This is a genomic window from Micromonospora sp. ALFpr18c (assembly GCF_008868155.1).
Taxonomy (GTDB): Bacteria; Actinomycetota; Actinomycetes; order Mycobacteriales; family Micromonosporaceae; genus Micromonospora.
In genome coordinates this window covers 1-44221 of record NZ_WBKR01000024.1, presented here as the reverse complement: position 1 = coordinate 44221, position 44221 = coordinate 1, and the positions used below count along the sequence as shown (strand labels likewise).

Here is a 44221-nt window from a genome sequence, read left to right as displayed (position 1 = left end):
TGACGGGGTGACCGTCAGGTCGGCCGGCGCGGGCAGGCCGTCCTCCTGCTCGACCGGGTCGCGGTGCCGGCGGCGCCAGCCCTGCCCCGTCGTGTCCCCGGACCGGTCGTCGTCAACCGGCGCGGTCGGTGCCAGCCGCAGGGCGGCGGCGAACAGGACGCAGGCGACGAACGCCATCACCAGGCCGCGGCCGTACTCGATCCGGAAGTTGTCCTCCGACGCGTAGAAGTAGTTCCGTTGACCGGAGTCCTCCAGAGTCGCCGCCGCGGCGACCAACAGCGCCAGCAGGGCTCCGGCCAGGGTGAACCCGACCAGCCGGGCGTTCTGCCGGGCGGCCGCCGTGCCCCGCAGCGCCAGCGCCACGGTGCAGACCAGACCCAGCAGACCGACCAGGTAACCGATCCCGAAGCCACCCACGTCGGACACCCCGGCGGGCACGTCGATCGAGGTGGAACCGGACGGGCCGCCGTTCGGCAGGGTCATCACCAGCCACTCACCGACCATCGAGGCCACGCCGGCCACCGCCCCGAGCCCGGCGGTCAGCACGGGCAGCCGGGGATCCCGGGTGAGCCCGGCCAGGGACCGGTCGAACCGGCGCGCCGGGGGCGGATCGTCGGCACCCCACTCGATCACGGCCGGGCCGTCGGACCGGTCGCCCTGCCGTGGGATCGGCAGCTCCTCGGACATCGGCCATCCTTCCGCCGGTCACGGACCTGCGTCGAATCATGGCACAGTCGACGGCAGGTGACCCGAATCGCAGGGCGGGCGTCGGTGCCGGTCGGTCGCCCAGCGGTCACCTTTCCGCTAGCGTTCTGCTCATGCCAATCCGTACCGCTTCAGCACAATGGCAGGGCAACCTCACCGAGGGCTCCGGCACCGTCCGCACCGGTAAGGGCGGCCTGTCGGGCAACTACTCCTTCAAGTCGCGCTTCGAGGAGGGCGAGGGCACCAACCCCGAGGAGCTCATCGCCGCCGCGCACTCCGGCTGCTTCTCGATGGCGTTCTCCAAGGCGCTCGCCGACGCCGGCTCGACGCCGACCTCCGTCGAGACCACCGCCAAGGTCCACCTGGACAAGACCGACGCGGGGATGACCGTCACCCGGATCGAGCTGGAGACCGTCGGTCAGGTGCCGGGCATCGACGACGCCGAGTTCCAGAAGCTCGCCGAGGCCGCCAAGGCGAACTGCCCGATCTCCCGCCTGCTCTCGCCGGGCGCCGAGATCACCCTCACCGCGCGCCTGGCCTCCTGAGCCGGGCGACCCGCACACCGCACGTTCACGGAAGGGAGCCTCCGCCGCTCCCTTTCCGTGAACGTGCGGACTCCCGGCAACGGTCATTCAACAGGCGCGTCGGGCACAATGGGCGAGGTGCCGGTGGAGATGAGCCGTGAGCGCTTCGAGGAGTTGGTCGGCGAAGCTCTCGACGAGGTGCCCGAGGAACTGCTCGGCCTGATGAACAACGTGGTGATCCTGGTCGAGGACGACCCACCACCGGGCGAGGCCGAGCTGCTCGGCCTCTACGAGGGCCACGCGCTCACCGATCGCGGCTGGGACTACTCCGGCGTACTGCCGGACCGGATCTTCATCTACCGCCGTCCGATCCTGCGGATCTGCGACGACGACGAGGACGTCATCGACGAGGTGGCGGTCACCGTGGTGCACGAGATCGCCCACCACTTCGGCATCGACGACGCGCGGCTGCACGCGCTGGGCTGGGGCTGAACCGCGCCGCGCCGCTCGGCCGATGGTCCGTGGTTGCCGTGGTCGCCTACCGTCGGTGCAGCGAACGCGAACCTATTCGGGAGGCCCTTTCATGCGCAGCGAGCTGTTCTCCGCGGAGAACCTGGAGAAGGAGTCCGCGCAGCCCGGCATGCGGCTGCAGAACTCCAAGATGTTGAAGATCGAGCTCAACGGCGAGGCGATGGCCCGGGTCGGGTCGATGGTCGCCTACCAGGGCAACGTCCAGTTCCAGGCGCTCGGCTCGGGTGGGCTCGGCAAGTTCCTCAAGCAGAAGCTCACCGGCGAGGGCGTCCCGCTGATGAAGGTCACCGGTCAGGGTGACGTCTTCCTCGCCGAGCTGGCCAAGGACGTGCACATCATCGACCTGGAGCCGGGCGACGCGCTCTCCATCAACGGCTCCAGCGTCCTCGCCTTCGACTCCACCCTCCAGTACGACATCAGGATGGTCGGCGGTGCCGGGATGGCGTCCTCGTCCGGCCTGTTCAACTGCGTGTTCAGCGGCTACGGCCGGATCGCCATCACCACCAAGGGCACCCCGGTCGTGCTCAACGTGGACGCGCCCACCTACGTCGACCCGCAGGCCGCCGTCTGCTGGTCGGCCAACCTCCAGACCGGCTACCACCGCGCCGAGCAGCTCGGCCTCGGCACGTTGCTGGGCCGCCGCACCGGCGAGTCGTTCACGATGAGCTTCGCCGGCCAGGGCTTCGTGGTGGTGCAGCCGTCCGAGGAGCCGCCGATCATGGGCAGCGGCCAGCAGCAGCAGGAGGGCGGTCTGCTCGGCAGTCTGCTGAGCTGACCACACCGGTGCGGGCGCTCCCGGGCCACCGGGGGTGTCCGCACCTCCGCGGTCAGCTCAACTCGCCGGTGCGCAGCCGGGCCAGCCAGGCCGCCGCGTCCGCGTAGTCGACGTCGGACAGACCGGCCGGCGCCGGCACCGGCCGCTCACCCGCCGCCGCGGTCCAGCGGTGCCGGGGGTACGAGCCCAGGAAGCGGACGTCGGCACAGACCCGGCGCAGCCCCTGCAACGCCTCGCCCAGCCGTACGTCGGCCACGTGCCCCGTGCAGTCCAGGAAGAACACGTACCGGCCCAGGGCCTCGCCGGTCGGCCGGGACTCGATCCTGGTCAGGTTGACCCCCCGGACAGCCAGCTCCATCAGCACCGACAGCAGCGCACCGACCCGGTCGTGGGCGATGTAGACCGCGAGCGAGGTCAGATCGTCGCCGGTCGGCGGCGGAGGCGGCCCGGGGCGGGACACCAACGCGAACCGGGTCACCGCGTCGGGATGGTCGGCAATCTTGTCGGCGAGCACGGTGAGCCGGTGCCGGGTCGCCCCGATCGGCGCGCAGATCGCCGCGTCGTACTCGCCGGACCCGGCGCCGGCGGCCGCCGCGCCGTTGGAGAGCACGTCGACCACCACCGCGTCGGGCAGGTGGTCGCGCAGCCAGCCCCGGCACTGGTTGGACGCCTGCGGATGCGCCGCGACGGCACGGACCGAGGTCAGCGAGGTGCCCGGCTGCGCGCCGAGCACGAACTCCACCGGCAGGACCACCTCCCGGCTGATCACCAGTGGCTCGCCCTCGGCCATCTCGTCGAGGGTGACGCCCACCGCGCCGCCGATCGAGTTTTCCAACGGCACCAGCGCGGCGTCGGCGTCCCCGACCCGGACGTGGTCCAACGCCTCCCCGACGCTGCGTGCGGACGTACGGGTGCCGCGTTCGGCGGCGGGGATGGTACGCAGGGCCTGCTCGGCGAAGGTGCCCTCCGGACCGAGGTAGACGAAACGCGTCGGTGGTGTTCCCGGCATGTCGACCAGCCTACGCACCCGGCCCGATGGCCGGGCCGGCGTCGCAGGCGAGCGTCCGGATCCCGGTGGGGCCGGTGGCGCGTACCTCGATGGTGCACACGTCGGTGCCGGCGGTGACCAGCTCCGGTGCGGTCGGTCGACCCCGGGTGACGACCTGAAGCTCCTCGTGCCCGGTCACGTCGAGCACCGTGTACTGCCAGTCGGCGGCGCAGAGCGGGCCGGTGCGGACCTGGACCCGCACGTTGGGCGGCAGCACATCGGCCTGCCCGCGCAGCAGTTCCACGACCCGCTGTCCGGTCGGCCCGTTCCGGCAGGCCGTGGCGACCAGCCCGGCGTCCGGGGTGGCCGACGGGGTGCCGAACGGCGGTAGGGACGGCGCGGTGGTGGGCGTGGTGCCGGGAGTGCGCGTCGGGGCCGCCGTCGGGGATCCGGTGCCGGTCGGCGCCGCGCCCGGGTTCCGTAGTTCGGGTGGGGTGCCGCAGCCGGTCACCGCACCGATCGTGAGCAGCGCGAGGGTCGCCGGCAGCACGGTGTGTGTCACCGCCCGCGATGGGGTGGACGCGCGGCGGCGTGGGGTGAACGGCACGGGCCGATCCTCGGGACATCGGGAGTTCGTCGTGGCCGGGGCGGCCGAGCCCATCGTAGGGGGAGCGGCGGGCCGGGTGAAGGTCAGCCGAGGACCCGGTGCCCGGCGCGCTCCAAGGCGGCCGTGCCCTCGGCCAGCCGGACGGCCGGCACCAGCACGTAATCGGTGTCGAACGTGGAGAAGGTGACCACGCTGACCCGGGCCTCGGTGAGCGGGTTGACCAGCGCGGCCAGAGTGCCGGCGCCGGCCACGTCCGCCGGGCCGGCGACCCGCAGACAACGCCACGCCGTCTCCACCACGGCCTGCGCGGGCACCCGGTCGGTCGGGCAGATCACCGAGATCCCGTCGGCGGTCCAGCTCACGGTGATCACGTCGGCGCGGCCCAGCCCGCTCGTCAGCTCGTGCGGCAGGGCGGCGCCGGCGGCCAACCGGCACACGGCGTACTCCCCCGGCAGCAGAGCGATGTCGAGCATGAGGGCACCCTACGGCCTCGATGCGGGCCGGCCCCAGCATCGCCGCGTGCGGCGAGTGACACAACACGCCGCAGGTCAGACCTCGGAGAAGAAGGTGAGAGAGCCAGCCACGGCACCGTCGGCGTGCACCGGCGTGGAGATCGCGTCGACGGTCGCGTCGGAGCTGTCCGCCGAGGCGGCCTGCACCCGGAGCAGCCCGCGGGCGAGTCGGCCGGAGGAGAGCGCCAGCAGGGGCGGGATCTTGTCGATCTCGGCCTCGGTCAACTCGCCCCGGTTGGCGGTGAAGTCCAACAGGCGCAGCCCGCCGTCGAGCAGCGGCCGCCCGATCAGGCCGTCCGGCTCGCCGAGGCAGAGCAGCTCGCAACCGGCCGTGGAGATCGCCACCACCAGAGTGTCGGCGTCGATCAGCAGGCAGGGCTCGTCGGCCCGGCACACCGTCGAGGACCACTGACCGAAGTTGTCGAGCCCCGGCTCTGTCGAGGCCCGCGCCGCTGGCACGAACACTTCCGAGAGCGAAAGTTCGACGTGGGCCACCGAGCCTCCTATGTACACCGAGGGACTGTCCACGCTAGCGGGTCGCCGACAGAACCACCGAGCGCACCGGGTCGCCGACCGCTCTGGCTGGACCGGGGCGGCCGGTGACGGCGCGGAGACCGGTGGGTGAACGGGGAGACCGGAGCCGCGTGGCGTCGCCGGTGACGTTACCGGTGGTGGGCCGGCTTGTCAGCGGCCGTTCGGCCCTCCTCATACCACTGGTAGTCGGCCGTTGGAGGGTACGTGCCGTTCAGCCAGGTCGCCGGGTGCTGTGCGACCCGGGACAGCTTTTCGGCGGTGGCCGGGCTGATCCGGCTGCCACCGGCCACGAGGAGCCTGTCCAACTCCCGGTGGGTTGCCATCAGGCAGTCCTTCGGGAGGCCGTAGACGCTGATCACGCCGGAGCCGACGAAGGTCAGCACCGGCGTGACCGGGACGGCCAGCCCCACGGCGTCGGACAGGGCCTTGCTGGCACGCTTGGCGTCCCGGCGGGCTTCGGCCACGTACGGCGGCCGCTTGCCGTTGATCTGGACGACGTCCCCGGCGACGAGCACGCGGGCCCGGCCGTGGTCGGCGATGGTCACCGCGAACAGGCCGCTGGGCCCGATGGCGAGGAACCCGGCGCGCTCGTCCTGGGTGCGGTCGAGCAGGACATCCGTCATGTCGGTGCGGGGCCACTCGATGACGTGCCAGGCCGGCCCGAGATGATCGAGCTGGCCCAGCGCCCGTGCTCCGGCCGCCTCCAGACGACGGGCACCGCGCTCGGCCCGACGACGGCGGGCCCACTCGAGCGGTGTCGGACGGACCGGTTCGAGAGCCCCGGGCGAATCGACGCGGGGGTGGGGCACCGCGACGGGCGGCAGTGCCCGTGCGGACGGTACGGCTCGTCGTGCGGGAAAGACAGTCATCGCGACCTCCGGCAAAAGGTCCCTCGGTTATGTCCTCACTACCCTACGTTGCCACTCCCGGTGTTCGGCAAGCCGGAGCGCCGGAGTGACTGTGGATGAATGCCATATTCATCCACAGTTCTTTTCTCGGATGCCGCCAAACCCTGCCCTACGCTGCGGGGGTGACCCACTACGTCGACAGTGAAGTCGGCCGGCTCGGCACCGTACTGCTGCACCGGCCCGGCCCGGAACTGGCCCGGCTCACCCCCCGCAACAACGACTCGCTCCTGTTCGACGCGATCCCCTGGGTGGGACGCGCCCAGGAGGAGCACGACGCGTTCGCCGCCGCGCTGCGCGACCGCGGTGTCGAGGTGCTCTACCTGGCGACCCTGCTGACCGAGACGCTGGCCGTCACGGACGCCCGAGCCGAACTCACCGAGCAGGTGCTGCGTTCCCGGCGGCTGGGCGACACCCTGCGCGCCCGCGTCGCCGACCACCTCTCCTACCTCGACCCGGCCGCGCTGGCCGACGTGCTCACCGCCGGCCTGGCCCACGAGGAACTGCGGATCAGCTCCGAACGGCCGGGCGGGTTGGTCTACACGCTGATGGACCGGCACGACTTCGTCATCGATCCGCTGCCCAACCTGCTGTTCACCCGGGACTCGTCGCTGTGGATCGGCGACCGGGTAGGCGTCACCAGCCTCGCCATGCCGGCCCGCCGCCGGGAGACCACCATCACCGACGCCATCTATCGCCACCATCCGCGCTTCGCCGGCACCGAGTTCGTCTACCGGCCGAACCTGGAGCACCTGGAGGGCGGGGACGTCCTGCTGCTCGCCCCCGGCGTGCTGGCCGTCGGCGTGGGCGAACGGACCACCCCGGCCGGCGCGGAACGCCTCGGCCGGCAGGTCTTCGCCGCCGGGCTCGCCCACACCATCCTGGTGGTGCCGATCGCCCAGAAACGCGCCACCATGCACCTGGACACCGTCTGCACGATGGTCGACTCCGACGCCGTGCTGATGTATCCCAACATCGCCAGCACGCTCTCCGCGTACACGGTGATCGCCGGCGCGGACGGCGAGGACCCGCGGGTGGACGGCCCGGCGCCGTTCCTCCGGGCCGCCGCCGACGCGATGGACCTGGACCAGCTACGGGTCATCGACACCGGGCTGGACCCGGTGACCGCCGAACGCGAGCAGTGGGACGACGGCAACAACACCCTCGCCCTGGCGCCCCGGCTCTGCGTCGGCTACGAACGCAACACCGAGACCAACGCCCAACTGGAGCGGGCCGGCATCGAGGTGATCCCGATCGCCGGATCGGAGCTGGGCTCCGGCCGGGGCGGCCCACGCTGCATGTCCTGCCCGATCACCCGCGACCCGCTGCCCGTCGCCGGGTGAGCGGGTCGGCGGGGCTCCGCGCCGGGTGAGCGGGTCGGGCTCAGCGCAGGGTGAGCTGGCGGCCGAGCAGCCCCTGTCGGGCGCGCCGGCCGGCGGCGTCCAGCGGGTCGGTGGCGGTGAGCGCCTCCGCGTACCGCTTGGCGAACTGCGCCACCGGGTCCTCCCAGTCGGTCGCCGGAGTGTCCTCCGGCAGGTCCCAGACGGGCACCAGACGGCCGTGCGCGCGGAACATGCCGGCGAACTTGGTCTGCTCGCCGAGCGTCAGCGAGCCGGCCGCGCCGAGGCGGGCCAGCGCGTCCAGGGCGGCGTCCTCGTCCTCCGGCAGCACCCAGCGAACGTGTGCCTTCTCCGGGACCTGGCACCAGTACGCGGCCTTCGCCGCGGTCAGCCGCACGGTCGGGTAGATGGCCGCGTTCGCCCGCTCCAGGGACGCCTGGACGGTCGGGTCGTCCGCCGCGCCGGGGTCGAGCCAGAACTCGAACCCGTCGTGCATGCTGACGTCCAGCGGGCCGTCGACGAGGATGTCCTGCAGGCGGGGGCCGGGGCCGGGCAGCGGTGGGACGGCCACCGGAGCGCCCGGCTCGGTCCGCAACGCGCTCAGCAGCGCCTCGGCCAGATCCCGCGAGACGTCGCCGGACTGCTGGTGGCGTTGCAGACCGATCAGCACCCGGCCGTCCGGCTTCGTCATCGCCGGGGCGGCCATCGGCAGCACGGTGGCCAGCGTGGCGGGCCGGTCGCCGAACTCCTCGACCAGGGCGGGCGCCAGCCGCAGCGGCGCGGAGGCGGCGGGCACCAGCTCGCGCAGCGCGATCCACTCGGGCTCGTCGATGAGCCCCTCGAACGGTCGCGGCACGAAGATGTCCCGCACCTTGTCCCGACGGGGGGTGCTGTCGGCGGCGGCCCGTTGGCTCTTTCGACGCTTGCTCACGGCGTCACAGCCTAGAGGCCCGACCGGCTCGTCGTGGGCCGGACCCGCCCCGACGGGTCGTTCAGCCCGCCACCACCAGGTCGGGCCGAGGTGTGGGGGTCGGGTCGAACTCCGCCCAGACGCGCTGGCCCATGCCGTCGCGCTCGACGCCCCAGCGGGTGGCCAGGCCGGCCACGATGTGCAGCCCGCGCCCGTCCGCCGCGTCCGGGCTGGCCGTGCGCAACAGCGGGCCGGCACCCGCGCCGCCGTCGGTCACCCGCAACTGGATCCTCGGGCCCTCGGCCGAGGGCCGCAACCGCCAGGCCACCCGGACCACACCGCCCGGCAGCGGCCGGGCGTGCCGTACCGCGTTGCCCACCAGCTCGGCGAGGACCGCGATCAGATCCGCGAGAAGAGTCGGGGGTACGACGTCGGCCAGCTCGTCGGCGAGCCGGTGCCGGGCCAGCCGTGCCCCGGCGGGATGGTGGGGCACCACCACGCACCACGCCCGTTCCCTCGCTGCCGCTGCCACCGTCGCCTCCACGTCGCGCCACCGCCGGTCAACCGCGCGGTAGCCGCACCTCTGCGACCGTACCGCCGCCGGTCCTCGGACGTAGGGATACCCATCCATTCTGCTGTTCAACGATCCGGCGGACGAGATAGAGCCCGAGACCCGCTCCCGGATAGCCGCGGCGGTCGCCGGACTCGCCCTGCCAGAACCGGTCGAAGGCCCGCTCCACGTGGTCCGGGCGGATGCCGATGCCCCGGTCGCTGACCCGGAACGCCACCAGCTGACCGTCGACCCCAGCGGTGACCTCGATCGGAGAATCCGGTGGCGAGTACTTGCCGGCGTTCGTCGCCAGCTCGGTGAGCACGGTGGCGAGGCTGGGCCGGTGGCCGAGCGCCTTGGGCAGGTCGGACGGGAGACGGAGCACCAGCCGGCGGCGCAGCTCCGCCGGCTGGTCGATGACCGCGGCGCGCAGCGCCTCACCGAGGTCGAACGGGGTGGGCGGGTCGTCCCCGGGCCCCGCCTCGGCAGCCGAGGAGAGCAGCCGGTCGACGAGGCGGGCCAGCTCGTTGGCACGCTGCCCGATCACCCGGGCGGCCTGTCGCCGGTCGACGTCGGTCAGCGACTCCCAGTGGTCGGTGAGGGTGTCCGCGTACCCCTTGATGACGGTGACCGGCGTCCGTAGCTCGTGGCTGGTCACCGCGACGAACAGGTCCCGGTCGTGGTCTCGGCGCTGCTGGCCGGTGATGTCGCGGAAGGTCACCACCCGCAGCGCGCCGGGGCCGGGCAGGTCGCCGGAGGTGATCCGCAGCCACCGCCCGTCCGGCAGCAGGTGGTCGCGGACCTGGCCGGAGGGTGGCAGCGGGAACGGCAGCGGACGGCTCAGCGCCTGCTCGGCGGATCGGCCGGTGACCTGTGCGGCGGCGGGGTTCCACAGGTGGACGTGACCGTCCCGGTCGACCACGGCCAACCCGTCGGCGAGCGCCGCCGCCACCGGCCCGTCGCCGTGCACCGGCAGCCCGCTCTGGTCGCCGTACATGTGCCCGATGCAGGACGCGAGGTAGGCGACCACCCCCTGCCGCTCGGCCCCCGGCTCGTCGTCGTTCGGGTAGAGCGCGTGCAGGCTCCCGACGGTGTGCCCGTCGATCTCGGCCCGGGACACCACCATCCGGCGCAGGCCGCTGCCGGCCAGCTCACCGGCCAGTTTGCCGTTGAGGTGCTGCACCCGGACCTGGCGTACCCGCGGGCCGGACAGCAGGCAGACGGTGTCCGGGTCGTCGACGGCCAGCGGACGGCCGAGGGCCCACTCCGCCGCGCCGGTCGCGGCGATCACGCGACCGCCGGTCGGGCCGAACTCGACGAAGGCCATCCCGGTCGCGCCGAGCGCCGGCTGGGCGACCCGCAGCAGTTGGGTGAGGACGGGCAGGCCGGCGTCACCAGAATTGATCATCTCGATGACGACGGTGTGGCCGGCGATGAGAGCGGGGAAATCGATACGCTCCGGCATGTGCCGAGTCTGCCCCGTCGACCCGGATTTGGGCACCCCCGCGGGTCGCCGACGGTCAACGGTCCAGCCGGGCCAGGGCGTGCGCCGGGCGGTCGGTGATGATCCCGTCCACCCCGGCGGCCAGCACCAGCTCCAGGTCGGCCGGTTCGTTGACCGTCCAGACGTACACCTGGTTGCCGGCCGCGCGCAGCGCGGGCAGCAGGTGCGGACGGGCCCGGACCAGACCGATGCCCGGCCCGGCGATGCGGGCGCCGAACGGCAGCCGACCCAGCCGCAGCCACGGCGGCAGCACCTCCAGCAGGAGCACCGTGGGCACCGTCGGGGTCAGCTCCCGGATGCGGCGGATCGCCAGCGGGGAGAACGACATCACGGTCACCTGGACCGGGTCGTCCGGTGCCGGGTCGGCCAGCCCGTAGCGGCGTAGCAGGTCGACCAGACGCCGTTCCACGGCCGAGCCGTAGCGGGACGGGTGCTTCGTCTCCACCAGCAGCCGCACCGGGCGGCCGGCGGCCAGCACCGCCTTCAGCAGCCGGGCCAGCGTCAGCAGCCGAGTGTGCGACTCGTCCGGCGGCAGGTCACCGTCGGCCGCGCTGCCCGGATGCCAGGAACCGAAGTCCAGTGCCTCCAACTCGGCGAGGGTACGCGCGCTGACCAGACCGCGACCGTTGCTGGTGCGGTCCAGTCGCCGGTCGTGCACGCAGACCAGATGCCCGTCCCGGGTCAGCCGGACGTCGCACTCCAGGCCGTCCGCGCCCTCGTCCAGGGCACGCAGGTACGCGGCGAGGGTGTGCTCCGGCAGGTCGTACGAGGCGCCGCGGTGCGCGAAGACTTGAGGCCCGCCCATCTCGACCGCCTCAGATGACCTGGCCGGGCTGCCCGTTCGCGTCGACCACCGGGCGGCCGACGGCGGCCCACTGGCGCATCCCGCCGTCGGCGTTACGCACCTGCTCCCAGCCGTTGTTCGTCAGGTAGGCGACGACCTGGGCGGAACGGCCGCCGGAGCGGCAGATGACGGCCACCTCCCGGTCGGTCGGCACCTCCGCCAGCCGCGCCGGCAGTTCCATCATCGGCAGGTGGTGGGCGGTGGGGGCGTGGCCGGCCGCCCACTCGTCGTCCTCCCGCACGTCCAGCAGGTAGGTGTCGTCGGCGATCTCGGTCACGGGCACGGTGGGAACCTGGGGTCCGAACACAGGAAGCAACACTAGATCCTCATCGGCCGGATCGGCACCGACCGGGCCGTCGACACCGTCACAGCCGGGACACCCAGCGCGGGTTGGCCTGGGCCCAGGTGGGCACCCGTGTCCCCCGTACGGCCTCGAAGAGCCCGTTGCCCCCGTTGTCCAGGACCACGTACGACACCTCGTCGATGGTCTGCGGCGACGAGGGCACCTGGATGCCGCGCATCCCGTCGGGCGGCAGCGCGCGCAGCGCGAGGAGCAGGTCCTCGAGGGGTACGCCGTTGGTGTCGACGGTCAACGAACCGCCCACGGCCCGGAGCACCTGGTCCAGTTTGATCGGGTTGCTGCGCAGGTCCGCACTGCCGGCGCTGTCCAGCATCGCCCGGAGCAACTGCTGCTGGTGGTGCTGCCGGTCGTAGTCGCCGCCGGGCAGGTCGTAGCGCTGCCGTACGTAGTCCAGCGCCTGTGCGCCGTCCATCCGCTGGCAGCCGGTGGGGAAGACCCGGTTGGTGTGGATCGAACGGACCTCGGTGTCCACGCACATCTCCACTCCGCCGAGCAGGTCGATCACCTTGCGGAAGCCGGAGAAGTCGATCAGCGCGGCCCCGTCGAACCGGATGCCGGTGAGCCGGTTCAGGGTGCTGGACAGCAGGCGGGTGCCGGCCTGTCCGCCGCCGCCGTGCTCGTACGCCGCATTGATCTTGTCCGGGCCGCCGGTGAAGCCGTTCGCGGGTGGGATGGCGACCAGCAGGTCGCGGGGGATGGAGACCAGGTACGCCTCCCGCTGGCCGGCGGGCACGTGCACGATGAGGATGGTGTCGGAGCGTTGGTCCGGTTCGCTGCTCCCGGCGCGTCGGTCGGTGCCGACCAGCAGGTAGTTGAGCGGCCCGTCCAGGTCGGTGCGGTCGGTGCGGGCGCCGGGGTCGAGCAGTTGCTCCTTGGTCACCGTGCGGTCGTACCGGTTGGTGAGCGTCTTGAGGCCGATCACGGCGAGCCCGGCCAGCAGGACGAGGGCCAGGCCGATGCCGAGCAGGATCCGCGACCCGCGGGCGGTACGCGGCCGGGCGGATGGGGCCGTGCCGGCCCGACCCGCCGCGTTCCGTCCGGACCTGGACGTGACCGCCTCCCCGCAGCCGATACGTGAAACCTGCTCACGTAAGACTACGGAGGGTGACGGGGTCCCCGCGGTGTTTCCGCGACTTCAGGCCGCCACCGTGGCCGTCACTTGCGGGTGGACATCACCTCGGGGTGAGTGAAGATGAACTCGGCCAGTTTGTCCTGCTTGACCGCCTGGAACATCTCCATGGTCTCGGGGCTCAACGCCTCGCTGCCCTGGCCGTTGCTGTTGAAGGTGCCGTTGTTGGTCTTCAGCATGGTCAGCTCGTTCGCGGTCACCCCGCGCATGGTGAAGATCAGATCCTCGATCTTGGCACCGCCGGTGTCCAGCACGAACGCCTTGCCCGCCGCCTTGATCAGCTGGTTCAGCTTCGCCGGGTTGGTCAGCGTGCCGCCCTCGGTGGCCTTGCGGGCCATCGCCTTGATCAGCTGTTGCTGGTTCTGCTGGCGGTCGTAGTCGCCGCCGGGCAGCCCGTAGCGCTGCCGGGCGTAGTCCAGGGCCGCCCAGCCCTCCATCTGCTGGCAGCCCTTCTTGTGCACCACCGGCGTCATCTTCTTGCCGGTCTTCTTGGCGTCGGCGTTCCACATCGGCTTGCCGTCGACGAACGACATGTGCTTCGACTTGACCTCGTGGCTCACACAGATCTTGACGGTGCCGAGGGTGTCGATGACGTTCTTGAAGCCGCCGAAGTTGATGATCGCCGCGCCGTCGAAGCTGACGCCGGTGAGCCGCTTGATGGTCTGCGCCATCAGCTGGGCGCCACCCTCCCAGCCGCCGCCGTTGCGGGCCCCGGCCTGGAACGCCGCGTTGATCTTCTCGGTGCTTCCGGTGAAGCCGCTCTTCTTGAACGGCGGAATCTGGGCCTGGGTGTCGCGCGGAATGGAGATCAGGTACGCCTGATCGTGCGAGGCCGGGATGTGCAGGATGATGATGCTGTCCGAACGAACGTCGTCGGCGGCCCAGCGCTCCCGCGCGTCCACGCCGAGCAGCAGCATGTCGATCGAGCCGTCCAGGCTCGCCCCGCCCTCGGCGTCGGACTTGCCGGCCTCACCGAGCAGGTTGCGCTGGGCGATGTCACCGGTCGCCTGCCCGATCAGCACCTTGCCGCCGACGATGGCCGCGCCGCTGCTGAGCATCAGCACGGCACCGAAGATCACGGTCAGCCGCGCCCAGAGGGGATCCTTGCGTCGGCTCCGCTTCTTAGCCGGCCCACCGCCGCCCGTCCGGCCGCCACCGCCGCCGGGTGGACGCCCACCCGACCCGCCGCCCGAGCGGCCCGGCTGCACGGGTATGGACGCGCCGATCCGGCCGCTGGGGGCGGCGGACCCGGTGGACGAAGGGCGACGACTGGCCTGAACCGGCATTCGTGCTCCAGCTCGTGATCAGGAGGGGGCGGCACCACTGTACGTACATCGATTCGACTTGGCGAGTTCATCACCGGTCCATCCGGACGGCAATTTCCGCGATTCGGTCTATCGTCGCCATTCGATTGCTCAATCGGTGGGCAGGCGGTTACCCGCCGTCGCTGCCCTCCGGCGGATTGGCCTTGACCCAGTCCGCCATGGTGTCGGCCGACATCGCGCGGTACATCGCCAACGCCTTCTCCCGGTCGGAAACCACCACCGACTCGCCGTCGATCGTGTCGCTGCCCGAGTTCGGGCTGGTGACGAAGGTGAGGTTCTGCCCACGCAGGTTGCGGAACTGCAGCGCCATGTCTGTAACCGAGAAACCCTGGTCCACGGTTACGGCCGCGGTCACCGACTGGAGGAAGTCGTTGAGCTTTTTCGGGTTCGCCAGCGTGCCCGTGCTCGCCGCCTTGTCCATCAGAGCGCGGAGAAACTCCTGCTGGTGCCGCATGCGGGCGAAGTCCCCGTCCGGGAACTGCTTGCGCTGCCGGATCCAGTCCAGTGCCTCCGCGCCGTCCATGTGGTTGGTGCCCTTGGTGAACGTCCGGTACGGCTTGTGGATCGAGGTGATGGTCCGCTCCACCTTCAGGTCCACCCCGCCGAGGGCGTCGGTGACCTCCTTGAAACCGCCGAAGTCGATCGCCATCACGTGGTCGATCCGCACGTCGGTGAAGCACTCCACGGTGCGTACCGCCAGCGGCAGCCCACCGAACGCGAACGCCGCGTTGATCTTCGCGCGTTGACCGGAGCCGCAGTCGGCGCCGGCGCTCTTCGGGATCGGCACGTACAGGTCACGGGGGATGGAGACCAGGTAGGCCGACTGGTGATCGGCCGGGATGTGCATCACGATGATCGTGTCGGCCCGCCACTGGCTCTTGGTGTCGACCGGCGCGTCCGGATCGCGCGAGTCGCTGCCGACCAGCAGGATGTTCAGCGCGCCCTCGACGGACTTGACCGGCCGCCCCCCGGTGATCTCCGCGAACGGGTCGGTGCGGGCCAGGTCACCGTCGAGGTTGCGGGCGTACAGCCACGCGCCGACGCCACCGAGCAGCGCGAGGACCAGCACCGCCACCCCGGCCACCAGGCCGATCCGACCCCAGCGCGGCCGGGGACCGCGCCGGCCCGACCCGCCGTTGCCACCCGGGCCGACGGGTCCTCTCGGCCCCACCGGGCCACCAGGGCGGAGCTGCTCCTCGTCGGGTGACGGGTACCAGCGTGCCTCGGTCGGGCGGGCACGCCCGGAGGCGCCCCGGCCGGGGCCGGGCACCGAGGCGCGCCCGGCGCTGCGGTGCAGGTGCGGGTGCGGAACGCCGGCAGACGATGTCGCTGACATGTAACTCAGGGTACGTAGCGGGAGCCAATCCCGCCTTCAGGCGACACTCAGCGATCGGCCGTCCGCTGCCGACCGGTTACCCTAGCCGCGCCCGGAAGTACTCGATCGTGCGTCGCAGGCCGTCCTCGGGTGCCACGGTCGGCTCGTATCCGAGCAGTTCCCGGGCGAGAGTCAGGTCCGGTCGACGCATCTCGGGGTCGTCCGCGCTGCGGGTGATGTAGGTCACCTGGGAGCTGCTGTCGGAGAGCGACACGATCAACTCGGCGAGTTGCCGCATGGACATCTCGTGTTCGGTGCCGCAGTTGACCGGGCCGGTCTCGGTCGAGTCGAGCAGCAGCAGGATGCCGCGCACCAGGTCCTCGACGAAGCAGATGGACCGGGTCTGGTTGCCGGTGCCGTGCACGGTGATCGGCTCGCCGCGCAGCGCCTGGGAGATGAAGGTGGGGATGGCGCGGCCGTCGTCCGGGCGCATCCGCGGGCCGTACGTGTTGAAGATCCGGACGATCGCCGCGTCGAGCCCGCGGTAGCGGTGGTACGCCATCGTGGCCGCCTCGGAGAAGCGCTTCGCCTCGTCGTAGACGCTGCGTACCCCGATGGGGTTGACGTTGCCCCAGTAGGTTTCGCGCTGCGGGTGCTCCTTCGGGTCCCCGTACGCCTCGGAGGTGGAGGCCATCAGGAACCGGGCGCCGTCGGCCGTCGCGCGCTCCAGCAGGTGCAGGGTGCCCACCGAGCCGACCCGCAGGATCTCCACCGGCAGTTGGGCGAAGTCGGTGGGGCTGGCCGGCGAGGCCATGTGCAGGATCGCGTCGAACCGCTCGGCCAGCGCCGGGTGGTGGGTCGGCAGGCCATCGGAGATGTCCGCCTCGACCAGGGTGAAGGTTGGCCGGTCCAGCAGGTGGGCGACGTTCTCCTTGGAGCCGGTGACGAAGTTGTCCAGGGCCACCACCGTGCAACCGCGGGCGATCAGGGCGTCCACCAGGTGCGACGGGACGAAACCGGCCCCACCGGTGACGAGGACACGGTGACCGGGACCGAAGCGCTCAGCAACCTTCATGCCGGTCAGCCTACCGACCGCCGTGAACAGCAAGAGGCCCCCTGTTGACGCGTGGCGTCGACAGGGGGCCCGATGCGTCGATCAGTGTGCGCCCGAGCCGGTGAGGGCACGCACCTCCAGCTCCGCGTACTTGTCCTCGTCGTGCTCCTTGGAGATGAGGGTGCCGATCCACCCGCAGAGGAAGCCGAACGGGATGGAGATGATGCCCGGGTTGGACAGCGGGAACCACTGCCAGTCGTGGTCCGGGAACATCGAGGTCGCGGCGCCCGAGACCACCGGTGAGAAGAACACCAGCAGTACGGCCGAGAGCAGACCGCCGTAGATCGCCCACACCGCGCCGGAGGTGTTGAACCGCCGCCAGAACAGGCTGTAGAGGATCGCCGGCAGGTTGCCCGAGGCGGCGACCGCGAAGGCCAACGCCACCAGGAACGCTACGTTCAGGTTCTGTGCGTAGATCGACAGCAGGATGGAGATCGCGCCGATCACCAGGGCGGAGATCCGGGCGACCCGTACCTCCTGCCGCTCCGACGCCTCGCCCCTCTTCACGACGTTCGCGTAGAAGTCGTGCGCCAGGCTGGACGACGAGGCCAGGGTCAATCCGGCGACCACCGCCAGGATGGTGGCGAAGGCGACCGCCGCGATGATCGCCAACAGGGCGGCGCCACCCAGGTCGCCGCCGAAGAAGTCGATACCGAGCGCCTCGGCCAGCTGTGGTGCCGCCGTGTTGCCGGCCTTGTCCTGCGCGGTGATCGCCTGGCTGCCCACCAGCGCCGCCGCACCGAAGCCGAGGGCCAGGGTGAGCAGGTAGAAGGTGCCGATGATGCCGATCGCCCAGAGCACGCTCTTGCGGGCCGCCTTGGCGGTCGGCACGGTGTAGAAGCGGATCAGGATGTGCGGCAGGCCGGCCGTGCCGAGCACCAGGGCGATGCCCAGGGACAGCAGGTCGACCTTGTTGTAGAAGGTCTGTGTCGCGTTACCGGCCACTTCCACGCCGTACCGCAGCCCGGGTTCGAGGAAGGCGCTGCCCTTGCCCGAGGAGGCGGCGGCGTCGCCGAGCAGCGACGACAGGTTGAACTTGTACTTCGCCAGCACCAGCAGGGTCATCAGGAGCGCGCCACCCATCAGCAGGAACGCCTTGACGATCTGCACGTAGGTGGTGCCCTTCATGCCACCCACGGTGACGTAGATGATCATCAGGGCGCCGACCATGATGATGGTGGCCACCTTGGCGGTGGCCGCGTCCATGCCGAGGAAGGTCGTCCCCGGCCGGATGCCGAGCAGCAGCGCGACCAGCGCGCCGGCGCCCACCATCTGCGCCAACAGGTAGAAGATCGACACCGTGATGGTGGAGACCGCCGCGGCCGTCCGCACCGGCCGCTGGCGCATCCGGAACGCCAGCACGTCGGCCATCGTGTACCGGCCCGAGTTGCGCAGCAGTTCCGCCACCAGCAGCAGCGCCACCAGCCAGGCGACCAGGAAGCCGATCGAGTAGAGGAAGCCGTCGTAGCCGTAGAGCGCGATGATGCCGGCGATGCCGAGGAACGAGGCGGCCGACATGTAGTCGCCACCGATCGCCATGCCGTTCTGGAATCCGGAGAACGACCGGCCGCCCGCGTAGAAGTCGGTCGCCGTCTTGGTCTGCCGGCTGGCCCAGATGGTGATGGCCAGGGTCACCGCCACGAAGACCAGGAACAGCGTGATGGTCAGGTTGCGGGCGGTGTGGTTGCCCGCCTCGGCAGCGAGGAGCAGGTCAGCCGCGTGGACCGTTGTCATGGGTCACCTCCCCGATCTCGGCACGGATGCGGTCGGCGACCGGATCGATCTTCCGGTCCGCGTACCGCGAGTACAGCCAGGCGATCAGGAACGTGGAGACGAACTGGAGCAGGCCGAAGACCAGCGCGACGTTGATGTTGCTGCCGAACAGCTTCGTGCCCATGAAGTCCCGGGCGTACGCGGAGAGAATGACGTAGAGCGCATACCACAGGAAGAACGCGACGGTCATCGGGAAGACGAAGCCGCGCAGCGCACGCCGCAGCCCGGCGAACTCGTCCGACCGTTGTACGGCCAGGTACTTGTCCGACTGGGAAGCGGCCGGAGCGGGTGTGTCCGTGGACATCTGTGGATCACCACCTTCACAGGCGTCAGGGGAGTTTCGCGCACCGTAGAGAGCGCGCTCCCCGCCGGGAAAGGCCGAGATCGACCCCGGTCGGCGAGTGCGCTGAGCGGTTGACTGGCTGCGCCGAGTGACCCAGATCACCCCGGTGACCGGTCGATCGACTCTGGTGATCGTGCGGCCGCCCGCTCAGCCCGGCAGCTCGTGGTAGCGACCCCGGTAGTGCAGCAGCGGAGAAGTGTCCTCGGCCAGGTCGACCGCCTCGATGGTGGCCTCCACCAGCAGTGCCCAGCCGTACTCCCGGGCCGTGTCCAGCCGGCAGCCCACCCAGCCGCCGGCGTCCCCCGGCACCGGCCCGTACGGCGTGTCGGTCCACGTACCGGTGGCGAAGAGCCCGCCCGGGGAGGGGAAGAGGCCGGCGAACCGGTCGGCGAGCTGCCGGTGTGGCGGGCCGAGCGGCGCGACCGCGAACCGACCCGCGTCCTCGACGGCCGCCCACAGGTCGGACTCCGCGTCGATCAGACCGAGCAGCCGATTCGGTTCGCCCTCGGCGACCAGAGTGGACGATACGGTCAGCCCGGCCGGCCCCGGCGCCGTCCAGAGCGTCACCGGCGCGGCGAGGCGACCGCGCAGCCGGCGGACCGGCGACCGCTGCCCGGTCGGCACGGCGAACGGATCGGTGTGGTGGATCTCGGCACCCGGCTCATGATTCACGTGAAACATTGTGCCGCCCCGACCCCGCGCCCAACCCAGGAAGCGCTGGTGCAGGTCGGCGGGGCGCCCGTTGAGCAGGGCGAGCTGATCGCCCGCCTCCGCCATCATCGTGCCCAGGTAGACCAGCAGCCCGGTGCGGTCGTGCCGGTACTCGGCGAGCAGCGCCAGTCGGGCCGGCTGGCACGGCCAGGGCGCGCCACAGCTGCGACACCGCCAGAGCGGCCGCATCGGCAGGTGCGGCCGGCTCACCACCGTGCTCCAGCCGGCGTGCCCGGCCGGCCGCCGCTCGGCTTGGTCGGGGGCGGGCAACTCCCGATTGAACGTGATGCCTGTGAGTCATAAATATGCCGCACAGTCATCACGTTCGTGGTGGCATGACGGTCCCCGCCGCGACCGGCCGCACACGTCACCACCGGCCACGGTTCGCCCGCCAGGTCTGCGCCGGCGTCAGCCAGCCGGCCCGACCTGGTCGCGGCACGGCGACCGTCGGCCCGTCCGCCCAGGTGGGTGGTCGATTCGGCGGGCCCGCCGACCACCCCGATCCGGTCGCGCCCGGCACTGTCGCCGGTGCCGCGGCCTTCCCCTTCCGGTACGACCACCGCGCCCCGATCCTGCCCCGGATGAACCCGGCCATGGCTGATCTCCTCCCGGTCGACGGGGCCGCCCCGACGGGGGATGACCGGGGCGGCCCGGACGCTGGACCGGCCGCCGGGACATCGCCTCCACCGGCCGGGCCGCGCGTCCTCCACCCTGGACGCCCGGCCGTGGGCAGGGGAGGATTCCAGGGCTTACTACTCAGCGCGGTCACGTACTTACCGGAGAGGTAAGGATGAACATCGAGATGTGGGTGCGGGCGTTGAAGGCCGCCCGAGCCGGTGCCGAGATGTCCCAGGAGGCGTTGGCGACGGCCACCCGATGGAGTCCCTCCACGGTGGCGGCCATCGAGACCGGTCGGCGTCGACCGACCATGGAGTTCGCGGTCGCCGCCGCCGACGCCCTCGCCACCGGCGGCCTCCTCGCCGAACTACTCAGGGCCGCAGACCAGGATCGCGGGCCTTCCTGGTTCGCGCAGTGGCGCGGATACGAGCAGCGGGCCACTCGTCTACGCGCCTTCGAGGCATGTCTCGTGCCCGGCCTACTCCAGACCGAGGAGTACGCCCACGCGGTCATCTCAGCGGGAGGGCTGCATCCGCCGAGCGTTGTCGACGAACTCGTTGCGGTCCGGCTGGAACGTCAGAAGCTGTTGTCCCGGGATGTACCACCGCACTGCGTCTTCATGGTTGACGAGATGGGCCTCCGCCGACCGGTGGGTGGTCCTGCCGTGCTCGATGCCCAACTCGGTCGGCTGCATGAGGTGGCGGATCTGCCATTCGTCCGAATACACGGGATCCCACTGGCCGTGGGCGAGCATGTCGGCCTCGGCGGTGGCTTCGTGCTCGCTGATCTGCCGGACGGAGACAGGGCCCTCTACCTGGAGAATGCCGTCCGCGGACACGTCATGGACGACCCCGAAATGATCGCCTTGATCGATCGCAAGTGGGATAGCCTGCTCGGCGAAGCACTCTCCACCGGCGCCACGCTGGATCTGATCCGGAAGCTGAAGGTGACGCAATGACGATGAGCGAGCCTTGCTGGCGCACGTCCACCCGGTCGACCGACTCTGGCGGCAACTGCGTCGAGGTGGCGGACAACATGCCCGGCGTGGTGCTGGTCCGGGACAGCAAGGATCGTTCCGGCCCGATCCTCACCTTCGCGCCGTCCGCCTGGCGTGGCTTCGTCGCCGACGCTGCCCAGCCCGGGAGCCGGCGCGCCGGTTAACGGCGCGGGGTGACGGTGGCCAGCAGTTCCGGCTGGCGGCGGTCCAGTACGTCGCCGGCCAGGTACGCCCCCAGCAGTGCCGCGCCCAGCCCGTACCCGATGCCGACCGGCAGGGCCAGCCAGAGCCACGCGTCGCCGAGCAGCGCGGCGGCCACCACCATCGGCACCGCCGCGACCGCCGAGGTGACCATGGCCAGGATGGTGAGCAGGCCCTTCGCGACACCGGCGCCGCTGTTCATCGCGAACGGATTGCTCGTCTCCGGCAGCGAGTACGCCCCGAGCACCGACACGAAACTGTTCACCGCCAGCCCCGCGCCGTAGGTGGCGGCCAGGCTGCCCGTCGTCAACCCGATCCACGACGGTCGGCCGAGCACCACCGACAGCACCACGGCGACGACCGTGAGCATCGGCAGCACGTACAGCGAGAAGGCCGTCATGCGCGCGCGCAGCTCCACCCGGCCGGGCACGCCGGCGACCACGTTCGCGGCGTACGCGCTGCCGTCGAAACCGAACTGGTTGGCCAGGGTGACCGAGGCGAGTACGCCGACGAAGAGCATGGAGATGGTGACCACGACCGGTGAGCTGTCGGCGACGCCCGCGGTCAACCCCGCGCCGTCCGTGGCCGCGAAGTCCCCGCCCGTCACGTTGATCACCACGGGCACGAAGATGCCGACCACCGCGATGGTGATCAGGTTCGCCCGTCGGCGGGCGTCCCGCCACCAGTAGCGGGCCTCCCGGGCGACCAACGCGCCGAACCGGTCCCGGCGGGCCCAGCCCGCGAGTCGGGGAAACAGCTGGCCGACCGCGCCACCGGTGGCACCGCGCCGCGTCGGTGCCTTCCCGGCGCTCACCGCGCCCACCATCGCCGACTCCAACGACCGCGACCACCAGACCAGCAGGGCACCGATCGCCGCGGCCGTGATCAGCAACTTGACCGGGGCGGCCCAGACCCGGCCCTGCGCCACGTCGATGCCGGCGGTCCACGGTGCACCGAACGGCGTCCAGGCGACGACCGTCGCCACTCCGGTCAACCGGCTCCAGTCCGCCTCGCGCAGCGCCGCGAGGCCGAACACCTGCAACGGCCCGAGCAGCGCGGCGGTCACCGCCAACAGCACGGCCGCCAGGTCACGTACCCGCCGTGACCGCAGCATGGACGCGAAGGCGCTGGTCACCGCCCGGCTCGCGGCCACGCAGAGCAGCAGCCCACCCAGCACGCCGACGATGGCCACCAGGCCCGCGGACCAACCGCCCAACGCCCAGGATGTGAGCACCAGCCCGAACGAGGCGACCAGCACCGCCAGCACCGGCACGCTGACCAGGGCCGCGGCGAACAGGCCGGTGACCAAGGTGCGTCGGGTCAGCGGCAACAGCGCGAACCGGGCCGGATCCAACGTCTCGTCGACCCCGAAGAAGACCAGCGGCAGCAGCAGCCAGCCGAGCACCAGCAGCCCACCACCGGCCGCCGCGACCAACACCGCGTACCGGCCGTTGCCCGTCATGCCGGGCGCGGCGAAGAGGAAGAAGCCGCTGACGGCGAACCACAGCCCGACCAGCGCACCGCCGATGAACAGGGCGATCCGCCAGCCCTGACCCCGGAAGTTGTTGCCCATCACCCGCAGCTTGAGCCGCACGAAATGCCCGGCGGAGACGGGTCGGACCGGCGCGGCGGGAGCGGCGGCGGCACTCACCGGGAAAGCCACGACAGCTCCTCACCGGTCGCGGTACGCCCGCCGACCACCTCGACGAAGACCTGCTCCAACGAGCGGTCCCCGCGTACCTCGGAAAGGGTGCCGACCCGCTTGATGGTGCCCCCGGCGAGGATCGCCACGTGCGAGCAGAGCCGTTCGACGACCTCCATCACGTGGCTGGAGAAGACCACCGTGCCGCCGCCCGCCGCGTACCGGGTGAGGATGTCCCGGATCAGCGCGGCGGAGACCGGGTCGACCGCCTCGAACGGCTCGTCCAGAACCAGCAGCCGGGGACCGTGCAGCAGCGCGCAGGCCAGCCCGATCTTCTTCTTCATGCCCGCCGAGTAGTCCACCACCAGCGTCCGGCCGGCGTCGCCGAGCGCCAGCACGTCCAGCAACTCCGCGGCCCGCTGGTCGACCACCGCCGGGTCCATCCCCCGCAACAACCCGTGGTACGCCAGCAGCTCCGCCCCGGTCAGCCGGTCGAACAGGCGCACCCCGTCGGGCATCACGCCGAGCAACCGCTTGGCCGTGACCGGGTCCTGCCACACGTCGTGCCCGAGCACCCACGCCGAACCGGCATCCGGCCGCAGCAGCCCGACCGCCATCGACAGGGTGGTGGTCTTGCCGGCGCCGTTCGGGCCGAGCAGGCCGTAGAAGGAACCGGCGGGGACGTCCAGGTCGACGCCAGCCACCGCGATCGTGCCGTCGAACCGCTTGGCCAGGCCACGCAGTGCGAGCGCGGGGTGCTCAACAGTCATGAGGCGACGTTATCCGTCGATCGCCAGTTCCGCCCTCCGACGGTGGACGGACCTCGATCATCCTGGAGTCGTAGTGGTCACAGGCGGACAGCTTCCGGGGTGTGCAGGCGGAGCATGGTGGCCGCCACGTCGCCGGGGGCACGCCGGCGGGTGGCGATCGACACCGCGACCATCACGGTGAAGGCCAGCGGCACCGTCCAGGCGGCCGGTTGCGCGGTCAGCGTGGCCGGCCAGCCGGACAGCGGCGGCCCGAGCACGATGACCAGCACCGCGCCGATCGCCGCTCCGCCGCCGGCCACCACGCCGGCGGCGGCGCCCACGTCGGTCAGCCCACGCCACCAGATGCCGAGTACCAGCAGCGGACAGAAGCTCGACGCGGCGACCGCGAAGGCCAACCCGACCACCTGCGACACGTCCAGCCCGGAGACGTGCAGCGCCAGCACCGCCGGCACGCCGCCAGCGATCACCGTCGCCAGCCGGAAGCCGCGTACCGAGCCACGGCCCAGCACATCCGTCGAGATCACCCCGGCGACGCTGGTCAGCAGCCCGGACGAGGTGGAGAGGAAGGCCGCGAACGCGCCAGCGGCGACCAGCGCGGCGAGCAGCCGCCCGACCAGTCCGTCGCCGAGGGCCGCGCCGGGCAGCAACACCACCACCGCATCGGTCTGCCCACTGATCAGCAGGTGCGGCGTGTAGATCCGGCCGAGCACCCCGTACAGGGTGGGCAGCAGGTAGAAGGCACCGACCAGCGCCAGCACGACCAGGGTGGTCCGGCGGGCCGCCGCGCCGTCCGGGTTGGTGTAGAAGCGCACCAGCACGTGCGGCAGGCCCATGGTGCCCAGGAACGTGGCCAGGATCAGCGAGTACGTGGCGAACAGGCCCCGGTCGTCGTCACCGGCGGCGCTGGGCAGCAACCAGTCGCCGGCGTCGGTGGCCGCCCCGGACACCCCCGGTACCGGGTCACCGGCGGCGAAGGTCAACTCGTCGCCGGGGCGTACCTCTCGGATCTCACCGTCGGGCAGCGTGAGGGTCGCGCGGTGCTCGACCACGACGGTGGTCGCGGCCCGGAACGTCGGCCCGTCGGGCGGGGTCACCGCCGGGCGGCCGTCGGCCTGCCACTGCAACGCCAGGAAGATCACCGGTACGGCGAGAGCGGTCAACTTCAACCAGTACTGGAACGCCTGGACGAAGGTGATCGCCCGCATCCCGCCCAGCGCCACGTTCGCGGTGACCACGGCCGCGACCAGGAGGGCACCGACCGGGTAAGGGGAGCCGGCCACCGTGGCCAGGGTCAGCCCGGCACCCTGGAGCTGCGGCACCAGGTACAACCAGCCGATGAAGATCACGAAAGCGGTGGCGAGGATGCGCAGCCGCCGCGACCCCAGCCGCAGCTCGCAGAAGTCGGGCAGGGTGAACGCGCCGGAACGCCGCAGCGGAGCCGCCACGAACAGCAGCAGGGCCAGGTAGCCGGCGGCGAACCCGACCGGATACCAGAGCACGTCCACGCCGTACTTGAGGACGAGGCCGGCGATGCCGAGGAAGCTCGCCGCCGACAGGTACTCCCCGCCGATGGCGGCGGCGTTCCACGTCGGACTGATCGCCCGCGAGGCCACCAGGAAGTCGGAGGTGGTGCGGGCCAACCGCAGCCCGTAGAAGCCGATCCCGACGGTGACCAGGGTGACCGCGACGATGGCCGGGACCACGAAGTCGTTGCCCACCTCAGCGCTCCGGCCGCTGCACCAGGTCGGTGAAGTCCTGCTCGTTGCGCTCGGCCAGCCGCACGTACGCCCAGCCCACCCCGATCAGGAACGGGAAGGACGCCACACCGAGCAGCAGCCAGGGCAGGTTGACGCCGGCGACGGTCGTCCGGCCGAGCGACGGCGCGATGGCGAACAGCCAGGGCAGCCCGCCCAGCCCGATGGCCACCACCAGCGAGAGTCGCAACGCCAGCGCGAGCTGGGCGCGGACCAGGCCGCGGACCAGCGCCTCACCCACCTGGGTCTGCTGCGCCAGCTCGGCGCGGGTCCGCTCGGCGCGGCTGTCCTGCCGGGTGATGTCGGCCAACACGATCCGGGCCCGCCGGGGTGGCGGGACCGCACCGCCCGACCCCACGTCAGGGAGTTGCTTGGCCACCCCGGCAGTCTGGCCCGCCCTGCGCGATTGTCAAGCGTTCGCCCTCACCAGCGCTGCGGGTCGGGGCAGTACGCCAGACCGGCGGTCGCCTGGACCTTGTCGAGATCCCGCCGCGCCCGCTCCCGGCCGAGGTTCGTCGCCCAGAAGCCGTCCCCGGGTTGCTCGGCGGCGAGCTGCCGCAGCGCGCAGATGCGCATCGGCTCGGGCAGTCGGGCCAGGGCCGGTACGGCGTCCGCCGACAGCCCGGACAGGTGGTTGACGTCCAACCGGCCGGTCTCCAGGTACCGGTCGACGTTCCGGTCGGCGATCAGCCGATCGGGGTTGACCACGGCCAGCCCGAGCAGCGCCAGCACCGCCGTGCCGATCACCAACCGGGGCAGCCAGTCCGCCCGCAGCCGCACCACGGCCACCCCGACCAGGACGAAGAGCAGCCCGAGCCAGAGTTCGGCGGTCGCCACGACGAGCCGCAGCCGGGTCGCGCCATACGCGTCGGCGTAGACCTGCATGCGGTAGAGCGCCGAGGCGACGATCACCAGACTGAGCGCCGCCAGCGTGCCGAGCAGGACGCGGACCAGCAACCGGTCCGCCCGGCTGGCCTTCGGTGCCCGACGGGCGGCGATGGCGATCACCAGCAGGGTGAGCGCGGTGACGGCGAGCAGTTGCCAGAACCCGCCACGGGCGTACTCGGCGTAGGTGAGCCCCGCCGTGCGCAGCACGTGCCCCGCGCCGCCGAACAACACCGTCAACTGGACCAGCACGAACGCGGCGAACAGGGCGTCGAGCAGCACCAGCGGGAGGGTCCACTCCAGCCGGTGGGCCGGTCGGGACGGCCCGGGGCGCAGGCCGTCCAGGTCGGGCGGGCGGCTGACCAGGTACGCGGCACCGAGCAGACCGCCACCGATCAGCAGCAGGCGGAACGCCCAACCGATCACACCGGGCGCCGAGATGTCCGGCAGCAGGCCGGTGACCAGGTCGGCGAACACCGCGTCGGCGGAGGAGAAGAGCACCCCGAACAGCAGCAGCAGACCAACGGAGATCGCCAGGCTGGTGATGATGCGCCCGACCTCGATCCCCGACCCGGTCGGGCGGCCGCTGCGCAGTCCGCGTACCGCCCACGGGAGCGCCCGTACCGTCGCGGCCGGCGGCAGCGTCGCGGCGAGCAGCATCCCCAGCGGACTCCGCCCGCCGGTCACCGCGAGCGTCCCGGTCACCGCGGCCGCGAGCAGGCAGAGGGCGAAGAGCCAGCCGGCGGCCCGGACCGTGCCGACGCCGACCAACGCGACCGTCGCGACGGCCCAGGCGGCCTGCGCCACCCGCCCCGGTGCCCCCGTGGCACCGGGACGGGCGGCGTCCGCCGCAGCTGGCGTGGCGGTCGGTGCCGGCGCAGCCGCCGCCGAGGACGACGTCCTGGAACGGACGACGCTGGCGGTGACGAGGGCGGCGGTGCCGGCCAGCGCGGCCACCAGCCAGCCGAGGCCGGGACGGATCGTCGTGAGCGTCGAGGCGCCGACGACCGCCGCAGCCGTCAGCGCCGCCAGGACCAGCGGACGGGCGGGGCCGGACGGCCCTGGCCAGCGCCGATCGATCAGCGACGGTGGCCTGGGCACGGCCGGCGTGAGCGGCCACGGTTGGGGTCGAGCGGCGGCCGGGGCAGCCGGGCCGGGTCGGACCGTCGGAGGGACCTGCGGTCCGGTCGGCCCGGTGGCCGGTAGCGGTGTGCTGCCAGGGCTGGTCATGCGGCCTCTTTTCGATGTGGCCCGTCGCTCGGGATGGTGACCTGGATGCGGCAGCCGGGACTCTCGCCCCGGTGCGGTCCGGCGGGATCGAGGACACCGATCTGACCGCCGTGCAGTTCGACGACCCAGCGGGCGATGGCCAGGCCGAGCCCGGTACCGCCGCCGGCCGACCGGTCGCCGCGGGTGAACCGCTCGAACACCCGGGACCGTTCGGCCGGCGGGATGCCCTGGCCCTCGTCGCTCACCTCGAAGCGGAGCTGGTCGCCGTGGTCCTCGGCGCTCACCCGCACGGTGCCGCCGGGCGGGCTGTGCCGGGCCGCGTTGTCGAGCAGGTTCGCGAAGACCTGGTGCAGTCGCCACGGGTCCGCGTGGACCGTCAGCGGCGCCGGCAGCTCACGGAGGTGGAAGTGCACGTCCAGGCCGGCGCCGGACGCGCTGGCGGTGGCGTGCTCCACCGCCTCGTCGAGGAAGTCCCCCACGTCGATGTGTACCCGCCGCAGCGGCACCACGCCGGCGTCGAGGCGGGACAGGTCGAGCAGGTCGGCGACGAGGTGCCCGAGCCGTTGGGTCTGGGCCAGCGCCGAACGCAGCGCCGCCGGTTCCGGGTCGGCCACGCCGTCCACCATGTTCTCCAGCACGCCCTGCAGGGCGGTGATCGGCGTACGCAGCTCGTGCGAGACGTTCGCGATCAGTTCCCGTCGGCGCTGGTCGGCGGCGTGCAGGTCCTCGGCCATCTTGTTGAATGCCTGGGCCAGCTCACCGACCTCGTCGCGGGAGGTGGCGCGTACCCGACGGGTGTAGTCGCCGCGCGCCATCGCCCCGGCCGCCGCCGTCATCTCCCGCAGCGGCGACGTCATGCCGTGGGCGAGCACCTGCGAGGTGAGCAGGGCGACGGCGATGGCGGTCGCCGAGGTGACCGGCGGCGGCCAGCCGATGCCGTACGAGAAGTAGGCCAACCCGGCCGCACCGGAGGCGACCAGCAGCACGCCCAGTTTCAGCTTGATGGAGCGCACCGGATCCAGCGGGCGGGGCAGCAGCTCCAGCACCCGGTCCAGGCGGGTGAGCGGGGAGGCGGTCATGACGGCAGCTCCAGGGCGTAACCGACGCCGTGCACGGTGCGGATGAGGTCGGCGCCCAACTTGCGGCGCAACGCCTTGATGTGGCTGTCCACCGTGCGGGTGCCGTTGCCGTCGCCCCAACCCCAGACGTCGGCGAGCAGCCGTTCCCGGGGAAGCACCGTGCGGGGCCGCCCCGCGAGGTGGATCAGCAGGTCGAACTCGGTCGGCGTGAGGTGCACGTCCGCCCCGCCACGGCGAACCCGCCGCTCGGCCTCGTTGATCTCGATGTCGCCGAGGCGGATGGCGGGCGGCGCGGGTGTGGCGGCGGCCCGCTCCACCCGACGCAGCAGGACGTGCACCCGGGCGGTCAGCTCCCGCATCGAGAACGGCTTGGTGAGGTAGTCGTCCGCGCCGACCGCGAGCCCCACCAGCAGGTCGGTCTCGTCGTCCCGGGCGGTGAGCATCAGCACCGGCACCGGCCGGTCCGCCTGGATCCGGCGGCACACCTCCAAGCCGTCGAAGCCGGGCAGCATGACATCGAGTACGACGAGATCGGGCTGGCCGGCCCGGAACTGCGCGACCGCGCTGGGCCCGTCCGCCGCGATGTGCACCGTGAAACCCTCGGCCCGCAGTCGAGCGGCGATGGACTCGGCGATGGTCCGTTCGTCCTCGACCACCAGTACCCGGCGTTCCTTCATGGGTCCTGACTGTATTGAGCCGCCGTGGAGATCAGTGGGTGGCATTGTGAACAACCTGTGGAGAACGCGCCGCACCTGTGGATAACTCGACGAACAGTCAGGATCGGCGTCGATCCGAGCGGCGTTCTGGGTGGGCTGAGGCGGCGCCCAGCCAGGTGTGCGGGTTGCCGTACCAGCACCAGCCGAGCTTCGGGGCGCCCTGACTGATCCAGAGCGCCGGCACCCGCTTGTCGCCGCAGCGGGAGCCGACCAGTGAGAAGCACCTGTTGCTGGCGAGCGCAGCCGGGTGCAGCGTGATGAAGGCGAGCCCTTCGTCGATGGTGAGGGGCAGCCGGCCCTGTGCGGTCATGCCCTCCATGGCCGTGGCGGGCGGCAGGTTGCGGAACTCCTCGCCCCGGTCGACGTCGAAGAGCAGGTACGCCGGCCCGGCTGGCACCTCCAGTTCCTTGATCGGGTCGAAGCGCGGCAGGTCGCCCTCGGCGTAGTTCCGGTCGAGGACGCCGGGCTTGCGCTTGCCGGCCAGCGTGGTGAGTTCGAGGCGCTCCTGCACCCCGATCAGGTCCCGGCTGATGACCAGCAGGACCGGCACCCGGGCGTCGGTGGGGGCGGGCAGGCCGGCGGCACCCTCGATCGCCCTGGTCCGCAGCGGTTCGACCAGGTCGCGGAAGGCGGTTTCGGTCAGCCCGGCGAGGGCGGGGTAGTCCAACCGCACCAGCCGGTCCAGCTGGCGGTCGAACTCGGTCTCGCCGTCGAACGGGGCTTCGGACACGATGGCCTCCCGGTTGTCGTACGGCCTAGCGTACAACGTACGGCAGTGGCCGTCTCATTCCCGGCTCAACGGTTCCAGTCCTGCTTCGCGGCCCTGACCAGCTTGTCCTTCAACTCCCGGGTGTGCCGGCGGCTCACCGGCAGCTCGGTGGAGTCGACCACCACCACGTAGCCGGAATTGACCAGCCGCAGTTCCGCGATCAACTTCAACTGCACCAGGTACGACCGGTGCACCCGGACGAAACCCGCGTCGGCCCACCGCTCGGCGAGGGTCGCCAACGACACCCGCACCAGATGCGAGCCCTCGGCGGTGTGCAGCCGGGCGTAGTCGCCCTGCGCCTCCACCCACCGCACCGCCGAACGGGGCAGCATCCGGGTGGTGCCGGCCAACTCGATGGGGATGGTCGGATCCTCCTCGGCGCGGGCCAGCGCCGCCGGATGCGACGGCACCACCCGCGAACCGATCACCCGGCGCAACGACTCGGCCAGCCGGTCGGCACGGACCGGCTTGCGCACGTAGTCCGTGGCACCCAGGTCGAAGGCGTCCACCGCGCCGTCGTCGTACGCGGTGACGAACACGATCGCCGGCGGTCGGGCGAAACGGCGCAGCACCCGGGCCAGCTCCATGCCGTCCAACCCGGGCATCCGGATGTCCAGGAAGACCACGTCCACATCGCCGTCGCGCAGCAGCCGCAGCGCCTCGGTGGCGTCGGAGGCCGTGTGCAGCCGGGCCACCCGAGGGTCGGCCCGCAGGTGGTACGCCAGCTCATCGAGCGCGGGCGGCTCGTCGTCGACCGCCAGGACCCGGAGAAAACCAGTGGTCACGAGCCCGCCCGCACACCGGGGTGGAACTTCGGCACCCGCATGCTCACTCTCGTGCCCGAGCCCAGCCCGGTCTCGACGACCAGGCCGAACCCGTCACCGAAGACGGACCTGAGCCGCTCGTCGACGTTGGAGAGGCCGACGTGCTGGCCCGTGTCGTCGCCTGGATCACCGGCGCCGCGCGCCAACTCGGCGATGCCGGCGGTCAACGTGGTCGGGTCCATTCCCACTCCGTCGTCCTCCACCGTGATGTGGCATTCGGCGCCCGCGTCCCGGGCCTCGATGCTCACCATGCCCGTGCCCGGCTTGCGGGACAACCCGTGCCGGACGGCGTTCTCCACCAACGGCTGGAGGCAGAGGAACGGCAACGTCACCGGCAGCACCTCCGGGGCGATCTGCAACCGCACCTGCAACCGGTCGCCGAACCGGGCCCGCTCGATGGTCAGGTAGCGGTCGATCGACCGCAACTCCTCGGCGAGCGTGGTGAACTCCCCGTGCGCCCGGAACGAGTACCGGGTGAACTCGGCGAACTCCAGGATCAGCTCCCGGGCCCGCTCCGGGTCGGTGCGCACGAACGAGCCGATCGCGGTCAGCGCGTTGTAGATGAAGTGCGGGCTGATCTGCGCCCGTAACGCCCGGATCTCGGCACGGGCCAGCCGCTCCCGCGACGAGTCCAGCTCGGCCAGGGCGAGCTGGTTGCCGGCCCAGTGCGCCGTCTCCAGGGTGGCCTGCACCAGCCCCGGCGCCGGAGGGCTGTCGGCGATCGCCACCAGGGCGCCGACCACCCGGCCGTCCGCGCCCTGCAACGGCGCGACCACCGCCCCCCGGATCGGGCAGTCGACCCGGTCGCAGTGCAGCTCCTGCTCACCGAGGACCGTCGAGCGGCCGGTCGCCACCGTCCGCCGGGCCGCCGCGAGCAGTTGCTCCCCGTGGTGCGTGCCGCGCCCGTCGAGGGCGAGCACCCGGTCGGCGTCGGTGAGCGCCAGCCCGGCCGCGCCCACCAGAGCCCGCAGATGGCGTACGGCCTTCGTCGCGCCCGCCGCACTCAGCCCTGCCCGCAGCGGCTCGGCGGCCAGGCCGGCGGTGTGCAGCACCTCGTAGGTGGCCCGCTGGGTGGCTGTGGCGATGCCCCGGCGGGCACGCAGCCGCAGCACCGCCCACAGGGCAGCGGTCAGCGCGGTGACCAGTGATACGACGCCGACCACGGCGGAGAGGTTGCCACCCACGCAGCGATCCTTGCCCCTGCGGGCCGGCGCGCCAACCCCCTAATACGCGCCCTTGCGGGCGAGCACCACCCCGACGGTGCGCCACAGGATGCTCAGGTCGTACGCGAGCGACCAGTTGTCGACGTAGTAGAGGTCCAGGCGGACCGACTCGTCCCAGGACAGGTCGGAGCGGCCGGAGACCTGCCACAGCCCGGTCATGCCGGGACGGACCAGCAGGCGGCGGCGCACGTCACCGAGGAAGTCGCCGTCGTCGGCGGGCAGCGGGCGCGGCCCGACCAGCGACATCTCACCCCAGAGCACATTGATCAACTGCGGCAGTTCGTCCAGCGAGGAGGCCCGCAGGAAGCGGCCGACCGGGAAGACCCGCGGGTCCTGCTTCATCTTGAACAGCATGCCGTCGGTTTCGTTCTGGTCGGTGAGGCTGGCCAGCCGGTCCTCGGCGTCGACGTACATGGTCCGGAACTTCCACACCCGGAACGTGCGCCCCTCGTGCCCCACCCGGGGCTGGCGGAAGAAGACCGGCCCGCGGTCGGAGATCCGGATCGCCACCGCGATCGAGATGAAGAGCGGGATCAGCAGCAGCAGGCCGAGGCCGGCGGCCACCCGGTCCAGCAGGTTCTTGGCCAGCAGCGCCGGCCCGGAGAGCGTCGGCTCCTCGACGTGCAGCAGCGGCAGACCTTCGATCGGCCGGATGTGCACCCGGGGGCCGGCGATGTCGGTGAGCTGCGGTGCGACCACCAGGTCGACGCCGGAGCCCTCCAGCTGCCAGGCCAGCCGGCGTAGCTCACCCGGCTCCGCGCTGGCCGAACCGCACACCGCGATGGTGTCGCCACCGACCTCCCGGACCAGGGCCAGGACGTCCCGGCCGGCGTAGATCGGGACCGGGGTCGGCATGCCCCGGGCCGCCGCGTACCCGTCGGTGATGTGGATGGCGACGGGGACCAGCCCGGCGTTCGGGCTGCGGGTGACCGCCGCGTAGACCTCCAGGCACTCCGGGAGGGTGCCGACGAGCACCATCCGATGCGCGGCCTGGCCTGCCCGCCGCCGGATGTAGTGCAGGGCCCAGCGGGCCACGAACCGGCCCCACAGGATCAGCAGCGCCGCGCCGAGCAGCGCCGTGCCCACGGTGAACCGGGAGAGCTGGGTCACGGTGGAGAAGGCGAGGAACGAGACGCTCGCGGCTACCGTCACCGAAGCCCGGATCACCCGCTTGAACTCGTCCGGGCCGAGCCCCAGGTAGCGCCGGTCGTAGGCCCGGTTGCTCCAGAGGATGACCACCCAGCCGAGCGGAAGCAGCAGGTAGGAGACGGTGTGGAACCAGGTCGGGTCCTGCTGGGTGTCGCTGAAACCGGAGGTGGCCTGGTCGAAGAGTTGGATCGCGATCCAGCTGGCGAACGCCGCCGCGCAGAAGTCGAGCAGCAGCAGAATGGCGATGTAGGGGCGGTGCCAGCGGGAGACACGGCGTCGCGCCCTGGCCCACGCCGACCGAGGGACGCCGTTGTGTGACGGCGGCGTCGGCGGCTGGATCTCGAAGCTGTCGACGTGCCGCACGAGTCTGCTCCGGCCTTCGTTGGATACCGGGCGCTGGAGGCTTGCCGTCACCTCACCCATGTCCTCCCGCATGACACGGGCCGCTCACTCGCAGTGAGGGCCCGGGTCGCCCACCGTCCCAGTCTCCCACGCGGGCCCCGACCGGTCGCCGCCCCGAAGGAGATTGGCGACCGATGGTGCCGGCGGGATCTGGCCGGCTCCGCACCATTTCAGAAGCCGGGGACCGGGCCACTATACCGATGGATACGCCTCTGGCGAGAACGGTGGACCGGAGCTTCGGCTCAGTCGGGCCGATTCCGCTCTGTAGTCGGCGGGTGCGATCACTCACCGTACGAGTCGGGACAACCGTCGGTCAGCGAGCGGTTTGCCGCCGGTCTGGCACGTCGGGCAGTACTGGAGGCTGGAGTCGGCGAACGACACCTCCCGCACCGTGTCCCCGCACACCGGGCAGGGCAGCCCGGTCCGGGCGTGCACCTTCAGCCCTGAGCGCTTCTCGCTCTTCAGTTCGGCGGCCCGCTGGCCGAGGGACCGCTCGACGGCGTCCCCGAGGATCTGCCGGGTCGCCGCGTGCAGGGTGGCCAGCTGGTCGTCGGTGAGCCGGTCGGTGATCGCGAACGGCGACAGCTTCGCGGCGTGCAGGATCTCGTCCGAGTACGCGTTGCCCACCCCGGACAGCACCGACTGGTCGGTCAGCACCCCCTTGACCTGCCCCCGCCGGCTGCGGAGCCGCTCGGCGAAGGTGGGCAGGTCCGCGGCGAGCGCGTCCGGACCCAGCTTGGCCACCCCGGGCACCGCCGCCAGGTCGGTGACCAGGTACGCGGCCAGCTTCTTCTGCGTGCCGGCCTCGGTGAGGTCGAAGCCGGACCCGTCGTCGAGACGGACCCGCAGCGCGATCGGCCCCTTACCGGGACGAAGCGGGGCGCTCGACGGGAACGCCTCCCGGTAGTGCAGCCAGCCCGCCCGGGCCAGGTGCACCACCAGGTGCAGGTCGCCTTCGACGAGCACGTCGAGGAACTTGCCGTGCCGGCGGGCGTCGACCACCGCCCGACCGGCGACCGCGGTCGGTGCCGGGTCGTACGTCTTCAGGGCGCTGATCGCGGCGATCTCCAGCCGGTCGACACGCCGCCCCACCGCGCGCTGCCGCAGGTAACCCGCGAGCGCCTCAACCTCCGGTAGTTCGGGCACGACACAACGGTAGCCTTCTTTCCCGTGAGCGTGAGGAATGAGCTTGCGAGTCCCGCAATCGCGAACGAGAGGCACGCTCAGTGAGAATCGTGGTGGCGCACAACCGGTACCGGGAGGCCCAGCCCTCCGGGGAGAACACGATCGTCGACTCGGAGATCGCCCAGCTCACCGCTGCCGGTGTCGAGGTGCTGCCGTTCATCCGCAGCTCGGACGAGATCCCGTCGATGTCGAAGGCGGCGAAGGCGCTGCTGCCGATCTCACCGATCTGGGCGCCGCGTGCCCAGCACGACCTGAGCCGGCTGCTCACCGAGCACCGGCCGGACGTCCTGCACCTGCACAACCCGTACCCTCTGCTGTCGCCCTGGGTGGTGCGGACCGCGCACCGGCACGGCGTGCCGGTGGTGCAGACGGTGCACAACTACCGGCAGGTCTGCTCCTCCGGCATCTACTTCCGCGACGGCGTGATCTGCCAGGACTGCAAGGGTCGGGCGCTGGGCGTGCCGGCGATCAAGCACCGGTGCTACCGCGACTCGGCGGCGCAGAGCGCGCTGATGGCGACCACCCTGGCCGTGCACCGGGGCACCTGGCGGTCGGTGGACCGGTACGTCGCGCTCACCACCGCCATCGCCGACCACCTCCGTGACTACGGCATTCCGGACGATCGGATCATCGTGAAGCCGAACGCCGTACCCGACCCGGGCCGGCCGGCGCCGCTCGGTGACGGCTTCCTCTACCTGGCCCGGCTGTCCCCCGAGAAGGGTGTCGACCTGCTGCTGGACGCCTGGCGTCGGCACCCGGTGGGCACCCTGGGCACGCTGCGGATCGCCGGCGACGGCGAGCTGCGCCCGCTGGTGGAGGCCGCCGCCGCCGAGCGACCCGACGTGGTCTACCTCGGCCAGCTCGACCGCGCCGGGGTACGGGCCGCCGTCGAGGCCAGCGCCGTGGTGATCGCGGCCTCGATGTGGCACGACGTGCTGCCGACCGTGATCATCGAGGCGCTGGCGAGTGGCCGGCCGGTGCTCGGCACCGCACTCGGCGGCATCCCGTACCTGGTCGGGGCGGACGCCCCGCACGAGCCCGCCGGCACCGGACCGGCCGAGATCGCCTCCGCGGTCGCCGGGGGTGGTGGGCCGACGCCGCTGCCGGTCGGCGTGGTCACCGGTACCGCTGGCTGGGTGGTGCCACCGGAGCCGGCCGCGCTGGCCGCCGCGCTCCCGGTCGCGCGGGCCGGTGCCGCCACGCGCTCCGCGCGGGCCCGCCTGCGGTACGAGCAGACCTTCCACCCCGACGTGGTCACCAAGCGACTCCTCGACATCTATGCCGGAGTTACCCGCCCCTGACCCGGCCCGCCGGTCACGTGCGTGAAGGAGTAGGTGCTTCGGTCGTTGGCGGCCGGTGCGGTGGGCGCGGAGGACCGGTCGGGCGGTGAGTATCAGCCGGTTACCGATCGGGGCCGGCGACAGGAACGGCGCGGCGTCCCCCGCCGCCTCCGCCAGTACGCCACCCGCCGGCCGATCGGCAGCAGTTCACTGCGGTCCACGCCGCCACCGCCGGTCCGGCACTGCGCGGGCCGTCTCCTCGGCCGGTATCCGCTCCGACCACCTACCGCGAAGACGCCCATTGCCTGTTGTCCGGCAACGCACCCCGAGCCCTGGCCACCCTGCGCACCGCCGCGATCAGCCTGCTCCGCCTGGCCGGCACCGCATCCGTCGCGCAAACCCTACGACGAAACAGCCGCAAACCGCACAGATCCCTGCAACTAGCCGGAATCGACTAAACGGGCACACTACCCCTTGCGAACGTTCTGGATGAACCACTGCCTCGGGAGGCTCGTTGTAAGGGTGTGCCACTTGATCGTGGCATGCGCTTCCATTCCGATAATTCAAGGGAGGAACAGCATGTATGGCCGATGGTACTCGGAAGCGGATGTCTCGACACGGTACAAAGACGACGCAGCAAGGTCGTTTGGTGCGGAAAGCTGTGCAGCGGCTGATTTTATTCAAGCGCTGGAGGCCTTCCGAGGAGATCTTACGTTTGCGTATCGGCGTGACCGGAATAATCAGGTAATTCGCGCCGACCACGACGAGACGTTTACTAACCCTGGGCTCTGGACTCGGCGGGCGACGCTGGACTGGTTGTACCAAACCAGCAACCAACTTCCCTATATGCGGACTCTTTCTACTACCCGGCCTGCGGTTGTGGCGTTGACTAGCGCAGCTTCGGCTCCGGGTGCGGCTCACGGGGGCGCAGGACAGGCTGGTCCCGCCGGAGGCCAGTCGAGTGCCGGAAGCAACCGGTGGCAGCAGCACGGGAGTCGGTCGGGGAATGGGTCAGTTCGCCGGCAGTGACGTGATCTCAGCAAGGAGTTGGGCGTGGTTCGGGACTGGACGCCTACTGCCGGTCGCACTTAGAGACTGTCGGGCAACTGGGTGGCTACGCGGCGACAAGTTGCTCGGTGTTGATGTGTCGGGCGGCTTCGCGGTCGATAGCGCCGAAGATCTCGCCGATCCCGTCGGCTCGTAATCTCGCCAGAATGGATATTCGAATGGCTGCACCTAATGATCCAAATCGCACCGAATTTTTGGTGGAGAAGGCCAGCGATTTATATCACCAGGTCGATAAAGATTATCGGAACGACCCTGATTACCGCTTCCTGAAATTCGTGGCCGGAGTTGGCCGGGATGGAGCCATGACTCATGAGCGGGACGAGGCCAGGGTTTTGGCGACGGGGTTGAGAGAAGATCAGGAGATTCAAGAGCGATCGAGAGCTATAGAATCGGCCCTTGTGAAATTCGTTGAGTTCCTCAATTCCGATCAAAGTCAGCGATTTCACCTAAGGACTACCGACCCGTTCTTCATTTTCCTGAATGAAAGATTCGCTCAACCTTTTCCGCAAGTGGTGCCGGTGGCAGTCCGACGAATTGCGCCACGTCAGGCTGGCCCGTCCGGCCCGCCGCAGGCAGCTCCCAGGGGCGCCTACCCGAGTTCCAGCGCCGCTGCGTTGACGAGTGCATCTGCCCAGTTCGGCAGGCCTCAGGCTCCGGTGGCTTCCCCACCGGGAGGAGGTTTGCCGGTATATGGCCCTCCGGGTGGGTTTCCGCCACCGCCCGGCGCTTCACACGGCCATGGTGGCGGATCCGGCTTCGCTCGTAGAGCGTAAGCAGCGACAGGCGAAGGCAAGGTAGGCGGGGGTGGGGCCGTTCTGGGCGCGGGTCCAGGTCGGTAGCCCGTCCGGGCGCATAACGGCTTGAGGACCTCGACCACTACCACCAGGCCCTCTCTGTCGTGGGTGGCGTTCCGTCGACGCGCCACCGGGTTCCTACAGGGAGGCGCGGGCGGAGAAGGCGATGCTGGCGAGCAGGAAGCCGCCGTTGACGATGGTGAACGCGACCATCACCCAGAGGACCAGCGCGGGGGCCACGGCCAGCACCAGGGCCGCCACGAAGACCACCGCGCCGTAGTCGCGGACCAGCTTCACGAGGCGCACCGGCAGCGAGGTCGAGGTGACCATGCTGGCGGCGTTCGGGCCGGCCTGCATCACCGACGTCACCAGGTTGACCATCCAGGTGCCGGCGAAGGTCGCCACCAGCCAGGTCGGGGTCGACGGCTCCTGCGCCACGGCGGTGGCGGCGAGCGCGGCCACCAGGGCGATCTGCGCGGCCACGTCGCAGAGCACGTCGACACGCGCCCCGGCCGCGCTGCCCTGGCCGGTCACCCGGGCGAGCTGCCCGTCGGCGCAGTCCAGGGAGTACGCGACCTGCCAGCCGACCAGGGCGAGCAGGCCGACGACCCAGGCCGGTACGTCACCGGCGGCGACCGGGCCGGCGAGCGCCACCACGGTGACCGAGGTGGCCAGGCCGAGCATCAGGTTGGTGACGGTCAGCGCGGTCGGGCGCAGCCCGAGTCGCTGGGCGACCAGCGCGAAGACCGCGCCCAGCCACTGGCTGATCGACTCGCTGAACAGGCCGCCACCCCGGTTGACCCGGTGGAAGTCGGCGACGGTGGGACGGGGCTCAGCCAAGCTGGTCGCGGATTGCACCGGCGTAGTCTGCCAGCCGCTCCCGCGTCTCGGTAGGCGACAACGCCAGGTGTTCGAGGATCGTGTAGCGGTCCGGTCGGGTACGCGGCGCGAACTGCACCGCCTCCACGAACTGGTCGTCGGTGAGCCCCACCTCGGCCGGGAGCCGGGGCAGGCCGTGCCGGGCGAGGCAGGCCGACATCTCCCCGAATCGGCGCAGGTCCCCGCGTAGCCAGGTGCAGAACAGCGCGCCCAGCCCGGCCAGTTCGCCGTGTGAGGCGGTGCCGGGAAAGAGCGAGTCGACGGCGTGCATGATCTCGTGGCAGCCGCCACTGGACGGCCGGCTGGTGCCGCACACCGCCATCGCCAGGCCGCTGGAGATCAGCGCCTCGGCCAGCACGGTGACGAACGCGTCGTCGGTCATGTCGCCGGGGTGGTTGAGCACCGCCTCGGCGCCCGCGCGGGCCAGCGACGCGGCCAGCCCGTCGACCGGCTCGCCGCGTACCTGCCGGGACAGCTCCCAGTCGGCCAACGCGCTGATGTTGCTGATCACGTCGCCGATGCCGGCCCGGTTGTGCCGGTCCGGGCCGCTCTCCACGAAGTCCAGGTCGACGATCACCGCGATCGGGATGTGCACCCCGTAGGAGCCCTTGAGCCCGTCGGTGATGAGGCTGGACACCGGGGAGCCGATCCCGTCGTTGGCGAGGCTGGTCGCCACCGACACCATCGGCAGCCCTCGCCGGGTGGCCGCGTACTTGGCCACGTCTATGGTCTTGCCGCCGCCGATCCCGACGACCGCGTCGTACGAGCGGGCGCGGAGTTTGCCGCCCAGGTCGTCGGCGGCGTCCAGAGTGCCGCCGGAGACGGTGAACACGTCGGCCGAGCGCAGCGACGGTCGGATCAGCTCCGCGATCTGGGCACCCTGACCCGGGCCGACCACCACGGCGACGTCGCCACCGGAGGAGATCCGCCCATCAGCCAGGATCGCGCCCAGGTCGGCGACCGCCCCACGTCGTACGTCGATGTGCAGTGGGGTGAGGACGCTGCGGGCTAGTAGCGGCACGCGATCTCCCGCGCGCGGGCCAGGTCGGCGTGGTTGTCGACCTCCACCCAGGGCACGTCACCGATCGGAGCTGCCCGCACCTCGCCACCGCGGTCGGCGAACTCCTGGTAGCCGTCCTCGTAGTAGAGGTTCGGGTCGCGCCGCCAGGTCGCCTCCAGGGCGTCGGCGAGGGCGTCGGCGACCTGCGGCTCGATCAGCGTCGCGCCGATGTACTCCCCGTACGCCTCGCCCGGATCCATGATCTTGGTGATCCGGGTGAGCTGGCCGGCGGCGTCGAAGGTGGTCTTCATCTCCTCCTCGGCCAGCGGCTTGAGGGTGTCCACCGCGAGCAGGATGCCCGGGCCGCGTTCGGCCAGCAGGGTCTTCTCCACGCTCACCGGGTGCACGGTGTCCCCGTTGACCAGCAGCACCCCGCGTGCGAAGTACTCCCGGGCCAGCCACAGCGAGTAGGCGTTGTTCCACTCCTCGGCCTTGTCGTTGTGCACGAGGGTGAGCGTCACCCCGTACCGCTTCTCCAGGTCGGCCTGCCGCTCGCGGACCGCGTCCGCCGCGTAGCCGACCACGATCACGATGTCGGTGAGCCCGACCTCGGCGAGGTTGCCCAGCGCGATGTCCAGGATCGTGGTCTCGCCGTCGACCGGCACCAACGCCTTCGGCAGCGTGTCGGTGTACGGGCGCAGCCGGCGCCCCGCCCCGGCCGCAAGGACCATTCCGATCATCGCGACATCCTCCCTCGTGCTGCTCCCCGTCACCGGTGGAGGATAGCCCCGGTTGGCCGGGCGGCTCCGGCCAACCGGGTCAGCCGGGCAGCGCGGCCAGGTCGGCGAGCATCGTCAGCCGCTCGTCCGCGCTGAGCACGGAGTACGCGCCGGCGGCCCGACGGTCGGTCTCCAGTTCGATGGCGACCCGTTCGGGGCCGGCCGGCAGCGCGGCGACGGTCGAGGCGGTGTGCCCGGCGGCGGTCCAGGCCGCGGCGTGCGCGTCGGCCCGGTGGTAGCGCAGCGTGCCCAGCCGGTTGAGCAGCAGCACGCCCGACGGTGTGCCGTCCGGCTCGTACGGGGGCGCCAGCGCGGTGAACGCCGAGCCGGTGGGTGCGCCCTCCTCGTCGGCGAGCAACAGGGCGTACGCCAGGACCCGGCCGAGCGCGGCCACCAACCGCGCCACCCGCTCGTCGTGCCCGGCCCACAGTTCCTCGGTGACCTCGGCGTGCACCTGGCACAGCTCGGTGAGGAAGGCGGCACCCCGTTCGGTGGCGGAGAGCGCGCCGTCCGGGCGGCGGTGCAGCATCCCGTACGCCACCTGCTTGTCCACGGCCCGGCGGACGGCGACCGGGTCGCCGTACCGGGTGACCGCCGCGAAGCCCGGCCCGTCGACCGTGCCGCCCGGCGCGGCGAGGCGGGTGCGCAGGTCCACCAGGTAGCCGTTCGCGGTCGGGCCGCCGTACCGCTGGCTCAGCTCGGCGCCGCCGCCGTGCCGCCCGGCCAGCATGCCGGCGCGGAACGTCCGGTCCACGGCCGGTGCGAGCAGCCCGGCGAGCCGGTGCGGCGTCAGCTCGACGGTGTTCACAGACCGATCGACCGCAGGACGGCGAAGCCCTCCTCCGCGATCCGCCGGATCAGCCCGTCGTTGACGTCGCGGTTCTCGTCGAGCACGGTCACCTCGTGTTCGGCCAGCCAGCGGTACTCGGTGTGCTTGCCGGCCTCCAACCTCGGGTGGTCGAGGTCGCCGTCGACGCGTACCAGGAAGTCGTGCTCGATCCGGACCAGGCCGTCATCGCCGACGTACTGGTATTCACCCACCTGACCGAGGACGTGCGAGAGGATCCAGCCGGTCTCCTCGGTGATCTCCCGGCGCAGCGCGTCGTCGATATCCTCGCCCGGGTCCAGGTGGCCGCCGACGATGTCCCAGCAGTTGGGAAAGAGGCGTCGGTGTTCGGAGCGGCGCTGGAAGAAGATGCGGCCGTCGTGGTCGACGATCAGCGCGCCGGCACAGCGCAGGGGCTCGGTGGACACCGTTCGACAGTAGCGAGCGGTCCGGCATCGCGGCGATGCCCGGTCTTGTCCCGGAAACATCCACGGACCACGATGTCGGTACCGGATGCCACCGTCCCAAAGGAGTGATGTGTGATGCAGGTACGGGAAGCGATGTCCAGCCATGTCCTCGTCGTCGGTCCGGAGCACACCCTGCGCCAGGCGGCCCGGATGATGTCGGCCCGTGGTGCCGGATCGGCGGTCGTGATCGACCCGGATTCGGAGGGCGTCGGGATCATGACCGAACGCGACGTGTTGAAGGCCATCGGCGCCGGTCTGGACTGCGACGTGGAACGCACCGGCGCGCACCTGACCTGGGATGTGGTCTACGCCGGCCCGGACTGGACGGTGGCCGAGGCAGCCGCCGCGATGGCCCGGGGCGGTTTCCGGCACCTGGTGGTCCTGGACGGCCGCGAGGTGGCCGGGGTGATCTCGGTGCGGGACATCATGCGGGTCTGGGCGGACAGTCAGGCGGTCGCGACGACCTGACCGGTCCGGGTGTGCCGGGTCGGATCGAGGGGTAAGGATCCCTTGCGGGCGCGGAGATGCCGTGGCCCGTCCGGGAGGGCCCGATGCGTGACGCGGAGCGGCTGATCAGCCAGCAGTACGCCATGCTCCTGAACCGGGATGTGGCCCGCCTGCCGGACCTCTACGCCCCGGAGGCGTTCTACTCCATGCCGGGCGTGACGGTCCGGCCGATCGAGTTGCCCGCGCTCCTGCGTACCTGGACCGGCGCCTTTCCGGACCTGCGGGTCGACCCGCGGGGCACGGTGCGCACGGCCGGCGGTGCGGCCGTGGAGCTGCGGCTGACCGGCACCCACACCGGCACGTTGCACTCGCCGTTCGGCACCGTCGCGCCCACCGGCCGCACGGTGAGCTGGGAGGTGGCCGACGTGGTGCGGGCCCGCCGGGGGCGGATCGTCTCCTGGCGGTCCTACTTCGACTGGAGCCAGCTCCTCGACGCGCTCGGCGTGCAGCTGGACGGGTTTTCCCGGGCCGCGCAGCACGACTCGCTCGCCCTTCCGGTCTGATCTGTCGCCGTCCGGCCCCGTCGGGTCACCCGACCCGGTGGCTCATGATGCGGACATCGCCGTGCCGTGCGCGCGTTCCCCGTCGCCGCCCGTACTCTCAACATCCATGACCGCCGAGCAGCTGATCTCCTTCGCCCGTGGCGCACCCTCGCTGGACATCGTCGATGTCGAAGGGCTCAAGGCCGCCGCCGTTCGCGCCTTCGACGCCGACCCTGCGGGGGTCACGGCGTACGGCACATCCGTCGGCTACGTGCCGCTGCGCAAGTGGATCGCCGAGAAGCACGGGGTCGCCGCCAACCAGGTGCTGGTGACCAACGGGTCGCTCCAGGCCGACGCGTTCCTCTTCGACCACCTGGTCCGCCCGGGTGACGCGGTGGTGGTGGAACGCCCGACGTACGACCGGACGCTGCTCAACCTCCAGCGGATGGGCAGCGAGCTGCACGGCATCTCGGTCCAGCCGGACGGTCTGGACACGGCCGAGTTGCGCAAGCTGCTGGAGTCCGGGGTCCGGCCCCGGCTCGCGCACGTCATCCCGAACTACCAGAACCCGGCCGGCATGACGCTGTCCCTGGAGAAGCGCCGGGAGTTGCTCGACCTGGCCGCCGAGTACGAGTTCACGATCTTCGAGGACGACCCGTACGCGGACATCCGGTTCCGTGGCGAGCCGCTGCCGTCGATGCTGTCGCTGGACACCCGCAACGTGGTGGTGCACGCGTCGAGCTTCACCAAGACGGTCTGCCCGGGTGTGCGGGTCGGTTACCTGGTCGGCCCGGCGGACCTGATCGCCGACATCGCCAAGAACGCGACGAGCCTCTACATCTCCCCCGGCATGGTGTCGCAGGCGATCGTGCACCAGTTCTGCGTCTCCGGTGACATCGACCGCTCGATCGACACCGTCCGCGCGGCACTGGGTGAGCGGGCCGGGGTGCTCGCCGAGTCGCTGCGCCGGCATCTGCCGCAGGCCCGGTTCGTGGAGCCGGACGGCGGCTACTTCCTCTGGGTGGAGTTCCCGGAGGACATCCTGGTCGACCGGCTCGCCCCGGCGGCGGCCGAGCGCGGCGTCGCCGTGGTGAAGGGCAGCGACTTCGTGCTCGACGGTGGACGGCACGCCCTGCGGCTGGCGTTCTCGGCGGTGACCGCGGACCGGATCGACGAGGGCGTCCGCCGCCTCGCCGCGGCCGTCGAGGACATCCGTAGCTGACACTTCTGTCGGGTCCCCGACAGAACGACGATGCCGGCCGTCCCGGGACTCCCGCCCGGGCGGCCGGCGGCCCACAATGCTGCGAGCGCCACCCGACAGGCCCCCGGCCGGTTCTTTCGGCCACCCTGTCCCAGGGTGACGCGTACAGCACAACCCCCGCCCCCACGGGTGCC

45 protein-coding genes are annotated in these 44221 nt (G+C 71.5%); 10 read left to right on the top strand and 35 right to left on the bottom strand.

Annotation, left to right across the window (positions count from 1 at the left end; all coding sequences use genetic code 11):
* Window positions 1-687: hypothetical protein (locus F8271_RS07545; RefSeq protein WP_151488928.1), on the bottom strand; the 687-nt coding region annotated here is incomplete at its 3' end.
* Between the two features lie 131 nt (window positions 688-818).
* On the opposite strand from F8271_RS07545, the gene F8271_RS07540 reads away from it, so the two are divergent.
* The 3 genes from F8271_RS07540 to F8271_RS07530 all read left to right on the top strand — a co-directional run bounded on the left by F8271_RS07540 (window position 819) and on the right by F8271_RS07530 (window position 2535).
* A complete protein-coding gene (locus F8271_RS07540) occupies window positions 819-1250 on the top strand; it encodes an OsmC family protein (protein ID WP_151488927.1) in 432 nt (143 codons plus the stop codon).
* Window positions 1251-1373: 123 nt separating this feature from the next.
* Window positions 1374-1721 carry a metallopeptidase family protein gene (locus F8271_RS07535; RefSeq protein WP_192580183.1) on the top strand — a complete coding sequence of 116 codons (348 nt, stop codon included), beginning with the start codon at window positions 1374-1376 and terminating at the stop codon, window positions 1719-1721.
* Between the two features lie 91 nt (window positions 1722-1812).
* Window positions 1813-2535 (top strand): AIM24 family protein, encoded by a 723-nt coding sequence (locus F8271_RS07530; RefSeq protein ID WP_151488925.1) that lies wholly within the window; start codon window positions 1813-1815, stop codon window positions 2533-2535.
* A gap of 52 nt (window positions 2536-2587) precedes the next feature.
* Here the strand turns inward: F8271_RS07530 and pheA are convergent, their stop codons facing one another.
* The 5 genes from pheA to F8271_RS07505 all read right to left on the bottom strand — a co-directional run bounded on the left by pheA (window position 2588) and on the right by F8271_RS07505 (window position 6045).
* Window positions 2588-3544 carry a prephenate dehydratase gene (gene pheA / locus F8271_RS07525; protein WP_151488924.1) on the bottom strand — a complete coding sequence of 319 codons (957 nt, stop codon included), beginning with the start codon at window positions 3542-3544 and terminating at the stop codon, window positions 2588-2590.
* 10 nt (window positions 3545-3554) lie between these two features.
* Window positions 3555-4130, bottom strand: a complete 576-nt coding sequence (locus F8271_RS07520; RefSeq protein ID WP_225854221.1) for a hypothetical protein — start codon at window positions 4128-4130, stop codon at window positions 3555-3557.
* 83 nt (window positions 4131-4213) lie between these two features.
* A complete protein-coding gene (locus F8271_RS07515) occupies window positions 4214-4603 on the bottom strand; it encodes an ACT domain-containing protein (protein WP_151488923.1) in 390 nt (129 codons plus the stop codon).
* Window positions 4604-4678: 75 nt separating this feature from the next.
* The gene (locus tag F8271_RS07510) at window positions 4679-5137 is read right to left on the bottom strand and encodes a hypothetical protein (protein WP_151488922.1); all 459 of its coding nucleotides are present in this window, start codon (window positions 5135-5137) and stop codon (window positions 4679-4681) included.
* A gap of 167 nt (window positions 5138-5304) precedes the next feature.
* Entirely contained in the window at window positions 5305-6045 is a 741-nt protein-coding gene (locus tag F8271_RS07505; RefSeq protein ID WP_151488921.1) for a hypothetical protein, read from the bottom strand.
* A gap of 161 nt (window positions 6046-6206) precedes the next feature.
* Between F8271_RS07505 and F8271_RS07500 the strand changes: the two genes are divergently transcribed.
* Complete coding sequence (locus F8271_RS07500) at window positions 6207-7424, top strand: arginine deiminase (RefSeq protein ID WP_151488920.1); 1218 nt, start codon at window positions 6207-6209, stop codon at window positions 7422-7424.
* Window positions 7425-7464: 40 nt separating this feature from the next.
* Here the strand turns inward: F8271_RS07500 and F8271_RS07495 are convergent, their stop codons facing one another.
* The 12 genes from F8271_RS07495 to F8271_RS07440 all read right to left on the bottom strand — a co-directional run bounded on the left by F8271_RS07495 (window position 7465) and on the right by F8271_RS07440 (window position 19489).
* Window positions 7465-8352, bottom strand: coding sequence for a DUF5926 family protein (locus F8271_RS07495; RefSeq protein WP_151488919.1), 888 nt, complete (start codon window positions 8350-8352; stop codon window positions 7465-7467).
* Window positions 8353-8413: 61 nt separating this feature from the next.
* Window positions 8414-8830 (bottom strand): ATP-binding protein, encoded by a 417-nt coding sequence (locus F8271_RS07490; RefSeq protein WP_225854223.1) that lies wholly within the window; start codon window positions 8828-8830, stop codon window positions 8414-8416.
* 61 nt (window positions 8831-8891) lie between these two features.
* Window positions 8892-10346 carry an ATP-binding protein gene (locus tag F8271_RS07485; protein ID WP_151488917.1) on the bottom strand — a complete coding sequence of 485 codons (1455 nt, stop codon included), beginning with the start codon at window positions 10344-10346 and terminating at the stop codon, window positions 8892-8894.
* A gap of 55 nt (window positions 10347-10401) precedes the next feature.
* Window positions 10402-11190 carry a glycerophosphodiester phosphodiesterase family protein gene (locus tag F8271_RS07480; RefSeq protein WP_151488916.1) on the bottom strand — a complete coding sequence of 263 codons (789 nt, stop codon included), beginning with the start codon at window positions 11188-11190 and terminating at the stop codon, window positions 10402-10404.
* A 10-nt stretch (window positions 11191-11200) separates the two neighbouring features.
* A complete protein-coding gene (locus F8271_RS07475) occupies window positions 11201-11536 on the bottom strand; it encodes a rhodanese-like domain-containing protein (protein ID WP_151488915.1) in 336 nt (111 codons plus the stop codon).
* 58 nt (window positions 11537-11594) lie between these two features.
* On the bottom strand, window positions 11595-12557 hold the full coding sequence (locus tag F8271_RS07470) for an LCP family protein (RefSeq protein ID WP_192580182.1): 963 nt from the start codon (window positions 12555-12557) through the stop codon (window positions 11595-11597).
* 188 nt (window positions 12558-12745) lie between these two features.
* Window positions 12746-13798, bottom strand: coding sequence for an LCP family protein (locus F8271_RS07465; protein ID WP_225854219.1), 1053 nt, complete (start codon window positions 13796-13798; stop codon window positions 12746-12748).
* 355 nt (window positions 13799-14153) lie between these two features.
* On the bottom strand, window positions 14154-15380 hold the full coding sequence (locus F8271_RS07460) for an LCP family protein (protein WP_151488912.1): 1227 nt from the start codon (window positions 15378-15380) through the stop codon (window positions 14154-14156).
* A 76-nt stretch (window positions 15381-15456) separates the two neighbouring features.
* A complete protein-coding gene (locus F8271_RS07455; protein ID WP_151488911.1) occupies window positions 15457-16434 on the bottom strand; it encodes an NAD-dependent epimerase/dehydratase family protein in 978 nt (325 codons plus the stop codon).
* 81 nt (window positions 16435-16515) lie between these two features.
* Window positions 16516-18207, bottom strand: a complete 1692-nt coding sequence (locus tag F8271_RS07450) for a cation acetate symporter (RefSeq protein ID WP_151488910.1) — start codon at window positions 18205-18207, stop codon at window positions 16516-16518.
* Window positions 18185-18550 carry a DUF485 domain-containing protein gene (locus F8271_RS07445; RefSeq protein ID WP_151488909.1) on the bottom strand — a complete coding sequence of 122 codons (366 nt, stop codon included), beginning with the start codon at window positions 18548-18550 and terminating at the stop codon, window positions 18185-18187. The genes F8271_RS07450 and F8271_RS07445 overlap by 23 nt, the downstream gene beginning before the upstream one ends.
* A gap of 186 nt (window positions 18551-18736) precedes the next feature.
* A complete protein-coding gene (locus tag F8271_RS07440) occupies window positions 18737-19489 on the bottom strand; it encodes a flavin reductase family protein (RefSeq protein ID WP_151488930.1) in 753 nt (250 codons plus the stop codon).
* Window positions 19490-20090: 601 nt separating this feature from the next.
* Between F8271_RS07440 and F8271_RS07430 the strand changes: the two genes are divergently transcribed.
* Together F8271_RS07430 and F8271_RS07425 are read left to right on the top strand one after the other, a co-directional pair.
* Window positions 20091-20876 (top strand): helix-turn-helix transcriptional regulator, encoded by a 786-nt coding sequence (locus tag F8271_RS07430; protein ID WP_151488907.1) that lies wholly within the window; start codon window positions 20091-20093, stop codon window positions 20874-20876.
* Window positions 20873-21079 (top strand): DUF397 domain-containing protein, encoded by a 207-nt coding sequence (locus tag F8271_RS07425; protein ID WP_151488906.1) that lies wholly within the window; start codon window positions 20873-20875, stop codon window positions 21077-21079. Before F8271_RS07430 ends, F8271_RS07425 begins: the two co-directional genes overlap by 4 nt.
* On the opposite strand, the gene F8271_RS07420 is transcribed toward F8271_RS07425, so the two are convergent.
* The 12 genes from F8271_RS07420 to F8271_RS07365 form a co-directional block, all read right to left on the bottom strand.
* Entirely contained in the window at window positions 21076-22779 is a 1704-nt protein-coding gene (locus tag F8271_RS07420; RefSeq protein ID WP_192580180.1) for an ABC transporter permease, read from the bottom strand. The genes F8271_RS07425 and F8271_RS07420 overlap by 4 nt on opposite strands.
* Window positions 22764-23528, bottom strand: a complete 765-nt coding sequence (locus F8271_RS07415) for an ABC transporter ATP-binding protein (RefSeq protein WP_151488905.1) — start codon at window positions 23526-23528, stop codon at window positions 22764-22766. The genes F8271_RS07420 and F8271_RS07415 overlap by 16 nt, the downstream gene beginning before the upstream one ends.
* Window positions 23529-23605: 77 nt before the next feature.
* Entirely contained in the window at window positions 23606-25246 is a 1641-nt protein-coding gene (locus F8271_RS07410; protein ID WP_151488904.1) for a cation acetate symporter, read from the bottom strand.
* Between the two features lies 1 nt (window position 25247).
* Window positions 25248-25661 carry a hypothetical protein gene (locus F8271_RS07405; RefSeq protein ID WP_225854217.1) on the bottom strand — a complete coding sequence of 138 codons (414 nt, stop codon included), beginning with the start codon at window positions 25659-25661 and terminating at the stop codon, window positions 25248-25250.
* A 44-nt stretch (window positions 25662-25705) separates the two neighbouring features.
* A complete protein-coding gene (locus tag F8271_RS07400) occupies window positions 25706-27397 on the bottom strand; it encodes a DUF4153 domain-containing protein (RefSeq protein WP_151488903.1) in 1692 nt (563 codons plus the stop codon).
* Window positions 27394-28476: a cell wall metabolism sensor histidine kinase WalK gene (locus F8271_RS07395; RefSeq protein WP_151488902.1), complete on the bottom strand. Its 1083-nt coding sequence runs from the start codon at window positions 28474-28476 to the stop codon at window positions 27394-27396. The genes F8271_RS07400 and F8271_RS07395 overlap by 4 nt, the downstream gene beginning before the upstream one ends.
* Window positions 28473-29153 (bottom strand): response regulator transcription factor, encoded by a 681-nt coding sequence (locus F8271_RS07390; protein WP_151488901.1) that lies wholly within the window; start codon window positions 29151-29153, stop codon window positions 28473-28475. The genes F8271_RS07395 and F8271_RS07390 overlap by 4 nt, the downstream gene beginning before the upstream one ends.
* A gap of 97 nt (window positions 29154-29250) precedes the next feature.
* On the bottom strand, window positions 29251-29922 hold the full coding sequence (locus F8271_RS07385) for a DUF5701 family protein (RefSeq protein ID WP_192580179.1): 672 nt from the start codon (window positions 29920-29922) through the stop codon (window positions 29251-29253).
* 65 nt (window positions 29923-29987) lie between these two features.
* The gene (locus tag F8271_RS07380; RefSeq protein WP_151488899.1) at window positions 29988-30746 is read right to left on the bottom strand and encodes a LytTR family DNA-binding domain-containing protein; all 759 of its coding nucleotides are present in this window, start codon (window positions 30744-30746) and stop codon (window positions 29988-29990) included.
* Window positions 30743-31969 carry a sensor histidine kinase gene (locus tag F8271_RS07375; RefSeq protein ID WP_151488898.1) on the bottom strand — a complete coding sequence of 409 codons (1227 nt, stop codon included), beginning with the start codon at window positions 31967-31969 and terminating at the stop codon, window positions 30743-30745. Before F8271_RS07375 ends, F8271_RS07380 begins: the two co-directional genes overlap by 4 nt.
* Window positions 31970-32008: 39 nt before the next feature.
* Window positions 32009-33580: a sugar transferase gene (locus tag F8271_RS07370; protein ID WP_192580181.1), complete on the bottom strand. Its 1572-nt coding sequence runs from the start codon at window positions 33578-33580 to the stop codon at window positions 32009-32011.
* A gap of 264 nt (window positions 33581-33844) precedes the next feature.
* A complete protein-coding gene (locus F8271_RS07365) occupies window positions 33845-34705 on the bottom strand; it encodes an Fpg/Nei family DNA glycosylase (protein WP_151488896.1) in 861 nt (286 codons plus the stop codon).
* Window positions 34706-34785: 80 nt separating this feature from the next.
* Between F8271_RS07365 and F8271_RS07360 the strand changes: the two genes are divergently transcribed.
* Entirely contained in the window at window positions 34786-36045 is a 1260-nt protein-coding gene (locus tag F8271_RS07360) for a glycosyltransferase (protein ID WP_151488895.1), read from the top strand.
* A gap of 1979 nt (window positions 36046-38024) precedes the next feature.
* On the opposite strand, the gene F8271_RS07345 is transcribed toward F8271_RS07360, so the two are convergent.
* The 5 genes from F8271_RS07345 to F8271_RS07325 all read right to left on the bottom strand — a co-directional run bounded on the left by F8271_RS07345 (window position 38025) and on the right by F8271_RS07325 (window position 41798).
* Window positions 38025-38744: a CDP-alcohol phosphatidyltransferase family protein gene (locus F8271_RS07345; RefSeq protein WP_151488893.1), complete on the bottom strand. Its 720-nt coding sequence runs from the start codon at window positions 38742-38744 to the stop codon at window positions 38025-38027.
* Entirely contained in the window at window positions 38719-39786 is a 1068-nt protein-coding gene (locus F8271_RS07340; protein WP_151488892.1) for an iron-containing alcohol dehydrogenase family protein, read from the bottom strand. The genes F8271_RS07345 and F8271_RS07340 overlap by 26 nt, the downstream gene beginning before the upstream one ends.
* The gene (locus F8271_RS07335) at window positions 39774-40505 is read right to left on the bottom strand and encodes a sugar phosphate nucleotidyltransferase (protein WP_151488891.1); all 732 of its coding nucleotides are present in this window, start codon (window positions 40503-40505) and stop codon (window positions 39774-39776) included. The genes F8271_RS07340 and F8271_RS07335 overlap by 13 nt, the downstream gene beginning before the upstream one ends.
* Before the next feature lie 79 nt (window positions 40506-40584).
* Window positions 40585-41352: a hypothetical protein gene (locus F8271_RS07330; protein WP_151488890.1), complete on the bottom strand. Its 768-nt coding sequence runs from the start codon at window positions 41350-41352 to the stop codon at window positions 40585-40587.
* A complete protein-coding gene (locus F8271_RS07325) occupies window positions 41349-41798 on the bottom strand; it encodes an NUDIX hydrolase (RefSeq protein ID WP_151488889.1) in 450 nt (149 codons plus the stop codon). The genes F8271_RS07330 and F8271_RS07325 overlap by 4 nt, the downstream gene beginning before the upstream one ends.
* A 114-nt stretch (window positions 41799-41912) precedes the next feature.
* On the opposite strand from F8271_RS07325, the gene F8271_RS07320 reads away from it, so the two are divergent.
* From F8271_RS07320 to F8271_RS07310, 3 genes are all read left to right on the top strand, one after another.
* Window positions 41913-42305, top strand: coding sequence for a cyclic nucleotide-binding/CBS domain-containing protein (locus F8271_RS07320; RefSeq protein ID WP_151488888.1), 393 nt, complete (start codon window positions 41913-41915; stop codon window positions 42303-42305).
* An 83-nt stretch (window positions 42306-42388) separates the two neighbouring features.
* Window positions 42389-42847, top strand: coding sequence for an ester cyclase (locus F8271_RS07315; RefSeq protein WP_151488887.1), 459 nt, complete (start codon window positions 42389-42391; stop codon window positions 42845-42847).
* 106 nt (window positions 42848-42953) lie between these two features.
* Window positions 42954-44048 (top strand): PLP-dependent aminotransferase family protein, encoded by a 1095-nt coding sequence (locus F8271_RS07310; protein ID WP_151488886.1) that lies wholly within the window; start codon window positions 42954-42956, stop codon window positions 44046-44048.
* Window positions 44049-44221 lie beyond the last annotated feature (173 nt).

Coding starts and splice junctions, on each gene's coding strand:
- F8271_RS07415 (WP_151488905.1), bottom strand. CDS start 23,528: ATGACTGTTGAGCACCCCGCGCTCGCACTGCGTGGCCTGGCCAAGCGG.
- F8271_RS07395 (WP_151488902.1), bottom strand. CDS start 28,476: ATGACCGCCTCCCCGCTCACCCGCCTGGACCGGGTGCTGGAGCTGCTG.
- F8271_RS07445 (WP_151488909.1), bottom strand. CDS start 18,550: ATGTCCACGGACACACCCGCTCCGGCCGCTTCCCAGTCGGACAAGTAC.
- F8271_RS07400 (WP_151488903.1), bottom strand. CDS start 27,397: ATGACCAGCCCTGGCAGCACACCGCTACCGGCCACCGGGCCGACCGGA.
- F8271_RS07480 (WP_151488916.1), bottom strand. CDS start 11,190: ATGGGCGGGCCTCAAGTCTTCGCGCACCGCGGCGCCTCGTACGACCTG.
- F8271_RS07320 (WP_151488888.1), top strand. CDS start 41,913: ATGCAGGTACGGGAAGCGATGTCCAGCCATGTCCTCGTCGTCGGTCCG.
- F8271_RS07440 (WP_151488930.1), bottom strand. CDS start 19,489: ATGCGGCCGCTCTGGCGGTGTCGCAGCTGTGGCGCGCCCTGGCCGTGC.
- F8271_RS07310 (WP_151488886.1), top strand. CDS start 42,954: ATGACCGCCGAGCAGCTGATCTCCTTCGCCCGTGGCGCACCCTCGCTG.
- F8271_RS07425 (WP_151488906.1), top strand. CDS start 20,873: ATGACGATGAGCGAGCCTTGCTGGCGCACGTCCACCCGGTCGACCGAC.
- F8271_RS07315 (WP_151488887.1), top strand. CDS start 42,389: ATGCGTGACGCGGAGCGGCTGATCAGCCAGCAGTACGCCATGCTCCTG.
- F8271_RS07390 (WP_151488901.1), bottom strand. CDS start 29,153: ATGAAGGAACGCCGGGTACTGGTGGTCGAGGACGAACGGACCATCGCC.
- F8271_RS07530 (WP_151488925.1), top strand. CDS start 1,813: ATGCGCAGCGAGCTGTTCTCCGCGGAGAACCTGGAGAAGGAGTCCGCG.
- F8271_RS07460 (WP_151488912.1), bottom strand. CDS start 15,380: ATGTCAGCGACATCGTCTGCCGGCGTTCCGCACCCGCACCTGCACCGC.
- F8271_RS07485 (WP_151488917.1), bottom strand. CDS start 10,346: ATGCCGGAGCGTATCGATTTCCCCGCTCTCATCGCCGGCCACACCGTC.
- F8271_RS07540 (WP_151488927.1), top strand. CDS start 819: ATGCCAATCCGTACCGCTTCAGCACAATGGCAGGGCAACCTCACCGAG.
- pheA (WP_151488924.1), bottom strand. CDS start 3,544: ATGCCGGGAACACCACCGACGCGTTTCGTCTACCTCGGTCCGGAGGGC.
- F8271_RS07455 (WP_151488911.1), bottom strand. CDS start 16,434: ATGAAGGTTGCTGAGCGCTTCGGTCCCGGTCACCGTGTCCTCGTCACC.
- F8271_RS07430 (WP_151488907.1), top strand. CDS start 20,091: ATGAACATCGAGATGTGGGTGCGGGCGTTGAAGGCCGCCCGAGCCGGT.
- F8271_RS07505 (WP_151488921.1), bottom strand. CDS start 6,045: ATGACTGTCTTTCCCGCACGACGAGCCGTACCGTCCGCACGGGCACTG.
- F8271_RS07370 (WP_192580181.1), bottom strand. CDS start 33,580: ATGGGTGAGGTGACGGCAAGCCTCCAGCGCCCGGTATCCAACGAAGGC.
- F8271_RS07335 (WP_151488891.1), bottom strand. CDS start 40,505: ATGATCGGAATGGTCCTTGCGGCCGGGGCGGGGCGCCGGCTGCGCCCG.
- F8271_RS07450 (WP_151488910.1), bottom strand. CDS start 18,207: ATGACAACGGTCCACGCGGCTGACCTGCTCCTCGCTGCCGAGGCGGGC.
- F8271_RS07515 (WP_151488923.1), bottom strand. CDS start 4,603: ATGCTCGACATCGCTCTGCTGCCGGGGGAGTACGCCGTGTGCCGGTTG.